Genomic DNA, 51,578 nt, shown 5'->3' on the forward strand with positions numbered 1-51,578 from the left:
AGGCTTCGCTCCCTGGGCCGCTCCGCATCGAGCTGCCCTCGCGTGATAGCGGCTTGACCGGCGAACCGGTCCTTGCCGTGATGGTTTCCGCCTGAACTGCAGCGACCCGCAGCCCACCCGGTCTCCACCGCACCAACCACTCGTCATGATCTCGCTTCGGTGCAGCGGACCGGCACAGAATCGCATGGTGGAGAGGTGGGGGGATAGATCGGTGCGAGATTCTCGCAACGCCTTGCCTGGCCTCATGATTGTGGCTCCGTGACCCAGCGTGGTGATGGGCTGGCGCGCGAAGAGTCCCCCCACCCCTGTCCCCTCCCCTCAAGGGGGAGGGAGACCCTCACGGACTGCCTTGGTAGCCTCACCCTCGGCGCAAGTGGTTGGCGTCTCCCTCCCCCTTGAGGGGAAGGATTGAGGTGGGGGCGCTGGCCCTGGATCGTCTGTCGTCAGGGTGCAGTCAGGGCCTTGTTCGGAGCGATGAGGATGCGGCCGCCCGGCAGTTGCTTCAGGCTGGTGCCACCCAGGTCGCAGGTACCGCCCGCACCTTTGGGATCAGGCTCCCAGGTCCCGTCGGCGGCCACGCAACAGGCCTTGCCTGTCCCACCGGCTTTCTTGCACCGCAGGTAGATCGCAGCCTGCTGGTCCTGTGTCAGCTTGGTCGCCGCCGAGACTGGCTGGATGACCGGAAACACGAAAACTGGGGCAGCCAGTACGCCCGCAAGCAGTGTCGTCACGAAGAATTGGCGCATAGTCCCACCTCCGTGCCCTCGCAAGGAGGCTACGCGCCCGCCCAACGCTCCGCAATCTGTGTGAACTGCTACTTCCAGCGCCCATAAGTCCACGGCACATACCAATGCGCCGTCTCCGGCACCGCTTCCGGCACCGGATCGTACCCGTGCGTGCCGCCCGGCCGGCAGCGCACGATGCGAGCCACGCCCATCCAGCCCCCAGGCCAGAACCCGTGCCGCCAGATGGCGTCGCGGGTGAACTCCGAGCAGGTCGGGGAGTGCCGGCAGTTGCTGCCCATGAACATCGACAGCGAGTAGCGATAGCCCTGGATCAGCACGTAGGAGACGAGCTTGAAGGGCCAGTCGACGACGCTCCAGAACACATGTACGGCGCGCTGCATCAGCCGGCAGCCGCCACCCGCGGGGCTTCGAGCTTGTCGAGCGCCTCGCACACTGCGTCGAACACCAGCAGCGTCGAGGTGTGGCGCGGACGGTACTCGCGGACCGGTTCGAGGTACTTGAGATCAGCCCACTTCTCGCCAGACGGCGGCGGGCCGTCGGCCTTGAGCATCGCCGTCATCTCGTCACGAACGCGCCGAAACTCCGCTACCGGGGTTCCAACCACGTGGGTCGCGACCACTGCGGCGGAGGTCTGTCCCAGCGCGCAGGCCTGGATGTCATGGCCATAGCCGGTGATCACCCCGTCGGCGACATTGATGTCCACCTCGATGGTCGAGCCGCACACCCGGCTGACCTTGCGGGCGCTGGCGTCGGGATCGGCGAGGCGACCCGGTCGTGGTTGATTGCCGGCGAGTTCGAGGATCCGGTCCGAATAAAGATCGCTGAGTTCCATCTTTTTCGCGAAACTGTTCCTTGGCCGCGTTCGTCGGCAACCTATATAATCATCGAGATGCAACAAGTCAGCGGCGTCCATCGTCACTGACAACACCGGGAACCGTGGGGCGACGTATTGCGTCTGTCGCCTGCTATTGACCGAGGAACAAGATGGACGCCAGCGCCAAGCCGCAGCACGCCAAGCTCGTCTCTGAAATCACCCGCCCCAGCCGCGCGGAGGCCGAGGAGGCCGTTCGCACGCTGATCGCCTGGGCGGGCGATGACCCGAGCCGCGAGGGCCTGCTCGATACCCCCCACCGCGTCACCGACGCCTATGGCGAGTTCTTCGGTGGCTACCACCAGAGCGCGCGGGAAATCCTGCAGACCACCTTCAAGGACGTCGGCGGCTACGACGACGTGGTGCTGGTGCGCGACATCCCCTTCTCATCGCATTGCGAGCACCACATGGTGCCGTTCTTCGGCAAGGTGCATATCGCCTACCTGCCCCATGACGGCGTGGTGGGCCTATCGAAGCTGGCTCGCCTGGTCGAGGTCTACGCCCGCCGCCTGCAGGTGCAGGAGAACATGACGGCGCAGATCATCGACGCGGTGAACGAGCACCTCAACCCACGCGGCGCCGCCGTGATGATCGAGGCCGAGCACATGTGCATGTCGATGCGCGGCGTGCGCGCCCACGGCGCCCTGACCATCACCCAGCGCTTCACCGGCGTGTTCGCCGAGGACCGCAACGAACAGGACCGCTTCTTTGCCATGATCGGCAAGCGCTGAGCCGGAAGCCGGCGCTGCTCAGTCGAGGGCGAAGTTCAGGCCGAGCCGGATTGCGTTCGACGTGGAATGTGACGTCGACGACCAGAGTGCACCCTCGAACCACGTGTGCTCGCCGAGGTCGGTGTAGAGATACTCGGCCTTGACGGTCATGCTGTCGCTCGTCGCGAGCTCCACGCCCGCCCCCGCAGTCCACCCGAACAGCGTCGCGTCATCGCTGAGGTTACCGTCGGTCGCCTCAACCTTGACGTGTGCGCCGGCGAGGCCGGCGGTCAGGAACGGCAGGAACTCACCACCGTCGAAGCCGAGACGACCGCGCAGCGTGCCGGAAAAGTCGGAGGTCGAGGTGATGGTGTTGCCCAGGTCGCCGCGATAGGTCGCAAAGTCGTCCGCGATCGTGTCAGTGATGTTGCCGTAGGACAGGTCGCCCTCGACGCCGACGACAAGACCGCTGCTCATTGCCGCGTTGCCGCCCACGGTGACGCCAACAAAGGCGCCCGAGGGGTCGCTGTCGAGGTTGAACGTGCTGAACGGCGCGAGGATATCCGGGGCATCGTAGGCCGCGTCGGAGTGGCCGACGCTGTAACCGGCGCTCACGCCGGCGTAAAAGCCGTTCCAGTCGAATGCCAACGCCGGCGCCACCTGTATTGCCAGCGCAAGGCCGGCCAATGTTGCAACTATCCGTTTCATTTTTGCCCCCAATACTGGCCGATATAGAGGCATCTACAGGGAAGGTCGGCAAGTTCTCTGCCGATCGCTCGTCCTCTGCTGCCGCGAAAGTGGCGGCGCGTGCTGTCGCTGCAACACCCGGCTAAGTACTTCCACCGACCGAGACGGGCTTAAGCTCGCTCACGACCGCAACTGCGATCAAGTGTGATATAGACTGCCGGGCATAGGGTGAGCCCATGTCCGCCGTCGCCAAGACCCTCTGGATGATCGAGTCACGCTTCGGCATGCCGCTGACGCTCGAAGAGCTGGCGGTGCATGCCGGGGTATCGCGCTATCACCTGTCGCGCATCTTTCCCGAAGAAACCGGCTACTCGATCAAGCACTACCTGCGCGGTCGCCGGCTCACCGAGGCCGCCAAGGCCCTCGCCGGTGGGGCGCCTGACATCCTGGGCGTCGCACTCGATGCCGGATACGGTTCGCACGAAGCCTTCACGCGCGCGTTTCGCGACCTCATGGGGCTGACGCCCGAGGACCTGCGGCGCCGGCGTTCGCTCGCCGAGCTGCCGCTGCTGCAGCCGATGCGCCTCGACCCCATAACCCAGGTCACGCTCAGCGCGCCGGTGATCGAGAGGCGCCCTGCCCTGCGCCTGGCCGGCATCATGGGCCGCCACAAGTTGCCGCTCGGCCCTTCGATCCCCGCCCAGTGGCAGCGGTTCAGCCATTATGTCGGCAACGTGCACGGCGCGATCGACGACTGCAGCACCTATGGCACATGTGGGCGCTACTTCCCCGATGACGGAACGACCGAGTACATTTGCGCCATGGAGGTGGGGGAAGGCGCGGAGTTGCCGCCCGAGTTCGACGAGATCGTGGTGCCGGCGCAGCGCTACGCCCGGCTCACCCATCGCGGCCACATCACCACGATCTTCTCGACGCTCGACGCCATCTTCAGCGAGTGGCTGCCAAGCTCCGGCTATCGCAAGAAGCAGGCGCCCCACACCTATATCGAGCACTATGGCGATGCCTTCAATCCGCGGACCGGACTTGGATCGCTCGATATCTGGATCGCACTCGAAGATTAGGCGCATGGATTGAGCCGAGGCCGCGCGCGGGATAGAACCCGCCCATGAGCACCCTTTTCGCCGATCCCACGACCCTCGACCATGATGCGATCGAGGAAGGCACCACCTTCGCGCCGAAGTTCGACGCGCACGGCCTCGTCACCGCGGTGGCGCAGGAGGCCGGCAGCAATCGCGTGCTGATGGTAGCGCACATGAACGCCGAAGCACTGCGGCTGACGATCGAGACCGGCGAGGTCCACTATTACTCGCGCTCGCGCCAGAAGCTCTGGAAGAAGGGCGAGAGTTCGGGCGAAATCCAGAAGCTCATCGAGATGCGAACCGACTGCGATCAGGACGTGGTGCTGATGCTGGTCGAACAGACCGGCCGCGGCGCCGCCTGCCATACCGGCCGGAAGAGCTGTTTCTATCGCATCGTCGAGGACGCCACGACGCTCCGCCACACCGGCGAGCCGCGGCTCTTCGATCCGGCCCAAGTGTACAAAGGCTAACGTCTACAAGCCTCAGTAATGCGGCGGCGGCGGCTCGACGCCCGGCGCTAGCGCCGGGTGGGATTCGACATCGCGGAGCTGCGCGCCGAGGTTGTGCAGGTCGCGCTTCAGCGCTTCGATCTCCCTGAAGTGCTCGGCAAGAGCCGCGTTCAGTTCCTCGATGGCCTGATCCTGAAAGGCGATCCTCGTCTCCAGCGTGACGATTCGTTCGGTGAGTTCTGGGCTGTCGCTCATTTCGTACTCTCCTGCGGGCGGCGCTCGAACAGCGGCGTGAGGAACAGGCCGACGAGGAACCCGCCCAGATGGGCCTGCCAGGCGATGCCGATCGATTGCCCGATCAATAGGGGCAGGAACGGCACGGCAGCGTTGAGAACCAGCCAGACCACAATGAAGAAGGCCGCACGCTGGTTGCGCATAACTTCGCCGAGGCTGGCCATGCGGCGGCCCAGCACGCGCTCCTCGCCGGTCTCGGGATCGCGAGCCACAATCACCGGCTGGAAGATGAAGCGGCAGGCAACGCCCGTGAGCCCGGCAACGCCGCCCGAGGCACCGATAAGCAACTGCACGTCCGGCAGGGTCGTCGCGGCAAACGCCGCGGCGCCCGCGGCAGCCGTGACGAGGAAGAGAATCACCGTGGCGGCAGGGCCGTAGCGGCGGGCGACCGGGGTGCCGAAAATGGCCAACCAGGCGCAATTGATTAAAAGGTGGTCCCATCCGGCATGCAGGAAGGCGTGCGTGAACGGTGTCCAGAGGAGCGGTATCCACCCCCCTTCAAACTGCGCCGCGGCAATCGCGCGAGCCGGGATGAAGGCCAGCCAGTAGATCAGCTGAAGGTCCCCGGACTCGTTAAGAACGAAGGCTCTCGCGAGATGTACGGCCAGCATCAGGCCCAGCAGCGCGGTGATCACCCCGGGCAGCAGGATCGCCGGCTGATGGCCCTCAGGCCCCTGTGTTCTCTGGGTTTTTTGCTCGTCGGACATGAAAGCTCCCGGTTTTCCGGGCTTTGTAGCCCAATCCCCCGAATTATCCACACGGGGTCCGCCACGTTAACCCTAACAATTGTTTAAGGGCGATTTCCGCCGCCGGTTTTGACAGTCTATGGCTCTGCGGCGGTCGTCCCTTCCCGGGAGACGATCCGGGGGTTTGGGAACAAGGCAAAAAGACTATGCAAAAGGCCAGCACCAAGGCGCTGTTCGACTATTGGAATGCGCTTCGTGGTTCGCGCAGCGCTCCGGATCGGCGGGACATCGACCCTACCCGCATCCGCACAGCACTGGCTAACACGTTCATTCTAGAACTCAACGATTCCAGCGAGTTCGACTTCCGGCTCGCCGGCTCGCATCTCTGCTCGGCCTATGCCCGCGAGCTCAAGGGCCGCTCCTTTACGCGTCTGTGGCACGAACGTGACCGCGACGCCATCGACACCCTGGTCCGCGCCGTCACCGAGGATCATGCGGTTGCCCTCGTCACGTTCCAGGGCACGACGGCGGTGCACACGCGCCTGTCGGTCGAGACAATCCTGCTGCCGCTGCGTCACAACGGCTCCACCCAGACCCGGCTGCTCGGCGCCATGACCTCGATCGACGAGCCCTATTGGTTCGGCGTGCAGCCGATCATGGAGCAGCGCATCACGGGCCTGCGGCTGATCTGGCCGGACGACGTGTCGCTGGCGGACATGACCGCGGAAATGGGGACCGCGGTGCCGGCCGAAGACCTGGTCTTCGCCAGCGCCGGTGCGTCGGTCCCTACCCCGATGAGCGCCACGGTTTTCGGCCGCACGGCTCGCCGCTATGCCCACCTGGCGGTGATCGACGGCGGCCGGCGCTAAAAATCGGCACTTTGGAGCATTCCGCGCCGCAAGCCTTACCTTCGGTTAACCAAGAGTGGACTAGCCTAGGCCAATCAATCGCTTGGCCCCCCGGCAGGTCGTTCATATGCTCACCGAAAATACCCGCTCGGCGCGACCTGCCCGCTCTTACGCGCAGCTGCCACGCTTTCAGCGCGTAAAGGTATCGCTGCTCGGCCGCTACATGCTCAGCGATCGTCGTGAATTCCCCTGCCAGGTGCTGGAGATGTCTCCCGGCGACGCCGTGGTCATTGCCCCCATTTCGGGCGGCCCGGGCGAGAAGGTGATCGCCTATATCGATCACCTCGGCCGCATCGAGGGCGACGTGACTGATATCATCGACGGCGGCTTCAAGATGGATGTCGTCGCGACCCTCCGCAAGCGCGACAAGATGGCTGCGCAGCTCACCTGGCTCGCCAACAAGGACCTGCTCAACCTGCCGGAAGACCGCCGGCACGAGCGCGTGGTGCCCGACAACCGCCATTCGACCGTCGTGCTCGACGATGGCCGCCGCTACAACTGCAAGATCATCGACATCTCGCTCTCCGGCGCCGCCATCGAGCTCGCCGTGCGCCCCGCCATGGGCACCCCGGTCACGCTGGGCCGCATGCGCGCCCGCGTCGTGCGCCACTTCGCCGATGGCGTCGGCGTCGAGTTCGTCTCCGCCCAGGAAATGCTGACCGTCGTGCAGCAGAACCTGCGGGTCAACTAAACCCCGTTTCCCAACCGCTTCGCTATGCCTAACGAGTCCTCACCGGGACCGTTCTAATTCGCATAAAAACTAGCTTACAGTTTTTCGTTCGGGGCAATTTGGCCCGGGCATCGTGGCTTCCGTCAGGGGGCAACCACGATGTCGAAGTTCAAAGGGTTCATCGCAGCGGCAGTCGCAATCGGGATGGCGGCATTCATTCTCGCCATGCCGGCACGCGCCGACCAGGTCGATTTCACCAACCCGGCCTTCGCCCCCGCAGGCGGCATCACCAGCATTCCGGTGGGCGCCTCCGAGTTCTGCAAGGCGCATCGCGGCGAGTGCAAGGCCAACCCGAACGCCGTCGGCGCCATGGGCTTGACCGAAGCGCGCTGGAACCAGCTGGTGCAGATCAACAACGTAATCAACAGCGCGATCGTCGCCGTAACCGACGAGGACTACTACAAAGTCGCCGAGTACTGGGCCTATCCCGACGGCTACGGCGACTGCGAGGATTTCGCCCTCGCCAAGCGCAAGGCGCTGATCGAGGCCGGCTGGAACCCCTCGACCCTGCTGATGACCGTGGTCCGCGAGACCAAGGGCACTGGCCATGCCGTCCTGATGGTTCGTACCGACCGCGGCGACCTCGTGCTCGACAACCAGGACAGCCGCGTGCTGCTCTGGAACGAGACGCCCTACCAGTTCCTCAAGCGCCAGTCGCAGGCCGACGCCAGCCAGTGGGTCGATATCGTCGATCCCCGCGCCACCTTCGTCGCCTCGAAGTAAACGTCAGCGCGCCGCAAGCGCTTCGGTCTCGGTCCGCTTCACCCACTCGCCCTTGCAATCGCCATAGGCGTGCGAGCTATCCGGGTGGGCCGCGGCGCAGCGCCGCTTGATCGCCTCATACTCGGCAACCAGATCCGGGCGCGCGCGCAGGTAGTCGCGAAACGCCAGATGCCGGGTGATCTCCGGACTGGCCTGGGCATAGCAGTGCAGTTGTACAAGCCGCCTGCCCTGCACCGCGTCGTCGAGCGTCAAATAGCGGCGACCCGGCAATCCGAACTCACCCCACGAGGCATAGCCGAGCGCTTCCAGCTTGCCCTGCGCCGCATCAAGCGCTGCGAGCGAGCGTACCACCGGGATCAGGTCGAGGATGGGTTTTGCCACAAGGCCGGGGATCGAGGTCGATCCAATATGATGGACATGCAGCAGCGTGTCGCCCAGGACCCCGCGCAGCCGCTCGGCTTCTCGGTCGGCTGCGCCGGCCCATTGCGGGTCGTGCGATTTCAGCACCACGGGAAAGGCGGGCGGCATCCATCATCTCCTCAGCGGATGGGGCGGGCGCTGCAGACAGATAAGCCGGAGCCGCGAAGCCGAACGCGCTTTACGGGATGATGGCGAAATAGCTGCCGACGAACATCAGGCCGGTGATGAAAGCCCAGCCGAAGGCGACGAATGCGGCGACCAGCGCCATGCTGATCGACAGCGTACCCTTGCGATCGTTCTGCCAGCCCATCTGCAACATGATCATCGGGCCGCACACGAAGCTCAGGCCTAGGTTGCCGAGGCTATGGGCAAGGGTCTTGCCGTCATAGCGCAGCACCGCCTGCGACTTGCTTACCCACTGATAGAGGTAAGTCCCCACCCCGGCGATGGCCAGCCCAACCGCCATGATCAGTCCTGCCAGCAGCAATTCCCTGAGCATACGCGCAACCCCCGCACCAATATCTTAACTCTTTGTTAAGCATATCCGGCGCCCATTGGGCTGTCACCTGACGCACACAAGACTGGTTAATTCACACAAATGGCCGGTGAGGCTCAGGCTCATAAGGCGCAGCACAGCGCCATTGGCTTCAATCTGGCGGCCATCGCGGTGGTGCTCGGCCTGCTGGGGATTGGCGTCGCCTACCTGATCGATGCGGCGGGCCGCGGCGCCCGCATCCAGGCACATCGTCTTGATACCGAGACAACGCTGACCCGCACCCTGGGCGGCCACGATCTCGAGATTCCGCTGTCCTGGTTCCGCTATGAGGAGCAGCGCGTGGAAGGCTTTGCCAAGCAGATCGACCTGCGCCTGGAGCTACCGCTCGGCGTCGAGGGCCATATCGAACCGGTGGACGTAACCCTGTTGCCGCGCAGCCGGGCCCGCCCCAGCGCGGCCCTGCTGGATGGCGTGTACCTCCACCAGTTCCTGCCCGAGCAGCTCACCGGCCCGCCCGGACTGGTGGGCAAGCCCTTGCGGCCCGATGGTGGGTATGCCGATGAGACAGTCTGGTACGATGCGCTATCGGCCGACCCATTTGTCGCCAAATGCTCGAAGCCGATTCCACCCGCGACTGCGGGACAGTGCCTGAGGACCGTATATCTGGGTCCCGGCGTTGCGGCGGTTTACGCCTTCCCCGAGACCGCCCTGGCGCACTGGCGCGACTTCGATGCGCAGCTGAGCGCGCGCCTGGGCGAGATCGGGGCGCTGTAGCGTGCCACCTCGCGGCTCCGACGCTGCTTAGTGGATCTCGTCCAGGTCGACGTCCAGGATGGCCATCTGGAAGTTGTACGAGCGGTCGCCGTCCTCGTCGTCGACATAGATCAGGCCAAGGAATTCCTCGCCCAGATACACTTCGACGCTGTCGTTCTGCTTGTTGCGTGGACGGACGTCGATCTGCCGGTTGCCGAACTTCTGCTGCAGAAATTTCTGGAGCTTGATGATTTCGGGATGGTTCATGGCGGCTCCTTCAGGGGCATTCTTGGGGTCGATTTGGGATCGCCACAATAGGCATTGCGACCCGGCGAGCAATCCCGCGGCGTGCTTTTTCCTGCAGCGAATGGCGCAAATACGGCGAGCGGCGCCTCAGGTCGGCGGCAGACTCAGCCGGTAAGGTCCTGCACCACCGCCAGTTGGTCCATCACCGAGGCCGGATGCGGGGTGCCAGCCTCGCCGATGATGCGTGCCGGCACGCCGGCGACGGTCACCCGCGGCGGCACTTCCTTCACCACCACCGAGCCCGCGCCGATGCGCGCGCAATCGCCGACCTTGATGTTGCCCAGCACCACCGAATGGGCGCCGATCAGCACGCCATTGCCGATCTTGGGATGGCGGTCCTCCTCGGACTTGCCGGTGCCGCCGAGGGTCACGCCCTGGAGGATCGAGACATTGTCGCCGATCGTCGCGGTCTCGCCGACGACGAACCCGGTCGCATGGTCGAGCATGATGCCCTTGCCGATCCGCGCCGCCGGATTGATGTCCACCTGGAACACCGCGCTTGAGCGACTCTGCAGGTAGAGCGCGAAATCCTTGCGCCCGCTGTTCCACAACTCATGCGCGAAGCGGTGCGTCTGGATGGCGTGAAAGCCCTTGAAATAGAGGAAGCAATCGACCGCCTTGTGCAGCGCCGGATCGCGCTCCAGCGTCGCGGCGAGATCGGCGCGCGACTCGAACCCGATCTCCGGGCGAGACTCCAGCGCCTCGCGGAACGCCTGGCGGATCAGGTCGGCGGAGACATCGGGATGGTCGAGGCGTTCGGCCAGCCGGTGGGCCAGCGCCTCCTCGAAATTGTCGTGGTTGAGCACGTTCGAGTAGAGGAGATTGGCGAGCGAGGGCTCGCTGGCAACGATGTGCCGCGCTCCCGAAACCACTGCATCCCAGACCGGATCCATGGCCGTAACGTTGCCCGTCTTCAAATTCGTGCTCATCCGCATCTCCATCGGCGAATGCCGATATAGGACAAATCGTGCTCCGATACCAACCATTACCGCACAGATTGGTTCGCCGCCGCTGAACTCGCGTTGAATGGTTACTCCGCGGGCTGCCGCCCGAGGAATTCCAATGCTGCCGCCTTGAACTGCTTGTCGCCCGTCGCGCGCATGTGATCGCGCCGCTCGATGGTGAACGCCTCGCCGTGCGGCAGGAGTTCGGCCAGTGCCGCGGCGGAGCCGGCCATGTCGTCGTCGCTGCCCACGGCGACCAGCACCGGCTGCTCGATCCGCCGCACGTCGGCCTCGCGCATCGGCTCGCGCGAATTGACCATGCAGGCCGCCAGCGCCGCGCGGTCGGCCTTGTTGTGGTCGGCGAAGATGCGGAACTGCCGCCCGGTACGGCCGGTGACCTCTGCGAGCGACTCGGCGGTCAGCGCCTCGATGATCTCCTCGCTATCCTCGAGCCCCGAGATCAGGTTGACCCCCATGCCACCCCAGACGGCACAACTCACCGCCTGCGGATCCTGCAGCATCAGGTAGGCGGCGATCCGCGCACCCATCGAGTAGCCCATGATTGGGGCCCGCGTGATGCCAAGGTGATCCAGCAGCCGCTTGGCGTCACGAGCCATCTCGTGGGCAAAGTAGAGCTGCGCGTCGTAGAGCTTTCGCGAGGCGCCGTGGCCGCGGTTGTCGAAGGTGATCGGCTGATAGCCGGCGCCGACCAGCGTCTCCACCCAGCCGGTATCGATCCAGTTGATCTTGCCGGACGAACCGAAGCCATGGATCAGCAGGATCGGCTTGCCCTCGCCGTGAACCTCATAGGCGATGGAAATGCCGGCGGAGTTGAACTGGGGCAAGGGAACGGCCTTTCGATTGGGGCGCTGGGTTTAGCAAGCGGGCGCGCCCAGTCCAAGCCCATCACGGCGAGGTCGCAGCACCTTCCATTCCAGCGCTGCCCTCGCTATGTTCCGCCCGAATTCGAACCGAGGACCATCCGATGGCGCACGAGAGCACCCCGCATTTCCACAATACCCAGGGTCTGCCGCGCATCGAGGTCGGCTCCAAGGAGTTCATGTGCGTCGGCGCCCTGCCCCCGTTCGATCACCCGCACATATATATCGACATGGGCAAGGACAACGAGGTCGTCTGCTCCTATTGCTCGACCCTTTACGTGTTCAACCCGGAGCTGGCGCCGGGCACCTCCGAGCCGCTCTCGGCCGTATATCACTCCGAAGCCGCCTGATTTCCCGATGTCCGGCAACGGACGCACCGTCTACATCGCAGGGGCAGGCATTGCCGGCATGACGTTGGCGCTCGCGCTGGCCAAGTTCGGCGCCACCGTTGTCGTGCTCGAGCGCAATGCCGAGGTGCAGGAAGTCGGCGCCGGCCTGCAGGTCAGCCCCAACGCCCGCAAGATCCTCAACCGCCTCGGCCTCGACAAGGCCCTCGCGGCCAAGGCGTTCGAGCCCGATGGTATCGACGTCTATCCCTACGGCGCACGCGATCCACTGCTGACGCTGGAACTCGGCCGCGTCATGGAGCAGCGCTTCGGCGTGCCCTACACGGTGATGCACCGCGCCGACCTCGCCGACGTGCTGTACCGGGCCTGCAAGCGCTTCGCCAATATCGACATGTTGTTCGGCGTCCGCGCCTATGACGTAGTGAGCCATGCGCGCGGCGTTTCCGTCACCGTCGACGAGGCCGACGGCAAATCGCGCTCAGCCCGCGCCTTCGCCTTCATCGGCGCCGACGGCGTGAACTCGCGCACTCGGATGGGCGTGCTGATGGGGCCGGAGGCCACCTATTCGGGAATGGTCGCCTGGCGGATCACGCTGGCGCAGCACGACCTCGACAAGGTGCTGCTGCCCGGACGCACCAGCCTGCTCTGGGGACCGGGCTATCATGCCGTAACCTACCCGTTACCGCATCGCCGCCAGATCAATGTCGCGTTGTTCGCCAAGGTGAAGGCCGAGCGCGCCTTCCACGGCGAGCCGCCGAAGGCGCCCGACCTGCCATGGGCTGCCATGAAGAGCCGTGCTTTCGATGCCATCCGCGAGACGGCCGGCGAGGACTGGGGCTACTGGCCGATTTCGACGGTCACCACCCCGACCTGGTCGGAGGGCGGCGTCGGGCTGATCGGCGACGCGGCACACGCCATGCTGCCGTTCCAGGCGCAGGGGGCCGCCATGGCGATCGAGGACGCGGCGATCCTCGCGCCGCTGCTCATGACCGAGGCCGATGCCACCTCGGCGCTCCGCCGCTACGCCGCGTTACGCCAGCCGCGCGTCGAGCGGGTGCGGAAGCTCTCGAACGCCAATGGCGCCGCCTTCCACCTCGAGTGGCCGTTCACGATTGCACGTAACGCCGTGGTGAAACTGCAGGGTCCGCGCGGGCATCTGAAGCGCCTGGGATGGCTCTATGGCTATGACGCGGCGCCCGATCCCGAGGGCCTGCCACCCGCACCGCGGCTACCGCGACAGGACGTCCACTGAGCCGCATGGCGCTTGCCTTCGCTGGAGGTGATGTGTCAACTGCCGCTCCAAATTGGGAATAGCGCCCCGCATGCCCGTCTCTCCGCAATCCAATCTCACGCTCGCCTGCGTGCTCATCACGATCTTCCTGGATATGCTGGGCTACGGCATCATCCTGCCCGTGCTGCCCCAGCTGATCACCCAGCTCTCGGGCGGCAGCGTCGCGCAGGCGGCTGTCATTGGCGGCTATCTCGTTTTCGCCTACTCCTTGATGCAGTTTCTGTTCGGACCGGCGCTCGGCAACCTCTCCGACCGGTTCGGCCGCCGACCGATCATCCTGATAGCGCTCGCGGGCCTGACGATTGATTATGCGATCATGGGCCTCGCCAACTCGCTGGTGCTGATCTTCATCGGCCACACCATCGCGGGCATTTCCGGCGCCTCGGTCGCGACAGCAACGGCCTACATCGCCGATATCACCCCGCGCGAAAAGCGCGCCCATCGCTTCGGCCTGATCGGCGCGGCGTTCGGCTTGGGCTTTATCTTCGGCCCTGTCATCGGCGGCCTGCTCGGCGAGCTAGGGCCGCGCTGGCCGTTCTACGCCGCGGCCATCCTCGCCGGTGCCAACCTGATGTTCGGCTTCTTCGTGCTTCCCGAGAGCCTCGCCAAGGACAAGCGGCGCCCGTTCGACATCCGCCGCGCCAACCCGTTCGGCGTGCTGTGGAGCCTCAGCAAGAACCCGGTCGTGCTGTGGCTGATGGCGTCCCTCGGCCTGTTCGTTCTCGCCAGCCAGTCCTTCCCGTCGGTGTGGAACTTCTTCACCATTGAGGTGCTGAAGTTCTCGTCGGCGCAGATTGGTGTCGCGCTGGGCGCTTTCGGCATCGGCTTCGCCATCAGCCAGGCGCTGCTGATTGGTCCGGTGACCAAGCGGATCGGGGAATGGTCGACCGTGCTGGTCGGCATGTTGGCCGCCGCCATCGCCTTCACGGGCACCGCCTTCATCCACTCCGCATTGCCGCTCTACGGCTTCCTGGTGTTCGGCTCGCTCGCCGGCCTCGCTGGCCCTGCCATCAACTCGCTGATGTCGCGCCAAGTGTCCGACGACGCGCAGGGTGAGCTGCAGGGCGCGATCAACGCCACCAACTCCCTCGCCTCGATCCTCGGCCCACTGCTCGCGACGCAACTGTTCAGCCATTTCACGCAGGCCGAGCCAGGCCAGCCTGGCTACTTTCCGGGCGCGCCGTTCCTCGGCGCCGGCATTCTAGTGGTCTGCGCCGCGGCGCTATTCGTCTACACCGTGCGCCGCTTCGACCTGACGCATCGCCCTTCGGTCTCGAAGAAGCCGCATATCCACGAAATGGGCCAGCCTGGCCAGCAGCAGACCCCACCGCACGACGAGAATGGCGACCCGATCGAGCGCCCGGCGGGGGAGTGACAAAAACGAAAATCCCCGCTTCCGCGGGGATTTCTTAGGCGCCGTACCCAGGGTTTACTTCCCCAGCGTCGACGGCCACTTGCCGTGCTGCTCGCCTTCGCGGTCGATCAGGATGAAGCCGTGGGCGCCGAAGAAGTCACGCTGGCCCTGGGTCAGGTTGGCAGTGCCGAGCGCCTGGCGGTAGCTGTCGAAGTAAGCCAGCGAGGCCGACAGGCAGATCATCGGGAACTCGCCGATGGCGGCCTCGGCGACGATCTTGCGCAGCGACTTGTGGGCGTCCTTCATGATGGTCACGAAGTCCGGCACCATAAGCAGGTTGGTGGCCTCGCCCTTGGCATAGGCCGCCGACATCTGGTCGAGGAAGCGCGAGCGGATGATGCAGCCGGCGCGCCAGATCTTGGCGATGGTAGCGAGTGGCAGGTTCCAGCCGTGCACCTCGGACGCCTTGGCCAGCACTGCAAAACCCTGCGCGTAGGAGACGATCTTGCCGGCCAGCAGCGCCTTCTCCAGCTCTTCGAGCGACACGTTGGCCTTGCCGGCCGAACGCTTGCCGTAGACGCCCTCTGCGGCGATGCGCTCTTCCTTGCGCGATGAGATCGAGCGCGCCGCGACGGCGCCTTCGATGGCCGTCGCCGGCACCGCCAGTTCCTGCGCCGCGATGGCGGTCCAGGTACCGGTGCCCTTCTGCCCGGCCTTGTCGAGGATCAGCTCGACCAGCGGCTTGCCGGTCTTCGGCTCCGTCGCTTCCAGCACATAGCCGGTGATCTCGACGAGGTACGAGTTGAGCGGCCCGTTGTTCCAGTCCTTGAACACATCCGAGGCGGCCTTCGGGTCCATCCCAAGGCCGTCGCGCATCACGCCATAGACCTCGGCGATCATCTGCATGTCGCCATATTCGATGCCGTTGTGGATCATTTTGACGAAGTGGCCCGCGCCGCCCTCGCCGAGATAGGCGCAGCACGGCTCGCCGTTGAACTTGGCCGAGATCGCCTCGAGGATCGGCTGGGCGTTCTTCCACTGCTGCTCGGCGCCTCCGACCATGATCGAGGGACCATGGCGCGCGCCCTCCTCGCCGCCCGAGACGCCGATGCCGAGATAGCCGATGCCCTTGGGCGTAAGATAGTCGAAGCGGCGCTGCGTGTCGGTGAACAGCGAGTTGCCGCATTCGAGGATGGCGTCGCCGGCTTCGAGGTGCGGCAGCAGCTGCTCGATCATCTCATCGACCGGCTTGCCGGCCTTGACCATGATGATGATCGAACGGGGACGCTTCACCGACTGGATGAACTTCACGAGGTCGGCCTCGGGCACGACCTTCTGATCCAGCCCCTGCTCCTTGGCCGTCGCAACGAAATCATCGATTTTGGAAGCGGTGCGGTTGTGGACCGCGATGGTGTAGCCCTTCTCGGCGATGTTGAGCGCCAGATTGGACCCCATAACTGCGAGCCCGATCAGGCCGATATCGGCAGACGCCATCATTATCTCCATTGGGAGTTATCAGGATTTCATTGCGCGGCTTTTTGGCACGGGCAACGCCCGAACGCCACCCCTCGAAGCCCGGCGCACGCCTGCCCTGTGTACGTCCCTCACCGAGGTGGTCGCTTGGTCTTATCAAGCCGCGCTTCATCCACTAGTCTCGCGCCGCCTGAGCCTGGGAGGGCCACTGACTTTGGACTCGATTTCTCTTTTCAACCTGAGCGGCAAGCGCGCCCTGGTGACCGGCTCGAGCCGTGGCATTGGCTTCGGCATTGCGGCAGCGCTCGCCGGCGCCGGCGCCGAAGTGATCCTCAACGGCCGCGATCCCGAAGCGCTCGGCAGCGCCGCGGCCCGGCTCGCAGATGATGGCGCCCTCGGCATCAAGGCGCTGGCCTTCGACGTCACCAGCGAGGACAGCGTCGATGACGCCATCGCTCACGCCGAGAACGAGATCGGCCAGATCGATATCCTCGTGAACAATGCCGGCATCCAGCACCGTGCGCCGCTCGAGGAGTGGCCGCTCGAAAAGTTCAAACAGGTCATCGACACCAACCTGACCTCCGCCTTCATCGTCGGCCGGGCGGTGGCCCGCGGCATGATCGCGCGCAAGTACGGCAAGATCATCAATATCTGCTCGGTGCTGAGCAACTTTGCCCGCCCCACGGTGGCGCCCTACGCGGCAAGCAAGGCGGCCATCGCCAACCTCACCCGCGGCATGGCGGTCGATTGGGCCAAGCATGGCCTCAACGTCAACGGCATCGCGCCGGGCTACATCAGCACCGAGATGAACACCGCCCTGATCGAGAACCAGGAATTCAACGCCTGGATCGAAAAGCGCACGCCGATGGGGCGCTGGGGCGCGCCCGCCGAACTGGGCGGCGCCGCGGTCTTCCTCGCCTCCGAAGCCTCCTCCTTCGTCAACGGACACATCCTTTATGTCGACGGCGCCTTCACTGCCACCGTTTGAGAATGCCCGCATCATCATCGCGATGGGCGTGTCGTCGTCGGGCAAATCCGCCACCGGCGCGGCCATCGCCCGGCGGCTGCATGCCCCGTTCCTCGATGGCGACGGCTACCACCCGCCCGCCAACAAGGAAAAGATGCGCAACGGCATCCCGCTGACCGACGAGGACCGCTGGCCCTGGCTGGAGACGCTGGCCGGCGCCCTGCACGAGGCCGCCGATCAGAAGGGCGTCGCCGTCGGCGCCTGTTCAGCCTTGAAACGCGCCTACCGCGACTTCCTCACCGAGAAGGCCGGCGAGCCGATCCTCTTCGTCTTCCTCGACGGCGACATCGACGTGATCAGGAAGCGCATCGAAGCCCGCCAGCACGAGTTCATGAGCCCAAAACTGCTCGACAGCCAGTTCGCAACACTGGAGCGGCCAGGCCCGGACGAGAATGTGCTGGCAGTATCGATCGAGGATCCGGTGGAAGCGATCGCCACGAAGGTGGTGAAGCAGCTGGGGCATCTGAAGGTGTTCAAGCGCGGGCAGTAGGTCACTGCCCTCACCAGGCCAAGCCCCTAGAACCCGAACGAGAACTGTCCCGTCGGCGATGCGGCCTTCTCGAGCGCCAGCATCTCCATCTTCGCCCTGACGCCGCCCGGCGACGAGAATCCCCCGGTCCGGCCGTCCGCGGCCAGCACCCGGTGGCACGGGACGATCAGCGGGATCGGATTGGCGCCCATAGCGCCGCCTACAGCACGCGACAGCGCCACATCGCCAAGCCAGCGGGCGATGGCCCCGTAAGTTGTGGTCTCGCCCCAGGCAAGCTCGCGGATGTGCTCGTAGATGCGCCGGTTCACCGCCGGAATGCCTGCAAGGTCCAGCTCGACATCGGCGAAGTTGTCATTGGCACCCTCCGCATACGCGAGGATTCGTGCCGCAACCTCCGGCTGCCCGCCTGCATCCTCGATGCCGCCCGCCTTCTCCAACCGCGCCCGCATCTCCTCCGACGTATCGCCCGGCAGCAGCACGCGCGAAATCCCGGCATCGGTCCAGCCGATCGCCATGGGTCCGAGAGCGGTATCGAGCATCCGGTAGCGCATGACCTCAATGTAGTGCGGCGCAGCGCGTCGCCCAAGCCGGTTTTGACCCTACAGTCCCATTGCCGTGAGCCATTCGCGCAACTCCCGGCGCAGGAAGCTGCGCAGCGTGCCCTCGCGCGAAAAGCCCCACCACAGCACCGCGCCCTGCCATTGGCTCGCCATCAGCCGGCCGAGCACCTGCTGCCGGGCCGGATCGTCGCTCAGCCGGCGCCCCAGTGCCTCGGTGAGCACCTTGTTCCAGGCCACGCCTCGCGTCCGCAGCACCGGATCGCGAAAATCCTCGCGCAGCAGCAACAGCCCCTGCCCGGCCTCATCGCCGACGCCGTAGCCCGCTGACATGCGAACCAGCATGGCGATGGCGCCCTCCGGATCGACCGAGTGGGCTGCGTCCGCACCGGCGGTGGTGAGATCGAGCTGGTCCCACATCCACAATAGCGCCGCGCGCAGCAGCGCCTCGCGATTGCCATAGCGCTGCACCAGGGTCGCAGGAGACAAGCCGGTTACCGCTGAGGCAGAGGCGAACGTGAGCCCAGCCGGCCCTTCGCGCGAGACCATCGAGGCCACCGCTTCGACGACATCCTCGTCCGAAATCTTCCTGGGTCTTGCCATGGCTTCCAATGTAAACGAATATTCGTTTATAAACGGCTACGGCACCCACGAACAAGGAGAATCGATATGGCCCGCATCCTCGGCTACATCGCCAGCAGCCTCGACGGCTTCATCGCCGCTCCGGACGAGTCGCTCGCCTGGCTGACCCAGCGCACCGACATGCAGCTGGGCGAGTTCGACTACAACCTGTTCATCAAGCGTATCCGCACCGTCGTGATGGGCCGCGGCACCTATGACTGGCTGGTCAAGGAGAACATCCCATGGCCCTATGGCGAGCAGCGCACCATCGTCGTTACTTCCCGCCCCCTGCCCGACCCGATCGGCCCGCTCGAGACCCGCGCCGATATCGATGCACTGGTCGCCGAACTGCGCACCCTCGACGACGGCGACGTCTGGATGCTGGGCGGCGGCAAGCTGCAAATGGCGTTCATGGAGCGCGGCGCGCTCGACGAGATCGAGATCTACGTGATCTCGCAACTGCTGGGCGGCGGCTACCCGCTGTTCCCGCCGACCGGGTTCAACAAGAGCATCAAGCTGCTGTCGTCGAATACGCTCGGCACGGGGTGTGTGCGGCTACATTACAGCTTCGAGTGAGCGCGATGGTTCCTCACACGCGATGTCATTCCGGCGAACCTAGATCGGCTCGCTCTGCACGACGATTTCCCATTTGTCGCCAAGCGCGATCTGCAGTTCCGACACGAGGAATGGCAGCAGCGCGTTGAACTCATTGCGGTCGCGCTCCGACATGCGCCAAGTCGGGTCGCCCGGATCGTCCCAGTTGACCTGGCGATCGTAGAGCTCATTGAGCCGTGTCAGCCGCCGGATGATGTCGCTGGAAAAGCCCCAGAAGCCGATCTCGGTGGCGTGGCCGTCGACGAACAGCGGGGCGAGCCCATGGCTCACCATGCCGAAGTCGACCAAGAAAACCACCTGCTTCACCGTGGGTCGCGCCTCAGTTTGATGGCTCGACCACGCACCGTCCTGCGTCGCGTCCGCCCAAGCCGCGGACAACTCTTTCCGCGAGTTCATTGAAGCGGCGCGATGCGCCAGAAATACGGCTGCTGCATTGCCGGTTACCCCTCAGATCACGCCCGCCGGATGGAACGTTACCCAAGTTACGGATGATGGGCAATTTCTGCCCTTAAGTAGTTGCCCTCCTGTGCATAAGCTCAGGCGAGCCACACAGCTATTAGCGCCACCACGGCGGGAATCGTCTGTACAAACAGGATCTTGCGGCTCGCGGTCACCGCCCCGAACAGACCTGCCACCGCAACGCACAAGAGGAAGAACACCTTGACCGGGTCGCCCGCCTCGCCCAGCCAGATGCCCCAGATCAGCCCTGCAGCAAGGAAGCCGTTGTAGAGCCCCTGGTTGGCCGCCAGCGTCTTGGTCTCGGCGGCAAAAGCCGGCGCGGTGCCGAACGCCTTCATCCCCTGCGGCTTGTCCCACAGGAACATCTCGAGAATCAGGATGTAGACGTGAATGAGGGCGACCACCCCCGTGAGAATGCTGCCGATCATGCGTGCGACTCCGTGTTGCCTCGGGCGAGCCTAATGCAAGAAGGCCGCCACGAGGGCGGCCTTTTCGTCAGCAATGGGCAAGCGAACAGGTCAGTGCTTGAGCGCGTCGCGTGCCGCTTCCTTGACCTTGCCGGCGGCCTTCTGGATCTTGCCTTCGACCTTGTCCGCAGCGCCATCGGCCTGCAGCTTGCGGTCGCCGGTCGCCTTGCCGACCGCGTCCTTCACGTTGCCGCGGGCTTCCTTGGCGGCGCCTTTGATCTCGTCTTTGTGCATTTTTTCCGGTCTCCCCAGAAGGTTGGCATTCGGGGCAGATAATGCGCTGCCGGAAACAAACGTTCCGGCCCTACGGCGAATTAACCTCGCCGCCACGATCACGTGGCGAGGCGCCGCGCGTAGACCTTCATCGAGCCCGACAGGTACTCGGCGAACCCAGGCTCGATCGCCTCGTAGCGGGCAATGAAGTCGGGGTGCGACAGGTAGAGGTCCGCCAGTCCGGCATAGGCCTCCGGTGGGCACTGCTTGTCCCACATCCGGGACACCCACGCCCGATGCCGCCCGAGCAGCGGATCGAGACTGGGGGAGCCCATCGGCACGCCGCGACGCAAGCCTTCGGCCAGCCCTTGCTCCATATCGTGCAGTTCCTGGTTGAGCTGCTGCTTCTCGGCTTCCGACAAGCTCTCATACTCGCGCTTGCTTAGCGCGATGCGCTCCGGCATGTCGCCGCCAAACTGCTCCACCAGCCAGGCCTCATATTCGGCCTGCTTGTCGGGCGAGATGCCCTTGTACAAATCCGCGTTTCTCATCGCGCGATCTCCTTCAAGACTAGCGATCGTGCGGTCGATCGTCCTGACAAGCTGGGCATAGCGCTTTGCCTCCTCGCTCAGCCGTTGGCGCTGCTGGCGCAACGCCTCCAGCCGGTCGAAGCCCGGCGCATCGAGGATGGCGCCGATATCTCCCAGCGGAATGCCGAGTTCGCGATGCAAGAGAATCTGCTGCAGCCGCAGCAATTCCTCCTGCCCATAGTAGCGATAGCGGTTCTGCCCGGTGAACGCCGGCTTGAGGAGGCCGATCTGGTCGTAGTGGTGCAGCGTCCGGACCGATACCCCAGATACTTTCGCCACCTGCCTGACCGTCAAAGCTCTCATCGCACGCGTTCTCCGCGGGACGGTGGATAGTCCCTGACGCTACGTGAGGGTCAATATCGATTTGCGCAGAAGCTGTGACGGCTGGCTTCACACCGCGTCAACCAGCCCTCAGGCTATCGCGGCGAAATGTGGAAACTCGGTATTTCGTCGGCCGTTCCTCACGCACTAAGTCAGTGTCTGCGAGGTGAAATGCCGCAACGTATCGAGATTCAGGACCTGCTCATCTGGGCCTTTCGCGTCCAGGCGGTGGAGAGCGCCAAGGCGGCCGATCCGGATGCGCTGACGGTCTATTGGGCCGTCCTCGCCCTGCCTGTCCCGCACGCCACGGTGATCCGCCGCTTCGCCCGCGAAGCCCGCCGTCCCGATTGGCATGCGGCCCATACCCGCTGCGTTTCGCTCGATGGCGTGCGCCGCTCGCGCCGCCTCTACACCGAATGGGTCCGGGCCCTCGTCGTCCTGCAGCGCACGCTCGAAGGCTCGCTCGGCCGCTATTCCGTCACCGGGCCGCATCTCGACGATCAGCCCTGGCTACGCGAACGCCTGCGCGCCTAGCGGCACTGTGCAACCAGTTTCCCCAGTGCCGCCGACGACCCAACCAGACTGAAGGTGTGCACGGGATAGCGCCCGTCGGCATCGACGATGCTCAGCCCCTCACCCGACTTCATCAGCGCCATCAGCGGTCCATTCGCGGGCACGTCCCCAGCATGCCGGCCATCCATTTCCTCGTAACTCATGGCGAGGCGCTGCGTGGAAACGCCAAAGGTGAAATCGACATCGGTCTGTTCCCCGAGATCCGGCAACCGCTCGGCACCCGCCGCCAGGTCGTAGCGCAGGTACACCTGCCCACTCGAACAGGTGAGCGACAGGTAGGCGTCCGGCCGATCGGTGGCACAGGCCGATGCGGTGAACACGGGGCCGCCCTCGTCCTCCTGCATTCCCGCCGTCCAGTTCGTGCAGGTCTCCTGCGCCATCGCCGGCGCCACCGACAACACCAGCATCAACGCCGCCGCCCGGATCATGGTGCGTCCCCGAGGTAGCTCACCTCGATGCGCTGGAACAGCGGACCTTCCTTCATCGTGCCGAGCCACTTGCGGAACTCCGCCACATCCCTGAACCCTGCCCGCTTCGCGTCCGCCTCGGTCACCGCATCGGGCGACATGTCGACGATGCGCCCGATCTGCAGCAGCCCCACCTTGGTTTTCAACGTGCCGCCCGGCTTCACCGTCGGTCGCGTCCAGCGCCGGAACTGCAGCGAAATCTCGCCGCGCTTGATCGCCTCCAGCACGTCCAGCTTCAACAGCATCCGGCACTCCTCCAGCTCATGGTGCGGGCGGTGGGACTCGAACCCACACGGGTGTACACCCTCGGGATTTTAAGTCCCGTATGTCTACCATTCCATCACGCCCGCGCCGCTGAGCACTGCCACATCGGCTCCGACGCTGACAACCAGGGATTTTCCGGCCATAGTCGCCGGGCAGCCATGGAGAACCGGAATGTCGAGCATCCGCCCCAACCTCGTTGGGGTTGCCCTCTATGGCGGGCTGGGCAATCAGCTGTTCCAGTATGCGGCGGGCTTGGCCGTTGCCGAGCGGCTGGAAGCCCAGTTGGTCTGCGACATCCGGCACTATCAGCGCCTGGATCGCGGCGATCGGCGACTCGGGCTCAACGAGTTCGGCATCAGTCTCAACGTCGCGCGCGTGCCGCCCTACAAGCGCGGGCGCCGTATTGGCATCTCCCTCGGGCTGCTGCCCGATCCGTTCCGCGGCGCCGTCCCCGTGGTTGCCCATGAGGGGTTCGATCCGAGATCGCGCGAGGTCCAAAGCCCGGCCGCGCTGGTGGGACACCTTCAGTCCTGGCGCTACCTTGAAGGCCACGAACCAGCTATCCGCCGGGCCTTCGACACCAGAAAGCTCGCCACTCCGCAGACGGCCGAGCTTTCCGCGGAAATAGCTGCTGCGCGCAACCCCGTCGCCGTGCATGTTCGTCGAGGTGACTACACCGCGACGGCCGAGGCACGCGCCATCTACGAGACGCTGCGGTCCGACTACTATTTCGCGGCCAAGGCAGAGCTCGAAGCCCGCGTCGACGCTCCGACCTACTTCCTGTTCAGCGACGATCCGGCGCCCGCCCAGGAAGAGTTGGCCGGCTGGCAAGGACTGCGGCCGGTCACCGGCTTCACCGCCTACGAAGACATGCACCTGATGTCGTCGTGCAAGCACTTCATCACTGCGAATTCAACTTTCAGCTGGTGGGCTGCCTGGCTTGGCTCCGCACCCGACAAGCAGGTGGTCGGCCCGAAAAAGTGGTTCGGCCCCGGATATGGCAAACCAGTCGATATCGACGATCGCCTGCCCCCCGGCTGGATCCGGGTCTGAAAGCCCGATCGATCCGCGCCAAACCCTGACGTCGCCTGTCGGGCACGTACGCTATTGCTGCCGCCTCAACCGGACCAACGAGGCCAGCCATGCAGTACATCGACCGCTACCCCATCGTCGTCACCGACGCCTTCGCCGCCTGCCGCGATTTCTGGACCCGGCATCTTGGCTTTGAGGTGGTGTTCGAGAACGAGTGGTTCGTCTACCTGCAGGCCGACGGCGCAAGTATCGCCTTCATGTCGTCAGGCCACCCATCCTGGCCGCCCGGGCCCGAGGCCTACGCCGCCGGCACCAGCATGGAGCTCGAGGTGAAGGACGCGGCGGCGGCGCTCGCCGAAGTGCTCGCCACCGGCAAGGAGCCGGACTACCCGCTGACCGACGAACCCTTCGGCCAGCGCCGCTTCAGCGTGAAGGACCCATCGGGGCTGTGGATCAACGTGGTGCAGCAGCTCTAGACTCCACACCTTGCCTGGTCATAGCGTATGCGCTATATAGCGTATGCGCGATAATCATGATCGGGTGATGCAATGACCAAGATTTCTGATCTCAAGAAGCGGCTGATAGAGGATCCGACCTTCAAGCAGGAGTATCAGGCTGCAGAAGGTGAGATCGCAATCATCGAAGCGTTGGTGAAGGCCCGAACACACGCAAAGCTCTCCCAGGCGGAACTCGCCAAGAAGATCGGCACGACGCAATCAGCCGTCGCACGATTGGAGGGAGGGCATGTCTCCCCCTCCCTGTCGACGCTTCGCAGATATGCAGAGGCGACTGGGGCGAGATTGAAGATCGATATCGATCTTACGACTGGCTGACCTCAGTCCGTCGCGCCCGAGATCGGCGGCACATACGCGACGTCGAGGTCCCACGGGAAAAAGATCCAGGTGTCCTGGCTGACTTCGGTGATGAAGGTATCGACCATCTCGCGGCCCTTGGGCTTGGCATAGACCGTGGCAAAATGCGCGCCGGGGAGCATGTCGCGCACCACGCGCGCCGTGGCCCCGGTGTCCACCAGATCGTCGACAATGAGGATCTTGCCGCCGTTGCGGGCCTTGTCCAGCAGCTCCGGCGCGATCGGCTTCAGCACCCTGATGCCGGCCTGGCTCTGGTGATCGTAGCTCTTCACCGCGACGCTCTCGACCACGCGGATGTTGAGCTCGCGTGCCACGATCGCCGCCGGTACCAGCCCGCCGCGGGTGATCGCCACCAAGGCATCGAACGGACCCAGCGCCTGCAGCCGCCAGGCGAGCGCCCGGCTGTCGCGGTGGAACTGGTCCCAGGTGACGGGGAAGGATTTCTGCTGGGTCTGGTTCAATTCGTTCTCCTGGGCGGCCTGGCCGCCTCGATCTTCACGGGGGCCACCGGCCCGAAAATTCAGTAAGCCTCGACTTCCGCCGACAGCCCTGCAGCGCGATGCGCCTCGGCCACCATCTCGCGCACCCGGCCCGCCGCCTCGGCCAGCCGCGCCTCGTCTGACGAGCGCAGCACCAGTTCGGTCATGACGAAGGTCTGCCCCATCTGCGGATAGCTGCCCATCTTCACGTCGGGAAACTCTTCCTGGATCCGTCCGAGCGGCCCGCCGATAGTCCCCTCACCGACGCCGCAGCGGATGGTGATCGACTTGATCTTCTTGCCGCCCTTCAGCGTCGGGGCGATGGATTCGAGCATCGCCAGCATGATCTTGGGGACGCCCGCCATCACGTGGACGTTGCCGATGCGGAAGCCTGGCGCGGCGCTCACCGAGTTGACGATCAGCGATGCGCCCTCTGGGATCCGCGCCATGCGCAGCCGTGCCTCGTTGACCTCGGTACCGGTCTGCTTCCAGCGCGATTCCAGCATCGCCCGCGCCTCGGCATTGATCGGCAGCGCCACGCCGAACGCCTTGGCGATGGCGTCGGCGGTGATGTCGTCATGCGTCGGGCCGATACCGCCGGTGGTGAAAACGTAGGTGTAGCGCGCCCTTACGGCGTTCACCGCGGCAATGATGTCTTCTTCCACATCGGAGACGACGCGCACTTCGCTGAGTTCGATGCCGAGTTCCGTGCAGAAATCCGCGGTCGCGCCGATATTCACATCCTTGGTCCGGCCGGACAGGATTTCGTCGCCGATGACGACGAGTGCGGCGGTAACGGCTTCAGGCGACGGCATGGATGCCCCGGAATTTCAGAGGCACAATGCATTGCCTCACGAGGGCCCGAATGGTCAAGCAATCCAGTGCACATGCCACAGCATTGCTGACCTTCGCAGTGCCCTTTCCTTAATGCCGATGAACGCCTATTTTCGTCAGCTGAACGGAGTTGCCGATGATCACGTACGTCGAAGCCGAAACCAAGAGCCGCCGCACCTCGGGCGTGATCCCGATCCATGGCGAAGCCGGGTTCAACGGTATGCGCAAGGCTGGCCGGCTGACGGCGGAAGCGCTCGACCTCCTGGTCGATGCGGTGAAGCCCGGCGTCACCACCGCGGCGCTCGATCGGCTGGCCTACGAGTTCGCCCGCGACCACGATGCCATCCCGGCGACCCTGTTCTACAAGGGCTACCGCCACTCGATCTGCACCTCGATCAACCACGTCGTTTGCCACGGCATCCCCGAGGAGCGGCCGCTTCGTGACGGCGACATCGTCAATATCGACCTGACGCTGATCGTCGACGGTTGGTACGGCGACAGCTCGCGCATGTACCCGGTGGGCGAAATCACGCGGAAGGCGGAGCGGCTGATCGACGTGACCTACCAGAGCCTCGCTGCCGGCATCGCTGCCGCCAAGCCCGGCAATACCACCGGTGATATCGGCGCCGCCATCCAGACCCTTGCCGAGGCAGAGCGTACCAGCGTGGTGCGCGACTTCGTCGGCCATGGCGTCGGCCAGCTGTTCCACGACGAGCCCAACATCATGCATTTCGGCGTGCCGGGCACCGGCGTGCCGCTGAAGCCGGGGATGATCTTCACTATCGAGCCGATGATCAATCTCGGCCGCCCGCACGTGAAGATCCTTGCCGACGGCTGGACCGCCGTTACCCGCGACCGGACCCTCTCGGCTCAGGCCGAGCACTCGATCGGCATCACCGAGACCGGCGCGGAGATCTTCACGCTGTCGCCACGCGGCCTGTTCAACCCGCTCGATGCCCGCCGCTAGACCATGAGCGAGGGGGACAAGCCATCGCCGGACGGACTCGGCGAGGCGGCCCCTCCGCACTATCTCGGCCATCGCGAACGCGCCCGGCAGAAGTTCCTCGCCGTCGGCGCCGACGCGCTCGCCGACTACGAACTGCTCGAGCTGGTGCTGCAGATCGTGCTGCCGCGGCGCGACACCAAGGCGCTGGCGAAGGAACTGATCCAGAAGTTCGGCTCGTTCTCGGGCGTCTTCGGCGCGGCCCCTGCCCGGCTCGCCGAGGTGAAGGGGCTGGGCGAAATCTCGGGCACCAGCCTCAAGATCATCCAGGCCGCCGCCCAGCGCTTCGCCAAAGACCGCATGACGCCCGACATGCCGATCCTCGGCTCATGGACGGCGCTGATCGACTACTGCCACGCCCAGATGGCGTTCAACAATGTCGAGCAGTTCCGCATCCTCTTCCTCGACAAGAAGAACCGCCTGATCGCCGACGAGGTGCAGCAGACAGGAACAGTCGACCACACCCCGGTTTATCCGCGCGAAGTGATCAAGCGGACGCTGGAGCTTTCGGCCACCGCCCTGATCCTCGTCCACAACCACCCTTCGGGCGACCCGGCCCCCTCCTCAGCCGACGTGCAGATGACCCGTCAGATCAACGACGTGGCGCGCCCGCTGGGGATCACGGTGCACGACCACATCATCATCGGGAAATCGGGGCACTCGTCGATGAAGGGGCTGAAGCTGATCTAGCCAGCGTCGCGACGACAAGCGCGGCCACGATCAACAGCGCCGCCACGCCGAAGGTGGTGCGCATGCCGGCCGCTACCGCCTCGCCTCCCGCGTCCGCGATGTCGGTGGTTCCCGAGCCGAGTGCGAAGATCGCCCCCATCAGCGATGCGCCAGTGATCAGCCCCAGGTTGCGCGACAGGTTGAGCACGCCGGAGATAACGCCGCGCTGCTGCGGATCGACATCGGCCATGACCGCGGTGTTGTTGGCCGCCTGGAACAGCTGGTAGCCGGGCGTAAGCAGCAACATGGCCGCGACATAGCCCGCCACGCCGAACAATCCCGGCAACGCCGCGAGCGCGGCGGCGCCGGCCAGCATGGCCCCGAGACCAGCAACGACTGCAAAGGCGGCACCGAAGCGATCGACGAGACGGCCGGCGGGAACGCCGCTCAGCGCCGAGATCGCCGGCCCGACCGACATGACGAGGCCAACCGATGCCGGATCGAGCCCGAGCGCAAGCGACAGGTAGAACGGCCCCACCACCAGCGTCGCCATCATCACCGTCGACACCAGCAGATTGCTCGCGAGGCTGCCGCCCAACCGGCGCTCGCGTAGCAAAGCCGGCCGCAGCAAAGGCGCCGCCACACGCCCCTCGACGAAGACGAAGAAGCACAAGCCGCCGGCGGCGATCAGGAGCAGCGCGAGATTGAGCGGCCCAAAGCTCCCATGACCGCTGGTCATGGCCATCGCATAGGCGGCAAGCGTCAAAGCCAGCAGCAGTGTCCCGATCACGTCGATGCGCACGCGCTCCCGCCGTTCTTGCGGGTCGGACGGCAGATGCCGCAACAGCAGCAGGGCCAGCCCGCCCAGCGGCAGGTTGACGAGGAAGATTGCCGGCCAACCGGCCACGGCGATCAGCAGCCCGCCCAGCGACGGGCCGAGCGCCGTGCCAATCGCCGACATCGTCCCGAGGAGCCCCATGGCGCCGCCGATCCGCTGCTTGGGCAGCATGTCGCCGACCAGCGCCATCGTGAGCGACATCATGATTGCCGCACCGGCCCCCTGCACTGCCCGCGCCGCGATCAACACCGGCAGGCCAGGCGCTGCAGCGCACGACACCGACGCCAGCATGAACAACCCGATGCCGACAACCAGCAGCCGTCGGCGGCCGAACAGGTCGCCGAGCCGGCCGACGCTGACGATCAGCGTGGTGACGGCCAGCAGATAGGCGATGACCACCCACTGCGCATCCTGGAACGAGGCCCCCAACGCCTCGGCCAGCGTCGGCAGCGCGACGTTGCCGATGCTGGTGCCGAGCGACGCCAGCAGCATCGACAGCGAAAGGCCGAAAAGCGCGAGCCGGGTCGGCATGTGGACACCTCCATTTTTGGACCGCCACAGGCTAGCTCCAGCCATGACATGGCGAAACACGCAACGCTTGCACGTAATCAGTGCATAGGACGCCACATCAGGCTAAGATCGTCGGATGTCGACGCCCGATCTGAACCTGCTTGTCACACTCGACGTCCTGCTCGCCGAAGGCAGCGTCGCCCGCGCCGCCCGTCGGCTGCGGCTCAGTCCCTCTGCCATGAGCCGCGCCTTGGCGCGGCTGCGCACGGCAACGGGCGATCCGCTGCTGGTGCGCGCCGGCCGCGGGCTGGTGCCAACGCCGAGAGCTCTCGAATTGCGTGAACATGTCGGCGGGCTGGTCGAAGCGGCTGAGGCGGTGCTGCGGCCGGCAGAGGCGCTGGATTTGCAGCACCTGGTGCGCACCTTCACGCTCCGATCCAGCGACGGCTTCGTCGAGAACTTCGGCCCCGCGCTCATTGCCCGCATCTCTGCCGATGCGCCCGATGTGCGTTTGCACTTCGTACAGAAGCCGGACCGTGAGAACACCGCGCTGCGCGACGGTTCAATCGATCTTGAAACTGGCGTGGTGAGCGCAACCCTCGGTCCTGAACTGCGCACCCAGGCACTGTTCCGCGACCGCTTCATCGGCGCCGTCCGTCCCGGCCACCCGCTGGCCGGGCACGCGGTAACGCCGGAGCTCTACGCAGCCGGCCGGCATGTCCACGTCTCGCGGCGCGGCCTGGAGCGTGGACTGATCGACGATGCGCTGGCGGCGAGAGGGCTGGAGCGGCAGATCGTCACCATCGTTGGCGGTTTTGCCGCGGCGCTCGCCCTCGCACGGGCCACCGACCTGATTGCCAGCGTGCCCGAGCGGCACACCGGCAATCTGCGCGACGGCCTGCATAGCTTCGCACTGCCGGTCCCGGTGCCGCAGATCACCGTGTCGCTGATCTGGCACCCGCGGCTCGACGCCGACCCTGCGCACCGCTGGCTGCGGGCTTGCCTGCGCGAGGTCTGCGGCAGCGCCTAGTCGTCCGAAGCGACCGCCTTTGCCTGCATCATCCGGCCGCGAACCGCCTTCACCACGCCCATCACAGCCTTGTTCGCCTTGAGCTTCTGCCGCAGCACCTGCCAGCCGACGTGGCCCTTGGCGGCGGCCGTGCCGAGCGTCGTCAGCGGCACGTAGTGCTGGCGCAGTGGCTGCTTGATGTTGCACCAGTGGCGCTTCTCGTCGGTGAAGCCGGCACCCATGTCGAAGATGCGGTAGCCGGCGTCGAACACCGTCTGCATCACCCGCAGCAGGCATTGCTTGCCCGGCGAGCCGGTCTGGACCGTCGCGTCGTCGCTCATCGAGCTGATCAGGCAGAACAGCCTGTCGCCCTGCGCGATGTTGTAGCGCACCGCGACGATCTCGCCGTTGAGCCGCAGCACGTGCAGGCGCACGTCGACGCCCGAGTCGGCCGCAACCGTCGCATCGTAGAATGCGCGCACCCCCGGCTCGACGAAGGGATCAGCTACGCCCATGGTGACGAAGCGCGCCGCGCGCTGACGGAACATCACCTCGAGCACCGCAAGGGCATCCGCCCCATTGCGCACTTCCTCGAACCCCACCTGCCCCAGCGCCTCGAGCCGCTCACCCTGTTGGCGATCGTGCTTGCGCCGCGACTTCGAGCGCTGCGTGGTGTTAGCCTCGTCCCAGCTGGCGAACTGACTGCGATAGAGCGTCTCCACCTCGATCGACTCGCCGAGTTCGGAAAAGATGTCGACGCCGTCGACAAACAGCTGCGGCACCGACTTGAGATAGACTAGGTCGGCCCCCTCCAGCGTCCCCAGCATCGACGACCACAGCGCCGCCCGCTCCACCGAGCCGAGCGTCGCGAGCCGCGCGGCATCGGCCAGCGGCGCATTGCAGCCGACATGCGCACCGGGAAACCACGACAGCAAGCGCACGCCCTTCACCCGTCGCCGCCACAGTGGCAGCAGCGCCACGGCCTCGCCGTCGAGCTCGGCGGTCAGATAGAACTGATCGGCCTCGGCAATGCCGCGCGCGGTGACCCAGTTGCGGATGAAAGCTGAACTCTGTCCCGGTGACTCGATCGTGCCCGCTTCGAGCACAGCCCAAACCGCGCTCACATCGTCGATGCGGTGCGCGAGCCGCACCGTCACGACCGGTACGACGGTCAGTCGGCTGCGGGGCGGTGTCGGCGGTGTGTCTTCGGCAAAGGCCTCGAGAGCCATCAACGCATCCTCGTCCAAGGTTGCGGCGACTATCGCGGCCGGCGGTGAATCGGCTGTTGACGAGCGCGTGAACGATGAAGCGACGGTCGGATTTCGACCGCGACGGTTAAGCCCCGCTTACCCGAACTGCTGCAGAACCGGGAAGGTTTCGAGGAACCAGTAGGAGATGCGGGTGAACTGGCCGGTGAGGAACAGCAGCCCCGTGATCACCAGGAACCCGCCCATCACCTTCTCGACGGTGCCCAGGTGCTTCTTGAAGCCCGAGAAGAACGTCAGGAACGGCCCGATGGCGATGCCGGCGAGCAGGAACGGCACGCCGAGCCCGAGCGAATAGAGCCCGAGCAGCGCGGCCCCATCGAGCGCCGTCTCCTTGGTCGAGGCCACCGCGAGGATCGCCGCCAGCACTGGCCCGATGCATGGCGTCCAGCCGACCGCAAAGGCCAGCCCGAGCAGGAACCCACCCACCGGTCCGCTGGCGACGCCCGGCCCATTGTGCCGCAGCTGCCGGTCGAGGAAACCGATGCGGAACACGCCGAGGAAATGCAGGCCCATCGCGATGATGAACAGCCCGGCGATCGGCGTGATGATCGGCAGCGCCTGCCGGAACGCCTGCCCGAACGCGGTGGCTGTCGCGCCGAACAGGGTGAAGACGATCGAGAAGCCCGCGATGAAGAACAGCGAGGTGAACACGCTCTTCCGCCAGATCACGCCGGCGGTGGCGCCATCGTCGCGCAACTGGTCGAAGCTCGCGCCGCTCATATAGGTGAGGTAGGGCGGCACCAGCGGCAGCACGCACGGGCTGAGGAAACTCAGTACCCCTGCCCCGAACACCAGCCAGAACGAAAACCCGTCCATCATGCCTCCGACAAATCGCGCGAAGTCATAGCCGGTTCGGGGCCGAAGGCAATGCGACGGGCCGCCGCTCGCTCCGTTGTGAAGCAGGGGCCGCAGGTTGGGTCCCTGCTTTCGCAGGGATGACATCGAGGTTGGGGCGGGGTAAGCAGCCACTGAACCACTTAATGGCCAGGCTGTTCATGACCCGCCCGATCCGCATCGCGCCTTCCATCCTCTCGGCCGACTTCACCCGGCTCGGCGACGAGATTCGCGCCATCGACGCGGGCGGCGCCGACTACATCCATGTCGACGTGATGGATGGCCACTTCGTCCCCAACATCACCATCGGCCCGATGATCGTCTCGGCCATCCGCCCGCTCACCAAAAAGATCATCGACGTCCACCTGATGATCGCCCCGGCCGATCCGTACCTGAGCGCCTTCGCCAGGGCCGGCGCCGACTCGATCACCGTCCACGTCGAAGCCGGCCCGCACCTTCACCGCTCGCTGCAGGCGATCCGTGCCGAGGGCAAGCGTGCCGGCGTCGCCATCAACCCGGCGACTCCCGTTTCGGCCATCGAACACGTCATCGGCGATGTCGATTTGGTGCTGATAATGAGCGTCAATCCCGGCTTCGGCGGGCAGAAGTTCATAGCCGAAAGCTATACCAAGCTGCACCAGGCCCGGACTTTGATCGGCAATCGCCCCATCGATCTGCAGGTCGATGGCGGCGTGTCCGCGGACAACGCCAAGGCCCTCGCCGATGCCGGCGCCGACCTCTATGTCGCTGGCACCTCAGTGTTTTCCGGCAACGATCCGGCCACCTACGCCTCCCGCATCGCGGCCATCCGCAACGCCGCCACCAAGATCAACGCGTAATCGATCCGTTACGCGAACAAAGAGCCATAAACCCATGATTCCGCGCTATTCCCGCCCCGAAATGGTCGCCATCTGGTCGCCCGAGACCCGCTTCAAGATCTGGTTCGAGATCGAAGCCCACGCGACCACCAAGCTGGCCGAACTCGGCGTCGTCCCCAAGGAAGCCGCGGAGATCATCTGGGCCAAGGGCGGCGAGGCCACCTTCGACGTTGATCGCATTGATGAAATCGAGCGCACCACCAAGCACGACGTGATCGCGTTCCTGACCCACGTGTCGGAGATCGTTGGCCCCGACGCGCGCTTCCTGCACCAGGGCATGACCTCGTCCGACGTGCTCGACACCTGCCTTGCCGTGCAGCTGTCGCGCGCCTCCGACATCCTGCTGCACGATATCGAGCGGCTGCTGGCCGCCATCAAGCGCCGCGCCAAGGAGCACAAGTACTCGATCACCATCGGCCGCAGCCACGGCATCCACGCCGAGCCGACCACCTTCGGTATCAAGCTGGCGCAGGCCTATGCCGAGTTCGACCGCAATCGTGCCCGGCTGCTGAACGCCAAGGCGGAGATCGCCACTGCCGCCATCTCCGGCGCCATCGGCACCTTCGCCAATATCGACCCGCACGTCGAAGCCTATGTGGCCGAGCAGATGGGCCTCACCGTCGAGCCGATCTCCACGCAGGTGATCCCGCGCGACCGCCACGCGATGTTCTTCGCGACGCTGGGCGTCATCGCCTCGTCGATCGAGCGGCTCGCCACCGAGATCCGTCACCTACAGCGCACCGAAGTGCTCGAAGCTGAGGAGTTCTTCTCTCCCGGCCAGAAGGGCTCGTCGGCCATGCCGCACAAGCGCAACCCGGTGCTGAGCGAAAACCTCACCGGCCTCGCGCGGCTGGTGCGCGGCATGGTGACCCCTGCCCTCGAGAACGTGGCGCTCTGGCACGAGCGCGACATCTCGCACTCCTCGGTCGAGCGCATGATCGGGCCGGACGCCACGGTGACGCTGGATTTCGCCCTCAACCGCCTGACCGGGCTGATCGAGAACCTGCTGGTCTACCCCGACAACATGAAGCGCAACCTCGACCTGCTGGGCGGGCTGCACAATTCGCAGCGCGTGCTGCTGGCGCTGACCCAGGCCGGCATGAGCCGCGAGGATTCGTATGCCGCGGTGCAGCGCAACGCCATGCAGGTCTGGCAGGCCCGCGGCGATCGCGCCGGCCTGTTCGCCCAGTTGCTCAAGGCCGATCCTGAGGTCTCCGCGAAACTGAGCGCCTCCGACATCGACGCCATGTTCGACGATTTCTACCATCTCAAGCATGTCGACGCGCTGTTCGAGCGCGTCTTCGGGCCGGAGGTGTGATGGCTGTCGTCTACGCACGCGAAGCCGCCCTGCCGATCGACGACTATATCGATGTCGTCGGCAACAGCGCGCTCGGACCGAGCCGGCCCATCAAGGATCGCGAGCGGATCGCCGCGATGATCGCCGGGGCCGACCTGGTGGTCAGCGCCCGGCTCGACGGCCGCTGCGTCGGCATCGCGCGCTGCCTGACCGATTTCGCCTGGGTCGCCTATTGTGGCGACCTGGCGGTGCACAAAGACTGCCAGGGCCGCGGCATCGGCCAGGGCCTGCTCCGGGCCTGCAAGCAGATCCTCGGCGACGGCGTGGGCATGGCCTTGCTGTCGGTGCCGGATGCAACCGGCTTTTACGACAAGAACGGCCCGGCGGTGGACCTCCACCGCTACAGCTACGCCTATTTCATGAACCGGACGCGTGGCGCATGAGAATCGCAGACGCAGACATCCTGATCCTGCCCGGCCTCGGCAATTCCGGCGCCGGCCATTGGCAGCGCCGCTGGGCCGAGCGCTTCTCGACCGGGCAGATCGTCGAACAGGACGAATGGGACGACCCCGATATTCGCGACTGGACCGCGGCCATCGTCGAGGCCGTCGAGGCGGCAGAACGTCCGGTCGTCCTAATCGCCCATTCCCTCGCGGTCTCGGCCCTGGTGCACGCCGCCCCGCGCTTTCCGGCCGGCAAGGTGAAGGGTGCGTTCCTCGTCTCGCCGCCGGATCACGAAGGCCCGGGGTTTCCGCGCGAAGGCCGCAGCTTCGACAACGTCCCGACCGATCCGCTGCCCTTCCCGTCACTGCTGGTCGTCTCGACCAACGACACCTACGTGACGCCCAACCGCGCCGCCGACATGGCCACCGCCTGGGGTTCGGAGCTGCATTTCGCCGGCGAAGCCGGCCACATCAACCTCGCCTCCGGCCACGGGCCGTGGCCCGAGGGACTCTTGATGTTCACCCGGCTGATGCAGCGGATCTGACGGCTACATCGCCGAGAACTGCACCACGACCTTGCCGGTCTCGTCGCTGAGGAAGAGCTTCTTCTGCTCGACATCGATCCTGAAGGTGCGCGTGGCGCCGAGTGCGGCGTGGAACTTCATCTCCTGGTCCATTGCCGCCTCTTCGCAGGCCATCATGGTCGAGCCCAGGTCGCCGAACTTGATGGTGTCGCCCTCGATCACCGCACTGCCGGTGAACCGGTTGCAGCCGCCGGATCCGGAAACGGCTCCGTCCTCGGCGATCTCGAGCGTCGTCTGCAGGTCGTCGATAACGCCGGCGCCGTCTATGCTTTCGGCAAGCCACGCACCTGCTAGTGGCAGAGCATTACCCGTGGTGGTGCTGCCGTCCGCGAGCGCCGTGCCTGCCCCGGAAACAAGCATTACACCGGCAATCAGCGCCAGTGCGCTGCGCCGTCCGATGAGCAGTTTGGGTGCCATCATCGATCTCCGTCCGCTGAGAGGCGCAGACGGTGGCGCCTCGCGCCCATCAGGCGCAAAGGCAAACCCGGATGATGGTTTCGGTTGGCTTACCGCGAGGGCATCAGCCCTCGTTGAGAACCTGCTCGCGCGCCACGGTGACCAGCTCGGCCATCTTCTGGCGAATCATGTCGTCCGAGACCGAGGCGCCCTTGGCCTTCAGGTCGCCCGAAATCTTGCGGAACACGTCCTCGTCGCCGGCTTCCTCGAAGTCGGAGGCGACCACCTCGGCAGCGTACTGCTTGGCGTGCTCTTCGCTGAGGCCCATGTGCTCGGCGGCCCACAGCCCGAGCAGCCTGTTGCGGCGCGCCTCAGCCTTGAAGCGCAGCTCCGAGTCGTGCGCGAATTTCGCTTCCTGGCCCTTTTCGCGATCGCTGAATCCCGACATCTACGCTCTCCGCATTTCTGCCCGGCAGTCGGGCGCCCTCGATTGGCTTGGACATAAGCTGGACGGCTGCCCAAATCAACGGGTGCCGGTCGCGGCATTTGGTCAATCTCATCAACGATCGTGCGGGGCATTTGGATGCTCGCGGGGCCATGCCCCCCGGCCGATAGTGGCTTCACCGGGCCATCGGATCGGCAGCGTCGAACACCCGCGCAGCCGGTGAAAGAGCTTGCATTAGGCTGGCATTTCGGCGCATGAACGCCGCAATTCCCCACATTGTCCGAGAGGCAGGGCTCATATGAACCGTCGCCGCAAAATTTATGACGGCAAGGCCAAGACGCTCTACGAGGGCCCGGAGCCCGGGACGCTGATCCAGTACTTCAAGGACGACGCCACCGCCGGCAACGGCGCCAAGCACGAGATCATCGACGGCAAGGGCGTCCTCAACAACCGCATCTCCGAATACATCTTTTCGAAGCTGAACGGCCTCGGCATTCCGACCCACTTCATCCGCCGGCTCAACATGCGCGAGCAGCTGATCAAGGAAGTCGAGATCATCCCGCTCGAAGTGGTGGTGCGCAACGTCGCGGCCGGCTCGCTGACCAAGCGCCTCGGCCTCGAGCCTGGCACGCAGCTGCCCCGCTCGATCATCGAGTTCTACTACAAGGACGACGCGCTCAACGACCCGATGGTCAGCGAAGAGCACATCACCGCGTTCGGCTGGGCGACGCCGCAGGAACTCGACGACATCATGGCGCTCGCCATCCGCGTCAACGACTTCCTCACGGGCCTGTTCATGGGCGTCGGCATCCAGCTCGTCGACTTCAAGATCGAGTGCGGCCGCCTCTATGACGGCGACCTGATGCGGATCGTCCTCGCCGACGAGATCAGCCCGGACAATTGCCGCCTGTGGGACATCAAGACCCGCAACAAGCTCGACAAGGATCGCTTCCGCGAGAACCTCGGCGGGCTCGTCGATGCCTACCGCGAAGTGGCCCAGCGGCTCGGTATTCTTGTGGAAACCGACAACGCGTTGACCACCGGCCCGCGACTCGTGCAATAGCGCCGCAGAGCGTGCTCAGGAGAAGCGGTGACGCTTTCCGGCTAGAGCGCGCGACCACTAAAACGGCGAGGCCATGAGCCTCGCCTCTTTCGGGAATTTTCGATGAAAGCCCGCGTCACCGTCACGCTCAAATCCGGCGTCCTCGATCCCCAGGGTCAGGCCATCCAGGGTTCGCTGAAAAGCCTCGGCTTCGCCGGGGTTGGTGCCGTTCGGCAGGGAAAAGTGTTCGACCTCGAGCTGGCTGAATCCGATTTGTCACAGGCCGAGGCTAATGTCCGGGCGATGTGCGACAAGCTCTTGGCGAACACCGTCATCGAAAACTACACGATAGAAATCACGCCTTAAGATTCACCGCGTATGGTTCTGCCGCTCGCGTAACCCTGAGCCAGTACCAGTAAAGACCATCCCGATGCTCAAGACATTTTCCCTGTCGATCGCCTTCTTCCTCGCGCTCGGGCTGCTGTTCGCGGCATACGCGTCGGTCCCCGTCTGAGGCGCTAGCCTCCGCACCTCGCTGCCATCGTTCGCGGGCTTAGCCGCCGGCCATCGCGCGGTTCGGGCGTGCATTGTCGCAGCATCCGGCAACGGTGACCGAACCTCGACTTTCGTCGTGTGATGCGAACGCCACAGCGAGGTCGTCGCCACTATTCCGCCGCCGCTCACTCACCGAATAGTCGCACGGCTGCATCACACAGCTGAATTAACCGTGCCGGTTCAGACTCCATTCAGCCGTTGAGGCGCATTGGAGCCATGCACGGACCGAGACTATTCCGGCCCCGCGAACCGACCTAAGACCCGTTGCAACCCAAGCGCTCGACGCGCTGCCGACCGATATTGAAGATGATCAAGACCTTTTCCATTTCCGCCCTGTTTTTCATGACCGTCGGCGTCCTGCTCGCCACCCACACCGCGCTGCCGTTCTAAGACGCGCAGTTGGCGCGGCGCCCCGCCGCGCCCCGGCCACGGCCGCTCCAATTCGATAAATCCTTATCCATTAAGCACTTGGCTTAAGCCTAAGTGCAGCCTTTTCGCCCTAGATGCGATCCGAGGCGCTAGAACGCGCTGACGTGCCTAGGAGCCTCACGATGTCTACCGCCGCCAACCGCCTCGATTGGGTCGATGCCGCCAAGGGCCTCTCCATCATCCTCGTGGTGATGATGCATTCGGCCTACGGCGTCGGCGAGGACCTCAACGGCACCGGCATCCTCCATTACATCATCGGCTGGGCGACGCCCTTCCGCATGCCCGAGTTTTTCCTGATCTCCGGCCTGTTCCTCGGCGCCGTGATCGCGCGGCCGTGGGCCGCCTATGCCGACCGCCGCATCGTCCACTATCTCTATTTCTACGCGCTCTGGGCCGTGCTGCAGATCGTCTTCAAGGTTGGACTCGGCACCGGTGATTTCGCCAGCGTCGGCAGCCAGATTCTCTGGGCCATCGTCGAGCCCTACGGAGTGCTGTGGTTCATCTACATGCTGGCGGTGTACTCGCTGGTCACTAAGCTGCTCTTCACCTTCAAGGCCCCGCACTGGGTGGCGCTTGTCGCCGCCGCGGCGCTGCAGATCTTCCCGGTCAGCACCGGCATCGGCCTCGTCGACCACTTCGCCGCCTACTACGTCTATTTCTACGCTGGCTATGCCTTCGCGCCGCTGATGTTCCGCATCGTCGCCTCGGCGCAGGCCAACGTGCTCTGGGCCGCGCTGACGCTCGTCGCCTATGTCCTCATCGAGGGCTACCTGGTGTTCGCCGGTGGCTCCGAGCTCCACCCGCGCGGCATCACCATGGGCTACGCCGCCCTGCCCCTCGTCCATCTCGCGCTGGGCTTTATCGGCTCGCTCGCCATCTGCCTCACCGCGGCGCTGCTGATCAAGCTGCCGCGGATGGGCTGGCTGCGCTGGCTCGGCGAGCACTCGATCGTCGTCTATCTGAGCTTCTCGATCCCCATGGCCGCGAGCCGCACCCTGCTGCTGAAGACCGGCCTCATCAGCGATGTCAGCACCGTCAGCGTCATCGTCATGACCATCGCGCTGCTCTCGCCGCTGGTGCTCTACTGGATCATCGCAAAGACCGGCTGGGGCAAGTTCCTGTTCGAGCGTCCGGCCTGGGCACATATCCCAGGCACGCCCGGCAGCCGCAGCTATGTGAAGCCGGCTTCCATACAGCCGGCCGAGTAAGCCACAAGCGTTGGGGCTGTACCCCAGTTCCGCCCTTGCTTTTGCCACCAAGACTCATCAAAGGATCGGCATCCCACATCAGGAGCTGCCGATGAAAGCCGCTGTCGTCGTGTTTCCCGGTCTCAACCGTGACCGCGACATGATCGCTGCCCTCACCAAGATCGGCGGCGAGGCACCGGCCGTGGTCTGGCACAAGGATGCCGAGATCCCCAAGGTGGACCTGATCGTCATTCCCGGCGGCTTCTCCTACGGCGATTACCTGCGCGTCGGGGCAATCGCCGCGCGCTCCCCGGCCATGGACACGATCCGCGAGCGGGCGGCGCAGGGCGTCAAGGTGATGGGCGTCTGCAACGGCTTCCAGATCCTGAGTGAAGCTGGCCTTGTTCCAGGCGTGCTGATGCGCAACGCCTCGCTGAAGTTCGTCTGCCGCGAGGTCAAGCTTTCCGTCGAGAACGCCGCGACGGCTTTCACCCGCGGCTACACTCAGGGCCAGGTCATCCGCTGCCCGGTCGCCCACCATGACGGCAACTATTTCGCCGATGCCGAGACGATTGCTGCAGTCGAGGGCAACGGCCAGGTCGCTTTCCGCTACGCCGAGGGCACCAACCCGAATGGCTCGATCAACAACATCGCCGGCGTGTTCAACGCCAACAAGAACGTGCTCGGTCTTATGCCGCACCCGGAGAACCTGATCGAGAGCGCCCATGGCGGCACCGACGGGCGAAACCTGTTCTCCGCCCTGCTCGACGCCGCCTAAGCACTAGCGCTCAGGTCATCACTGCTGGCTTGTTCGGACCGCCCGTCGGTGCGATTATTTCTTGACGTTGCGGCGCAGCACTGGCCCGGGAGAGGGCGATGGCTTGGCTCGCACGCATGACGCGGCCTGACGCGGCCGCAATTCTTCATCTGATCGTCGGTTTGATGATGGGCGGCCTGGCCGCCCTTTTCCTTGTCGCCGTCACGCCGGCTTCGGCCCAAGGTCCCTATTACGAGCTCGTCGAGATCGTTCCGGACCCCAACAACGACCCGACCTGGACCGTTGCCGATGGACACATCACGCTCAAGTCGGCCAGCGGCAACTACAGCGCCGACTACAGCTGGTCGCCGCCGCCACGCACCAGCGACAGCGCCGGTTTCGACGTGAACATGAACATCGAGGGCAAGGCCAACCCATCGCGCATCTACGCGGGCATCGGCATCAGCAGCCCCAGCGGCGGCTTCACCTTCGACAAGGATCCGGCGAGCGCCGACATCTCGGTACCCGATGCCGCGCCGGGCGGCTCCGAAAGCCGCTCGAACTCCATCTCAGTGCACGTCGCGCCGTCCCCTTCGTACGGCGACGGCTCGATCATCGAGCTCAGAGTCGGAGCATTTTACGCCTACGGCGTCACTTATCGCTACCGCGTCTCGGCGACGCCGGTGGTCATCGACGACCAGCAGCAGCCGCACGAAGGGCCGCTGGTGGTTACGGTCGACTGCCCCACCGACATCGTCATCGGGCAGTTGCCCAGCCTCAACTGCCACCTGCTGATCAGCGGCTATCGGCGCAACACCGCCGATCCGGTTGAGGTGCTGGTGCCCGACATGCTCGACCAGTTCGGCAACCACGCCAACGGCATCCAGGTCGTCGATCTCGATGGCGCCGAGGACGTGTTCAACTGGGAAGCCACCCACAGCTGGGGCTTCTTCGTCTTCGCCTGCACCGGGCCGAATATCGGCGCCAACTGCTACGACAACATGGCCACGCCCGGCCCCGCCACCATCCGCGTCACCGTGCAGCAGAAGGGGTTGCGACCGGTCAACCTGCTGCTCAACTTCAACGTCGTCGGCAAGGGCGGCCAGCTTGGTGGTCTGGGGCAGCAAGTCCTGATCGGCAGCCGCTGGATCGCCAGCACGTTCCTCAACAACGAAACCGGCCAGCCGGCGAGCACCACTATCCTCCTCGATTGGCTGAGCGCCCGCTGGACGCTCGATCCGGTCGAGGGCGGCTATGTCCGCATCCACAGCGTGTACAGGCCTGACCAATACCTGCACGTCGAGAATGGCTACCTCGAAGTCGGGCCGATCCAGCCTGAATGGCAGTCGGCCATGTGGCAGATGGAACCGAGCGGCGGCGGCTACTACGTGCGCTTCCGCAACGTCTGGCAGGCCGACACCTACCTGAACGTGGAAACCGGCGAACTGGCCAACACGCCGATCGGACAGGATTGGCTGAGCGCCGACTGGTGGCTGCTGCAGTAGCGCAAAAAACAGCGAGCGCGCTTGGCGGCAGCACCGGGCGCGCTCTATGGTCTCAGCTGTTTTGAAATACTGCCCCGAGTCATAATGTTGCGAACTTTGCTCGCCCTGGCCGGCCTTTCAGTCGGCGTCCTCGGTCTCGGCATCGATGGCTGGGAGATTTTCCCGTCAGTGATGATGGAGTCGGCGACCAATCCGGTCGCCCGCAGCCTGCCCGACGCCTTCATCTACTTCTGGACCTACTTCACACACCTGACCAACCTGTGGCTGGTGCTGACCTATGCCTCGGTGCTCACCGGCTGGACTTGGCTGGGGTGGTTCCGCCGGCCGATCATCATGGCCTCCGCCGCGGCCTTCATCATCCTGGTGATGCTGTACTATCACTTCATGCTGGCGCCGACGCTGAAGATGGAGGGCGCTCTGGCCGTCGCCACCTACCTGCTGCACTACGTTGCGCCTATCCTCTATCTCATCTGGTGGGCGCTGTTTGCACCGCACGGAGTGCTGCGCTTCAAGCATGTCGGGCTGATGCTGCTGCCCGGCATCGGCTATGTGGCCTGGGTGCTGTTGCGCGGGGCGGTGGTGGCCGAGTATCCCTACGACATCCTCGATGCCGGCAAGTTCGGCTACCCGACGGTCGCCATCGGCGTCGGCGTCCTGCTGATCGCCGTCACGGTCTTCTCCGTGATACTGGTGTCTGCAGATAGATGGCTGGCGCACCGCAGCGCCGTGGGGAGAACGGCTTGAACCTGAAGCGCCTGGTCACCCTGGTTGGCCTTGTTGTCGGGACGGCGGCGCTGCTGCTGCAATTCTACCTGTCGATGGGGCTGCGCCTCGGCAAGGGCGACAGCGTCCTCGGCGCACTGTGGTTCTTCTTCACCTTCTTCACCATCCTCACCAACGGCATGCTGGTGCTGATCTATCTCTCTGAAGTGAGCGCGTTCCGCTGGCTCGGCTGGTGGCGCTCGCTGGTGACGCGAGCCATGATGGCGGGCATCATGGCGATGGTGACGGTGTTCTACCACGTGATGCTGGCCGGCCTCTGGCAGCCCACCGGCCTGCAGCTCTTCGCCGACATCGTCCTGCACTATGTCGCGCCGCTGTTCTTCATCGCATGGTGGCTGCTCTTCCAGCCACATGGCGACCTCGACTGGCGCGATATCCCGGCGATGACGGTGTTCCCGCTGCTCTATCTGGCCTGGGCAATGGTCCGCGGCGCCGTTGTCGGCGAGTACCCCTACCCCATCCTCGAGGCCAACACGCTTGGCTATGGCCAGGTAGCGATCAACGTCATCGTCATGCTCGTGGCCTTCCTCGCGCTGTTCGCCGTCGCGGTCGGCGTCGACAAATTGCTCGGCCGGCGTTCGGTCCGGCCGGTTTGACTTGTTTGTGACACTCTTGCGAACGTAGGCTTGCCTTGCGGCGACGGGTGTAGCGGGGGCGCAGATGAGTTTTCAGTGGTCCCGGGGCGACCGCTCGATGGGTGACGGCTTCCTGCGGATAGCGCGCGAGCAGATCGGCAAAGCCATTGCCGGCGCGGAGAATTCGTCCGAGTCGCCGGAACGCCGAGTGCACGAGGCGCGGCGGCGCTGCAAGAAACTGCGCGCTCTGTTCCGGCTGGTGCGCCCCGATTTCAGCGCCTACGACACCGAGAACGCCTTCGTCCGCGATGCATCGCGCGGCCTCGCCGCATCGCGCGACCTGCGCGTGACGCGGGCCACCTTCGCTGAGTTGATGACCTGGGCCGGCAGGCCGATCGACGTGGCTGATGACGGCCGGAACGCAGCGGCCGAGGGCGAAACTGGCGCGTTGCAGAGCTTCACCGGCCAGATGCGCGAACTCGAGCAGCGCAGCGCCACCTGGCGGCTCGACCGGATCGACGTCGATACCCTGGCCACCGGCCTCAAGCACACCTACCGCAGCGGGCGGCAGACCGGTCGCACCGCCGAGCGGCAGCGCACCGACGAGGCCTTCCACGAGTGGCGCAAGTTCGCCAAATATCACTGGAACCAGCTGGGCCTGCTCGAGAGCTGTGCCGAGGACATCCTGCCCTCCGCCCACAAATGCGCCGGCGAGCTGGCAGAGCAGCTGGGCACCCACCACGACCTTGCCGTGCTGAGCCAATTGTTGAAGACGACGCCCGATGACCTCGGGCCCCACATCGATGCCGCATTCGCGCTAGCAGCCGTCGATCGCCGTCAGGCCGAAATCGAAGAGAACATCCGAAAGCTCGGGATGCAGGTCTTTGCCGAAAAGCCAAGGGCGCTGAAGGCCCGCTTTTCCGCCTATCTCGACGGCTGGATGACCCGCGAGGCGGCCGAGTAGATGGGCATCGAGATCGAGCGCAAGTTCCTCGTCGCAGCCGACGGCTGGAAGGACCTCGTCAAGGTGACGCAGGAACTGCGTCAGGGCTACCTGACCACAGGTGGCGGTGGCGTCACCGTGCGGGTGCGCTCGATCGACGATCGCGTCGGCTACATCACGATCAAGAGCGGCGGCTCGGCGCTGGCCCGTGCTGAGTTCGAGTACGAAATCCCGATCGCCGATGCGCGGCAGCTGCTGGCGCTCAGCCGCGGCGCGCAGATCGAAAAGACCCGCCACAACCTCGACCTCCCCGACGGCGACTGGGTCGTCGACGAGTTCCACGGCCGCCACGAGGGCCTGGTGATGGCAGAAGTCGAGCTCGACAGTCCCACCGCCACCCTCCAACTGCCCGACTGGCTCGGCGACGAGGTCACCGGCGACCCGCAATACTACAATTCCAGCCTCGCCATGCTGGTCGGCGGGGAAATCTGACCCATTTCCTGTGTCCCCCGGGAGTCGTATCCGCTATAGCGAACGCCAGCGGATCAGGGCCGGAATCGGATGACCTTCAACAACCACATCGCCATTACGCCAGAGCTTGTTGCCGATCATGGGCTTAAGCTGGACGAGTACCAGAAGATCCTGCAGCTGATCGGCCGCGCGCCGACCTACACCGAGCTCGGCATCTTCTCGGCGATGTGGAACGAGCACTGCTCCTACAAGAGCTCCAAGAAGTGGCTGCGCACCCTGCCGACCACCGGCCAGCTGGTGATCCAGGGCCCGGGCGAGAATGCCGGCGTGGTCGACATCGGTGATGGCCAGGCCATCGTCTTCAAGATGGAATCGCACAACCACCCCAGCTACATCGAGCCCTACCAGGGCGCGGCGACCGGCGTGGGTGGCATCCTCCGCGACGTCTTCACCATGGGCGCCCGCCCGGTGGCAGCGATGAACGCGCTGCGCTTCGGTGACCCCAAGCACGAAAAGACGAAGCACCTGGTCTCCGGGGTCGTCGCCGGCGTCGGTGGCTACGGCAACTCCTTCGGCGTCCCCACCGTGGGCGGCGAAGTCGAGTTCGACGAGCGCTATAACGGCAACATCCTGGTCAACGCCTTTGCGGCCGGCCTCGCCGACACCGACAAGATCTTCTACTCGAAAGCCGAAGGCGTCGGCCTGCCCGTCGTCTATCTCGGAGCCAAGACCGGCCGGGATGGCGTCGGCGGCGCCACGATGGCCTCGGCAGAATTCGGCGACGATATCGAGGAAAAGCGCCCGACCGTGCAGGTCGGCGACCCCTTCACCGAGAAGCGCCTGCTCGAGGCCTGCCTCGAGCTGATGGCCACCGGCGCGGTGATCGCCATCCAGGACATGGGTGCTGCCGGCCTCACTTGCTCGGCCGTCGAAATGGGCGCCAAGGGCGACCTCGGCGTCGAGCTCAACCTCGACATGGTGCCGGTCCGCGAAGACGCGATGAGCCCCTACGAGATGATGCTCTCGGAAAGCCAGGAGCGCATGCTCATGGTGCTGCATCCCGAAAAGGAAGCCGAGGCCCGCGCCGTCTTCGAGAAGTGGGAACTGGATTTCGCCACCGTCGGCCACACCACCGATGACCTGCGCTTCCGCGTCATGTGGAAGGGCGAGGAAGTCGCCAACCTGCCGATCAAGCAGCTCGGCGACGAAGCTCCGGAATACGATCGCCCATGGACCGCCCCTGTGGTGCCCAAGGCGCTGGCCGCCGACGACATCCCGCAGATGGATATCGCCGATGCGCTGCTGAAGCTGCTGGGTTCGCCCGCGCTCTCCTCACGCCGTTGGGTCTACGAGCAGTACGACACGCTGATCCAGGGCAACTCGTTGCAGCGCCCGGGCGGCGATGCCGGCGTCATCCGCGTCGACGGCCACCCCACCAAGGCGCTCGCCTTCACCTCCGACGTCACTCCGCGCTATTGCGAGGCCGACGCCTATGAAGGCGGGAAGCAAGCCGTCGCCGAGTGCTGGCGTAACCTCACGGCTACCGGTGCCGATCCGCTGGCCGCCACCGACAACCTCAATTTCGGCAATCCCGAGCGGCCGGAAATCATGGGCCAGCTGGTCCATGCGGTGAAGGGCATCGGCGATGCCTGCCGCGCGTTGGGCTTCCCGATCGTTTCGGGGAACGTGTCGCTCTACAACGAGACCAACGGCCGCGGCATCCTGCCGACCCCGACCATCGGCGGCGTCGGCCTGATCCCCGATTGGTCGAAAATGGCCCGCGCCGCCTTCGCCGCCGAGGGCGAAGCGATCCTTCTGTTCGGCGCCCCCGACTGGTGGGGCACCCATCTCGGCCAGTCGATCTACCTGCGCGAGCTGTTCAACCGCAAGGACGGCACCCCGCCGCCGGTCGATCTCGACCACGAAAAGAAGGTCGGCGACCTTGTCCGCATCCTGATCCGCGACGGCGTCGCCACCGCCGTGCACGACCTCTCGGATGGCGGCCTCGCCATCGGCCTCGCCGAAATGGCGCTGGCGTCGGGCATCGGCGCGACGGTCAACCAGCTCGATGGCGGCGACCCGCTGCCGCTGTTCTTCGGCGAAGACCAGGGCCGCTACCTCGTCACCATGAGCCGCGCCAACCTCGATAAGTTCTACGCCGAGGTCTACCCCTACGCCGGCGTCTTCGCCCCCTGGATCGGCAACACCGGCGGCACGTCGCTGACGCTGGGCGAAGCCCGCCCGGTCCCCATTGCCGAGATGCGGGCAGCCCACGAAGGCTGGTTCCCGGAGTTCATGGCGGGCGAGATCGCCGAGGTGTGACCGGCGGCGATCTCGAAATCACGGCCGGGAGCGCCCATATTAGGCGCATCCCAAATAATGGAGACCATCATGACGACCACTGAGCGGGCGGTTCTGGCTGGCGGGTGTTTCTGGGGCGCGCAGGAGCTGCTGCGCCACAAGGACGGGATTATCTCCACCCGCGTCGGCTACTCGGGCGACGACGGCTTTGCCAATGCCACCTACCGCAGCCACGGTGACCATGCCGAGGCGGTCGAGATCGTCTACGATCCGAGCCGCATCAGCTATCGCGACATCCTGGAGTTCTTCTTCCAGATCCACGATCCCTCGACCAGGAACCGGCAGGGCAACGATGTCGGCCGCGCCTATCGTTCCGCGATCTTCTACGAGAACGCCGAGCAGAAGACCGTCGCCGAGGACACCATCAAGGACGTCGACGCCTCGGGCCTGTGGCCCGGCAAGGTGGTGACCGAGCTGCAGCCGGTCGGCCCGTTCTGGGAGGCCGAGCCCGAGCACCAGGATTATCTGCAGCGTATCCCCAACGGCTACACCTGCCACTGGGTGCGGCCCAACTGGAAGCTGCCCAAGCGGCAGGCCGCCTGATCGAAACTAGCAGTTGAGTGATCCAGCGGGCGTCGGGAAACCGGCGCCCGCTCCGTTGAACGCCCCCTCCCCGCATGCCATATCTCAGGAGGGCTCAACTACCGGGAGACATGTCATGGGCATGGCCGCAAACGAAATCGAACGCCGCATCCTCAAGGCCCTTCCGGACGCCACCGTCGAAATCCGCGACCTGGCCGGCGACGGCGACCACTACGCCGCAACCGTCACCTCCGAAGCCTTCCGCGGCAAAACCCGCGTGCAGCAGCACCAGATGGTCAACGCGGCATTCGGCACGGACATGGGCACGGTGCTCCACTCGCTCGCGCTGCAGACCAAGGCGCCGGATTGAGTAGGGACGAACTCGTAGCCTGGGCAGAAGCGAGAGGCATCCCGCGAAGCGCGTATGCTCTTGATGGAGGCCATCCGTCCGAAACGCTGGTCCTCGACAAGCGAGGACCGCTGTGGGTCGTGTATTATTCCGAACGAGGCCTGGAGCGAGACCTCAGCGCATTCGGTCATGAGCATGAAGCGCTGAACTACTTTTGTTCAAGGCTAGAAAAGATAGTCCCAATCGCAGGCGACGGCGATGCCCGGTGACCAAAGCCGCACCGTCCTGTTCGACGTCGATGGCGTGCTCGTGCACGGCTACCACGGCCGGCCAGAAAAGCACGTGCGCTGGAACGAGAACCTGCTCGCCGACCTCGGCGTCGATCCCGACCGCTTCAACCGCGAGTTCATCTACGACATCTTCGTCAAGCGGGTGCTCGTCGGGCAAATCTCGCTGCTCGAGGCGCTGGATCGCACGCTGCCGAGCCTGGGCTATCGCGGACCCAGCATGGCCTTCGCCGGCTACTGGCTGAGCCATGACAGCAACGTCAACCAGCCGCTGCTCGACGTCGTGGCGCGGCTGAAGGCGGCCGGCACGCCGCTCTATCTCGCCACCAACCAGGAGCATATGCGGGCCCAGTGGCTGTGGCAGCAGCTCAGGTTCGGCGAGCTGTTCGAGGACATGTTCCACTCGGCCCGGATCGGCCACGCCAAGCCGAACAAGCCCTACTTCGACTGGGTGTCGAACCGCCTCGGCCCGCAGTCCGAACCCCCGCTGTTCTTCGACGACCGCGAGGACATCGTGAAAGCCGCCCGCGCGCATGGCTGGGAAGCCGTGCAATACGCCGAACTCGAAGACGTCACTGCACACCCGTGGATCGCCGAGAGACTCGCATGAACTGGACGAGCCGGCCGATGCGTCCCGGCGACGGCGAGGCGATGCAGCGACTGCACCACCGCGCCATCATGGCCGCGTCTGAAGCGCACTACTCGGTTGCTGAGCGCGAGAGCTGGGCTACCGGGCTACGACCCGACCAGTATGTCACGCCGGAAAACGGCCATTTCGACGTCGTCGAAGCGGACGGCGTCGTCGTGGCGTTCTGCGACCACGGTCCGGATGAGGTGATCGGGCTCTATGTCGATCCCACCTTCCAGGGACATGGCATCGGCAGCGCTCTACTCAACCAGGCCGAAGGCCGGATGCGGGACGCCGGCACCACTCTCGCCAAAATCCACGCGGCGACCTCGTCGCAGGCCTTCTACGAACGGCACGGCTACCGTGAGGTCGAACGTACGACGCACAAGAGCCGCGGTGGCTTGATCCTGCCCAGCGTTCGGCTGCAAAAGTCCATCCGCTGATCGCCTGGCCGAAGGAACCACCAACGTGTCGACCACTGAGTATGTGCTGATCCCTCGCACCCCCACCGTCTCCGAGCATCGTGACCTTCGCCGCCTCTCCGGCCTCAGCGAGAAGACCGAGGAAGCGTCGGTTCGCGGCCTCAGGGGAACGCTGTTTGCCGTCGTGATCGAGCACGAAGGGCAGGCCATCGGCATGGGGCGCGTCATCGGCGACGGCGGCACGGCGTACCAGATCGTCGACATCGCCGTCCTTCCTGCGCACCAGAAGCTGGGCCTGGGCAAGCGCATCGTCGCCGCCCTGGTCGATTGGCTCCACGCCAATGCCCCGAAATCCGCCTATGTGAGCCTTATCGCCGATGGCCCGGCCAAGGATCTCTACGCGCAGTACGGCTTCGAACCCACCGCGCCAGCGTCCATCGGCATGGCTCTGCGGATCAAGTGAGCGTGACCGCCAACGGTTTCCATCGTCGAATGACGATGCCATACCTCGACAGCGCCGCATTGCAGGACTATCTAACAGTCAACGGAGCCGGACTCCTCCCCGGACGACAGAAGGCATTCACATGAGCGACATCAACGCGTTCATCGACGACAAGGTGAAGAATAACGACGTGTTCCTGTTCATGAAGGGCACGCCGGATTTCCCGATGTGCGGCTTCTCGGGCCGCGTCGTCCAGATCCTCGGCTATCTCGGCGTCGACTATGACAGCGCCAATGTGCTCGAGAACCAGGAACTGCGCGAGGGCATCAAGGCCTACGCCAACTGGCCGACGATCCCGCAGCTCTACATCAAGGGCGAGTTCATCGGCGGCGCCGACATCGTCACCGAGATGTTCCAGGCCGGCGAACTGCAGTCGCACCTCGCCGACAAGGGCATCGCGGTCAAGCAGACCGCCTGACGCCAGCATCGATGGCTTGAGAACAGGCCGCGCGCCCATCAGGGCCGCGGCCTTTCGCTTGTGCCGCTCAGTACGCCAGCCCGAACTGAATCTCGATCCGGTGGTACTTGCCCCCCTGCCCGGCCCACTGGTGGTAGATCTCACGGCTTTCACCCGAGAACGCGTGGCGAGAGAGCTCGATCTCCTGCACGAGCGGCGCATAGCCTTGGGTGAAGATCGTGCGCATCGGCCCCTGATGCAGCGCACTCGCCACCATGATCGGCTCGAGCTGCTGGACTTCGAACGCGCCATCGTAGCCGTCGGCCCTTACCACCGGACGGCAGAAGCGGACGTCGAACTCGGTCTTGCTGTTCCTCGGCAGATTCCGGCCGATGAATACCCAGGCCCCCGCGACCTCCAGCCCGCAGCGTTCGATATCCGCCTCGATCGCCGCAGTGATCTCCGCGCCCGCCAGTTTGACCTGCGGGATGGTGAGCCTCCGGCCGGCGCTCAGCACCAGCATCGACTCCGTTTCCTTGATTTCCACCGTGTTCGCCCTCGTTGAGCAGGTGAAATTCGGCCACGCTCGGTTAGGAAGCAACCCGAACGCTAGAAATTTCATCCGCTTCGAGGACAATTTTCGGGTACGGAGGAACAATATGCTCTGCCTCAGGCGGAGCGGCGCACCAGCGCCACGGCCGCCTCGCTGGCGGGAACGTCGGCGGCGAACCGCAGTTCGCGCAGCGGCCGCACCCGGCGTGTTGCCTCGGCATAGGTCGGATGCGCCTTGTAGGCCGCCAGCGCCGCCGCATCGGCGAACTCGGCGTAGACCACCACATCCACATCGTTGCCGATCTGGTCGACCTTGCTGTTGCGGGTCACTTCAAAATGCGTCGAATGCGGAATCGTGCCGAGCAATTCGAGCCCCTCGACGATGGCGTCGAGTTGGTCTGGGTCCTTGGCGGTGAAGAACACGATGTGGCGTATCACGGGCGACTCCGTTGCTGCCCTGTAGATAATCCCCTGCGCCGCGCGATCAACTGCGGCATGGCGTCCGCCATCACTTTGGGTGATCGCACGCATCAGAGAAATGCGTTTCTGTGATCCGTTCGGGGGGTGTAAGTACACGGGGCTCCTCCAATCCTCCGAGTCCCCCGCTCATGTCCTCGATCACCGCCTCCCGTTCCGTGGCGACGCCGCTCGTCGCCCTGATCATCTGTGGCTGCATCATCGCGGCGGTGACCAACGGCATCCGCACCAGCTTCGGCCTGCTGACCCTCCCGATGACCGCCGATCTCGGCCTGACGCGCGAGGCGTGGGGCATGGCCATGGCGATCCAGAACCTCGCCTGGGGCATCGCACAGCCCTTCGCCGGTGGCCTCGCCGACCGCTACGGCACCGCCAAGGTGATCATCGGCGGCCTCTTGGTCTATGCGCTCGGCCTCGCCCTCATGGTGATCTCGCCCAGCGGCTCGGTGCTGAACCTCACGGCCGGTGTTATCGTCGGCGTCGGCATCGCCACCTCGTCCTTCTCCATCGTGATGATCGCGTTCGGCCGCAGCGTGCCGCAGGAAAAGCGCAGCCTCGTGTTCGGCGTCGCTACAGCAGCATCGTCGTTCGGCCAGTTCGCCTTCGCGCC

Annotated in this window: 70 protein-coding genes and 1 tRNA gene (1 of these 71 running past the window's edge); 41 read left to right on the forward strand and 30 right to left on the reverse strand. The window is 65.1% G+C overall.

Annotation, left to right across the window (positions count from 1 at the left end):
- Positions 1-443 precede the first annotated feature (443 nt).
- The 3 genes from AC1DYL_RS18575 to AC1DYL_RS18585 all read right to left on the reverse strand — a co-directional run bounded on the left by AC1DYL_RS18575 (position 444) and on the right by AC1DYL_RS18585 (position 1,578).
- On the reverse strand, positions 444-746 hold the full coding sequence (locus AC1DYL_RS18575) for a hypothetical protein (RefSeq protein WP_477174317.1): 303 nt from the start codon (positions 744-746) through the stop codon (positions 444-446).
- Between the two features lie 68 nt (positions 747-814).
- Complete coding sequence (gene yidD / locus AC1DYL_RS18580) at positions 815-1,126, reverse strand: membrane protein insertion efficiency factor YidD (protein ID WP_477174318.1); 312 nt, start codon at positions 1,124-1,126, stop codon at positions 815-817.
- Positions 1,126-1,578, reverse strand: coding sequence for an iron-sulfur cluster assembly scaffold protein (locus tag AC1DYL_RS18585; RefSeq protein WP_477149509.1), 453 nt, complete (start codon positions 1,576-1,578; stop codon positions 1,126-1,128). The genes yidD and AC1DYL_RS18585 overlap by 1 nt, the downstream gene beginning before the upstream one ends.
- A gap of 152 nt (positions 1,579-1,730) precedes the next feature.
- Between AC1DYL_RS18585 and folE the strand changes: the two genes are divergently transcribed.
- Positions 1,731-2,348 (forward strand): GTP cyclohydrolase I FolE, encoded by a 618-nt coding sequence (gene folE / locus AC1DYL_RS18590; protein WP_477149510.1) that lies wholly within the window; start codon positions 1,731-1,733, stop codon positions 2,346-2,348.
- Positions 2,349-2,366: 18 nt separating this feature from the next.
- Here the strand turns inward: folE and AC1DYL_RS18595 are convergent, their stop codons facing one another.
- On the reverse strand, positions 2,367-3,035 hold the full coding sequence (locus tag AC1DYL_RS18595; protein ID WP_477174319.1) for an outer membrane protein: 669 nt from the start codon (positions 3,033-3,035) through the stop codon (positions 2,367-2,369).
- A gap of 215 nt (positions 3,036-3,250) precedes the next feature.
- Here AC1DYL_RS18595 and AC1DYL_RS18600 point away from each other — a divergent pair, with 215 nt between their 5' ends.
- Positions 3,251-4,096, forward strand: coding sequence for an AraC family transcriptional regulator (locus tag AC1DYL_RS18600; protein ID WP_477174320.1), 846 nt, complete (start codon positions 3,251-3,253; stop codon positions 4,094-4,096).
- Positions 4,097-4,140: 44 nt separating this feature from the next.
- Entirely contained in the window at positions 4,141-4,584 is a 444-nt protein-coding gene (gene hisI / locus AC1DYL_RS18605) for a phosphoribosyl-AMP cyclohydrolase (RefSeq protein WP_477174321.1), read from the forward strand.
- Positions 4,585-4,596: 12 nt separating this feature from the next.
- Here the strand turns inward: hisI and AC1DYL_RS18610 are convergent, their stop codons facing one another.
- Together AC1DYL_RS18610 and AC1DYL_RS18615 are read right to left on the reverse strand one after the other, a co-directional pair.
- Positions 4,597-4,818 (reverse strand): SlyX family protein, encoded by a 222-nt coding sequence (locus AC1DYL_RS18610; protein ID WP_477149514.1) that lies wholly within the window; start codon positions 4,816-4,818, stop codon positions 4,597-4,599.
- The gene (locus AC1DYL_RS18615; RefSeq protein WP_477174322.1) at positions 4,815-5,564 is read right to left on the reverse strand and encodes a rhomboid family intramembrane serine protease; all 750 of its coding nucleotides are present in this window, start codon (positions 5,562-5,564) and stop codon (positions 4,815-4,817) included. The genes AC1DYL_RS18610 and AC1DYL_RS18615 overlap by 4 nt, the downstream gene beginning before the upstream one ends.
- A gap of 185 nt (positions 5,565-5,749) precedes the next feature.
- Here AC1DYL_RS18615 and AC1DYL_RS18620 point away from each other — a divergent pair, with 185 nt between their 5' ends.
- From AC1DYL_RS18620 to AC1DYL_RS18630, 3 genes are all read left to right on the forward strand, one after another.
- Positions 5,750-6,412: a PAS domain-containing protein gene (locus AC1DYL_RS18620; protein WP_477174323.1), complete on the forward strand. Its 663-nt coding sequence runs from the start codon at positions 5,750-5,752 to the stop codon at positions 6,410-6,412.
- Positions 6,413-6,518: 106 nt separating this feature from the next.
- Positions 6,519-7,142 carry a PilZ domain-containing protein gene (locus tag AC1DYL_RS18625; RefSeq protein ID WP_477149517.1) on the forward strand — a complete coding sequence of 208 codons (624 nt, stop codon included), beginning with the start codon at positions 6,519-6,521 and terminating at the stop codon, positions 7,140-7,142.
- A gap of 138 nt (positions 7,143-7,280) precedes the next feature.
- Complete coding sequence (locus tag AC1DYL_RS18630) at positions 7,281-7,904, forward strand: transglutaminase-like cysteine peptidase (RefSeq protein ID WP_477174324.1); 624 nt, start codon at positions 7,281-7,283, stop codon at positions 7,902-7,904.
- A gap of 3 nt (positions 7,905-7,907) precedes the next feature.
- On the opposite strand, the gene AC1DYL_RS18635 is transcribed toward AC1DYL_RS18630, so the two are convergent.
- Both AC1DYL_RS18635 and AC1DYL_RS18640 read right to left on the reverse strand, forming a co-directional pair.
- Complete coding sequence (locus AC1DYL_RS18635) at positions 7,908-8,432, reverse strand: GrpB family protein (protein ID WP_477174325.1); 525 nt, start codon at positions 8,430-8,432, stop codon at positions 7,908-7,910.
- A gap of 70 nt (positions 8,433-8,502) precedes the next feature.
- Positions 8,503-8,823: a DUF6949 family protein gene (locus AC1DYL_RS18640; RefSeq protein WP_477174326.1), complete on the reverse strand. Its 321-nt coding sequence runs from the start codon at positions 8,821-8,823 to the stop codon at positions 8,503-8,505.
- 99 nt (positions 8,824-8,922) lie between these two features.
- On the opposite strand from AC1DYL_RS18640, the gene AC1DYL_RS18645 reads away from it, so the two are divergent.
- Positions 8,923-9,594 carry a hypothetical protein gene (locus tag AC1DYL_RS18645; RefSeq protein WP_477149521.1) on the forward strand — a complete coding sequence of 224 codons (672 nt, stop codon included), beginning with the start codon at positions 8,923-8,925 and terminating at the stop codon, positions 9,592-9,594.
- Between the two features lie 27 nt (positions 9,595-9,621).
- On the opposite strand, the gene AC1DYL_RS18650 is transcribed toward AC1DYL_RS18645, so the two are convergent.
- From AC1DYL_RS18650 to AC1DYL_RS18660, 3 genes are all read right to left on the reverse strand, one after another.
- Positions 9,622-9,840 carry a DUF3126 family protein gene (locus AC1DYL_RS18650; protein ID WP_477149522.1) on the reverse strand — a complete coding sequence of 73 codons (219 nt, stop codon included), beginning with the start codon at positions 9,838-9,840 and terminating at the stop codon, positions 9,622-9,624.
- A 143-nt stretch (positions 9,841-9,983) separates the two neighbouring features.
- On the reverse strand, positions 9,984-10,808 hold the full coding sequence (gene cysE, locus AC1DYL_RS18655; protein ID WP_477174327.1) for a serine O-acetyltransferase: 825 nt from the start codon (positions 10,806-10,808) through the stop codon (positions 9,984-9,986).
- Positions 10,809-10,909: 101 nt separating this feature from the next.
- A complete protein-coding gene (locus AC1DYL_RS18660; RefSeq protein ID WP_477174328.1) occupies positions 10,910-11,668 on the reverse strand; it encodes an alpha/beta fold hydrolase in 759 nt (252 codons plus the stop codon).
- Positions 11,669-11,808: 140 nt separating this feature from the next.
- On the opposite strand from AC1DYL_RS18660, the gene AC1DYL_RS18665 reads away from it, so the two are divergent.
- The 3 genes from AC1DYL_RS18665 (at position 11,809) to AC1DYL_RS18675 (ending at position 14,717) form a co-directional block, all read left to right on the forward strand.
- Positions 11,809-12,054 carry a zinc-finger domain-containing protein gene (locus tag AC1DYL_RS18665; RefSeq protein ID WP_477157643.1) on the forward strand — a complete coding sequence of 82 codons (246 nt, stop codon included), beginning with the start codon at positions 11,809-11,811 and terminating at the stop codon, positions 12,052-12,054.
- 7 nt (positions 12,055-12,061) lie between these two features.
- Positions 12,062-13,303 carry an FAD-dependent monooxygenase gene (locus AC1DYL_RS18670; protein ID WP_477174329.1) on the forward strand — a complete coding sequence of 414 codons (1,242 nt, stop codon included), beginning with the start codon at positions 12,062-12,064 and terminating at the stop codon, positions 13,301-13,303.
- Between the two features lie 70 nt (positions 13,304-13,373).
- Positions 13,374-14,717, forward strand: coding sequence for a TCR/Tet family MFS transporter (locus tag AC1DYL_RS18675; protein ID WP_477174330.1), 1,344 nt, complete (start codon positions 13,374-13,376; stop codon positions 14,715-14,717).
- Positions 14,718-14,771: 54 nt separating this feature from the next.
- Here AC1DYL_RS18675 and gndA read toward each other — a convergent pair whose 3' ends face one another.
- Positions 14,772-16,190, reverse strand: coding sequence for an NADP-dependent phosphogluconate dehydrogenase (gene gndA / locus AC1DYL_RS18680; RefSeq protein ID WP_477174331.1), 1,419 nt, complete (start codon positions 16,188-16,190; stop codon positions 14,772-14,774).
- A gap of 187 nt (positions 16,191-16,377) precedes the next feature.
- Between gndA and AC1DYL_RS18685 the strand changes: the two genes are divergently transcribed.
- Together AC1DYL_RS18685 and AC1DYL_RS18690 are read left to right on the forward strand one after the other, a co-directional pair.
- A complete protein-coding gene (locus AC1DYL_RS18685) occupies positions 16,378-17,157 on the forward strand; it encodes a glucose 1-dehydrogenase (protein WP_477149743.1) in 780 nt (259 codons plus the stop codon).
- Entirely contained in the window at positions 17,126-17,686 is a 561-nt protein-coding gene (locus AC1DYL_RS18690; protein ID WP_477174332.1) for a gluconokinase, read from the forward strand. Before AC1DYL_RS18685 ends, AC1DYL_RS18690 begins: the two co-directional genes overlap by 32 nt.
- 26 nt (positions 17,687-17,712) lie before the next feature.
- Here AC1DYL_RS18690 and AC1DYL_RS18695 read toward each other — a convergent pair whose 3' ends face one another.
- Positions 17,713-18,225 (reverse strand): methylated-DNA--[protein]-cysteine S-methyltransferase, encoded by a 513-nt coding sequence (locus AC1DYL_RS18695; RefSeq protein ID WP_477174333.1) that lies wholly within the window; start codon positions 18,223-18,225, stop codon positions 17,713-17,715.
- 60 nt (positions 18,226-18,285) lie between these two features.
- The gene (locus AC1DYL_RS18700; RefSeq protein WP_477174334.1) at positions 18,286-18,846 is read right to left on the reverse strand and encodes a TetR/AcrR family transcriptional regulator; all 561 of its coding nucleotides are present in this window, start codon (positions 18,844-18,846) and stop codon (positions 18,286-18,288) included.
- A 66-nt stretch (positions 18,847-18,912) separates the two neighbouring features.
- On the opposite strand from AC1DYL_RS18700, the gene AC1DYL_RS18705 reads away from it, so the two are divergent.
- Entirely contained in the window at positions 18,913-19,440 is a 528-nt protein-coding gene (locus tag AC1DYL_RS18705; protein WP_477174335.1) for a dihydrofolate reductase family protein, read from the forward strand.
- A gap of 39 nt (positions 19,441-19,479) precedes the next feature.
- Here AC1DYL_RS18705 and AC1DYL_RS18710 read toward each other — a convergent pair whose 3' ends face one another.
- From AC1DYL_RS18710 to AC1DYL_RS18725, 4 genes are all read right to left on the reverse strand, one after another.
- Positions 19,480-19,785, reverse strand: a complete 306-nt coding sequence (locus AC1DYL_RS18710) for a hypothetical protein (protein ID WP_477149533.1) — start codon at positions 19,783-19,785, stop codon at positions 19,480-19,482.
- Between the two features lie 230 nt (positions 19,786-20,015).
- Positions 20,016-20,366, reverse strand: coding sequence for a DUF1304 domain-containing protein (locus AC1DYL_RS18715; protein ID WP_477149534.1), 351 nt, complete (start codon positions 20,364-20,366; stop codon positions 20,016-20,018).
- Between the two features lie 90 nt (positions 20,367-20,456).
- Positions 20,457-20,639, reverse strand: a complete 183-nt coding sequence (locus tag AC1DYL_RS18720; RefSeq protein WP_477157636.1) for a CsbD family protein — start codon at positions 20,637-20,639, stop codon at positions 20,457-20,459.
- A 98-nt stretch (positions 20,640-20,737) separates the two neighbouring features.
- Positions 20,738-21,511, reverse strand: a complete 774-nt coding sequence (locus tag AC1DYL_RS18725; protein WP_477174336.1) for a MerR family transcriptional regulator — start codon at positions 21,509-21,511, stop codon at positions 20,738-20,740.
- Positions 21,512-21,700: 189 nt separating this feature from the next.
- On the opposite strand from AC1DYL_RS18725, the gene AC1DYL_RS18730 reads away from it, so the two are divergent.
- Complete coding sequence (locus AC1DYL_RS18730; RefSeq protein WP_477149537.1) at positions 21,701-22,063, forward strand: hypothetical protein; 363 nt, start codon at positions 21,701-21,703, stop codon at positions 22,061-22,063.
- Here AC1DYL_RS18730 and AC1DYL_RS18735 read toward each other — a convergent pair.
- The 3 genes from AC1DYL_RS18735 to AC1DYL_RS18745 form a co-directional block, all read right to left on the reverse strand.
- On the reverse strand, positions 22,060-22,530 hold the full coding sequence (locus tag AC1DYL_RS18735; protein WP_477174337.1) for a hypothetical protein: 471 nt from the start codon (positions 22,528-22,530) through the stop codon (positions 22,060-22,062). The two genes, AC1DYL_RS18730 and AC1DYL_RS18735, sit on opposite strands and share 4 nt — an antisense overlap.
- The gene (locus AC1DYL_RS18740) at positions 22,527-22,814 is read right to left on the reverse strand and encodes an ASCH domain-containing protein (protein WP_477149539.1); all 288 of its coding nucleotides are present in this window, start codon (positions 22,812-22,814) and stop codon (positions 22,527-22,529) included. Before AC1DYL_RS18740 ends, AC1DYL_RS18735 begins: the two co-directional genes overlap by 4 nt.
- A 19-nt stretch (positions 22,815-22,833) precedes the next feature.
- Positions 22,834-22,919: transfer RNA gene (locus tag AC1DYL_RS18745), tRNA-Leu, on the reverse strand.
- 85 nt (positions 22,920-23,004) lie between these two features.
- On the opposite strand from AC1DYL_RS18745, the gene AC1DYL_RS18750 reads away from it, so the two are divergent.
- From AC1DYL_RS18750 to AC1DYL_RS18760, 3 genes are all read left to right on the forward strand, one after another.
- Entirely contained in the window at positions 23,005-23,886 is an 882-nt protein-coding gene (locus AC1DYL_RS18750) for an alpha-1,2-fucosyltransferase (protein WP_477174338.1), read from the forward strand.
- A gap of 89 nt (positions 23,887-23,975) precedes the next feature.
- On the forward strand, positions 23,976-24,341 hold the full coding sequence (locus AC1DYL_RS18755; protein WP_477174339.1) for a VOC family protein: 366 nt from the start codon (positions 23,976-23,978) through the stop codon (positions 24,339-24,341).
- Between the two features lie 72 nt (positions 24,342-24,413).
- On the forward strand, positions 24,414-24,698 hold the full coding sequence (locus AC1DYL_RS18760) for a helix-turn-helix domain-containing protein (protein ID WP_477174340.1): 285 nt from the start codon (positions 24,414-24,416) through the stop codon (positions 24,696-24,698).
- Positions 24,699-24,700: 2 nt separating this feature from the next.
- Here AC1DYL_RS18760 and gpt read toward each other — a convergent pair whose 3' ends face one another.
- Together gpt and AC1DYL_RS18770 are read right to left on the reverse strand one after the other, a co-directional pair.
- Positions 24,701-25,198, reverse strand: a complete 498-nt coding sequence (gene gpt, locus AC1DYL_RS18765) for a xanthine phosphoribosyltransferase (protein WP_477174341.1) — start codon at positions 25,196-25,198, stop codon at positions 24,701-24,703.
- Between the two features lie 59 nt (positions 25,199-25,257).
- The gene (locus AC1DYL_RS18770) at positions 25,258-26,031 is read right to left on the reverse strand and encodes a competence/damage-inducible protein A (RefSeq protein ID WP_477174342.1); all 774 of its coding nucleotides are present in this window, start codon (positions 26,029-26,031) and stop codon (positions 25,258-25,260) included.
- Positions 26,032-26,186: 155 nt separating this feature from the next.
- Here AC1DYL_RS18770 and map point away from each other — a divergent pair, with 155 nt between their 5' ends.
- Both map and radC read left to right on the forward strand, forming a co-directional pair.
- Positions 26,187-27,017, forward strand: a complete 831-nt coding sequence (gene map, locus AC1DYL_RS18775) for a type I methionyl aminopeptidase (RefSeq protein ID WP_477149544.1) — start codon at positions 26,187-26,189, stop codon at positions 27,015-27,017.
- 3 nt (positions 27,018-27,020) lie between these two features.
- Positions 27,021-27,743, forward strand: a complete 723-nt coding sequence (gene radC / locus AC1DYL_RS18780; RefSeq protein ID WP_477149545.1) for a RadC family protein — start codon at positions 27,021-27,023, stop codon at positions 27,741-27,743.
- Here the strand turns inward: radC and AC1DYL_RS18785 are convergent.
- The gene (locus tag AC1DYL_RS18785) at positions 27,694-29,091 is read right to left on the reverse strand and encodes an MFS transporter (protein WP_477174343.1); all 1,398 of its coding nucleotides are present in this window, start codon (positions 29,089-29,091) and stop codon (positions 27,694-27,696) included. The genes radC and AC1DYL_RS18785 overlap by 50 nt on opposite strands.
- A gap of 115 nt (positions 29,092-29,206) precedes the next feature.
- Between AC1DYL_RS18785 and AC1DYL_RS18790 the strand changes: the two genes are divergently transcribed.
- A complete protein-coding gene (locus AC1DYL_RS18790; protein ID WP_477174344.1) occupies positions 29,207-30,100 on the forward strand; it encodes a LysR family transcriptional regulator in 894 nt (297 codons plus the stop codon).
- Here AC1DYL_RS18790 and AC1DYL_RS18795 read toward each other — a convergent pair.
- Complete coding sequence (locus AC1DYL_RS18795) at positions 30,097-31,308, reverse strand: GNAT family N-acetyltransferase (RefSeq protein WP_477174345.1); 1,212 nt, start codon at positions 31,306-31,308, stop codon at positions 30,097-30,099. The genes AC1DYL_RS18790 and AC1DYL_RS18795 overlap by 4 nt on opposite strands.
- A gap of 117 nt (positions 31,309-31,425) precedes the next feature.
- Entirely contained in the window at positions 31,426-32,163 is a 738-nt protein-coding gene (locus AC1DYL_RS18800) for a cytochrome c biogenesis CcdA family protein (RefSeq protein WP_477157629.1), read from the reverse strand.
- Positions 32,164-32,327: 164 nt separating this feature from the next.
- Between AC1DYL_RS18800 and rpe the strand changes: the two genes are divergently transcribed.
- Genes rpe through AC1DYL_RS18820 form a run of 4 tightly spaced genes read left to right on the forward strand, consistent with a single transcriptional unit; the run spans position 32,328 to position 35,344 of the window.
- On the forward strand, positions 32,328-33,020 hold the full coding sequence (rpe, locus tag AC1DYL_RS18805; RefSeq protein ID WP_477174346.1) for a ribulose-phosphate 3-epimerase: 693 nt from the start codon (positions 32,328-32,330) through the stop codon (positions 33,018-33,020).
- A gap of 34 nt (positions 33,021-33,054) precedes the next feature.
- A complete protein-coding gene (gene purB / locus AC1DYL_RS18810; protein WP_477174347.1) occupies positions 33,055-34,377 on the forward strand; it encodes an adenylosuccinate lyase in 1,323 nt (440 codons plus the stop codon).
- Positions 34,377-34,799, forward strand: coding sequence for a GNAT family N-acetyltransferase (locus tag AC1DYL_RS18815; RefSeq protein WP_477149552.1), 423 nt, complete (start codon positions 34,377-34,379; stop codon positions 34,797-34,799). Before purB ends, AC1DYL_RS18815 begins: the two co-directional genes overlap by 1 nt.
- A complete protein-coding gene (locus AC1DYL_RS18820) occupies positions 34,796-35,344 on the forward strand; it encodes an RBBP9/YdeN family alpha/beta hydrolase (protein ID WP_477157627.1) in 549 nt (182 codons plus the stop codon). The genes AC1DYL_RS18815 and AC1DYL_RS18820 overlap by 4 nt, the downstream gene beginning before the upstream one ends.
- A 3-nt stretch (positions 35,345-35,347) precedes the next feature.
- Here the strand turns inward: AC1DYL_RS18820 and AC1DYL_RS18825 are convergent, their stop codons facing one another.
- Both AC1DYL_RS18825 and AC1DYL_RS18830 read right to left on the reverse strand, forming a co-directional pair.
- Entirely contained in the window at positions 35,348-35,800 is a 453-nt protein-coding gene (locus AC1DYL_RS18825; RefSeq protein ID WP_477174348.1) for an META domain-containing protein, read from the reverse strand.
- Between the two features lie 103 nt (positions 35,801-35,903).
- Positions 35,904-36,227: a DUF1476 domain-containing protein gene (locus AC1DYL_RS18830; protein ID WP_477149556.1), complete on the reverse strand. Its 324-nt coding sequence runs from the start codon at positions 36,225-36,227 to the stop codon at positions 35,904-35,906.
- A gap of 295 nt (positions 36,228-36,522) precedes the next feature.
- Here AC1DYL_RS18830 and purC point away from each other — a divergent pair, with 295 nt between their 5' ends.
- The 16 genes from purC to grxD all read left to right on the forward strand — a co-directional run bounded on the left by purC (position 36,523) and on the right by grxD (position 49,960).
- Positions 36,523-37,287: a phosphoribosylaminoimidazolesuccinocarboxamide synthase gene (gene purC, locus AC1DYL_RS18835; RefSeq protein ID WP_423067628.1), complete on the forward strand. Its 765-nt coding sequence runs from the start codon at positions 36,523-36,525 to the stop codon at positions 37,285-37,287.
- 102 nt (positions 37,288-37,389) lie between these two features.
- Complete coding sequence (purS, locus tag AC1DYL_RS18840) at positions 37,390-37,632, forward strand: phosphoribosylformylglycinamidine synthase subunit PurS (RefSeq protein WP_477174349.1); 243 nt, start codon at positions 37,390-37,392, stop codon at positions 37,630-37,632.
- Between the two features lie 740 nt (positions 37,633-38,372).
- Positions 38,373-39,458, forward strand: coding sequence for an acyltransferase family protein (locus tag AC1DYL_RS18845; protein ID WP_477174350.1), 1,086 nt, complete (start codon positions 38,373-38,375; stop codon positions 39,456-39,458).
- Positions 39,459-39,549: 91 nt separating this feature from the next.
- Positions 39,550-40,215 (forward strand): phosphoribosylformylglycinamidine synthase subunit PurQ, encoded by a 666-nt coding sequence (gene purQ, locus AC1DYL_RS18850; RefSeq protein WP_477174351.1) that lies wholly within the window; start codon positions 39,550-39,552, stop codon positions 40,213-40,215.
- Between the two features lie 98 nt (positions 40,216-40,313).
- Positions 40,314-41,699, forward strand: coding sequence for an RICIN domain-containing protein (locus AC1DYL_RS18855; protein ID WP_477174352.1), 1,386 nt, complete (start codon positions 40,314-40,316; stop codon positions 41,697-41,699).
- An 84-nt stretch (positions 41,700-41,783) separates the two neighbouring features.
- Positions 41,784-42,443, forward strand: a complete 660-nt coding sequence (locus tag AC1DYL_RS18860; protein ID WP_477174353.1) for a Pr6Pr family membrane protein — start codon at positions 41,784-41,786, stop codon at positions 42,441-42,443.
- The gene (locus tag AC1DYL_RS18865; RefSeq protein WP_477174354.1) at positions 42,440-43,078 is read left to right on the forward strand and encodes a Pr6Pr family membrane protein; all 639 of its coding nucleotides are present in this window, start codon (positions 42,440-42,442) and stop codon (positions 43,076-43,078) included. The genes AC1DYL_RS18860 and AC1DYL_RS18865 overlap by 4 nt, the downstream gene beginning before the upstream one ends.
- Positions 43,079-43,142: 64 nt before the next feature.
- A complete protein-coding gene (locus AC1DYL_RS18870; RefSeq protein WP_477174355.1) occupies positions 43,143-44,021 on the forward strand; it encodes a CHAD domain-containing protein in 879 nt (292 codons plus the stop codon).
- Positions 44,022-44,492: a CYTH domain-containing protein gene (locus AC1DYL_RS18875; RefSeq protein WP_477149564.1), complete on the forward strand. Its 471-nt coding sequence runs from the start codon at positions 44,022-44,024 to the stop codon at positions 44,490-44,492.
- Between the two features lie 69 nt (positions 44,493-44,561).
- The gene (purL, locus tag AC1DYL_RS18880; protein WP_477174356.1) at positions 44,562-46,793 is read left to right on the forward strand and encodes a phosphoribosylformylglycinamidine synthase subunit PurL; all 2,232 of its coding nucleotides are present in this window, start codon (positions 44,562-44,564) and stop codon (positions 46,791-46,793) included.
- Positions 46,794-46,862: 69 nt separating this feature from the next.
- The gene (gene msrA, locus AC1DYL_RS18885) at positions 46,863-47,375 is read left to right on the forward strand and encodes a peptide-methionine (S)-S-oxide reductase MsrA (RefSeq protein WP_477174357.1); all 513 of its coding nucleotides are present in this window, start codon (positions 46,863-46,865) and stop codon (positions 47,373-47,375) included.
- Positions 47,376-47,490: 115 nt separating this feature from the next.
- A complete protein-coding gene (locus tag AC1DYL_RS18890; protein ID WP_477174358.1) occupies positions 47,491-47,724 on the forward strand; it encodes a BolA/IbaG family iron-sulfur metabolism protein in 234 nt (77 codons plus the stop codon).
- Positions 47,725-47,961: 237 nt separating this feature from the next.
- A complete protein-coding gene (locus tag AC1DYL_RS18895; RefSeq protein ID WP_477174359.1) occupies positions 47,962-48,600 on the forward strand; it encodes an HAD family hydrolase in 639 nt (212 codons plus the stop codon).
- Entirely contained in the window at positions 48,597-49,061 is a 465-nt protein-coding gene (locus AC1DYL_RS18900) for a GNAT family N-acetyltransferase (RefSeq protein ID WP_477174360.1), read from the forward strand. The genes AC1DYL_RS18895 and AC1DYL_RS18900 overlap by 4 nt, the downstream gene beginning before the upstream one ends.
- Before the next feature lie 25 nt (positions 49,062-49,086).
- Positions 49,087-49,503 (forward strand): GNAT family N-acetyltransferase, encoded by a 417-nt coding sequence (locus AC1DYL_RS18905; protein ID WP_477157613.1) that lies wholly within the window; start codon positions 49,087-49,089, stop codon positions 49,501-49,503.
- A 121-nt stretch (positions 49,504-49,624) separates the two neighbouring features.
- Positions 49,625-49,960 carry a Grx4 family monothiol glutaredoxin gene (gene grxD / locus AC1DYL_RS18910; protein WP_477149570.1) on the forward strand — a complete coding sequence of 112 codons (336 nt, stop codon included), beginning with the start codon at positions 49,625-49,627 and terminating at the stop codon, positions 49,958-49,960.
- Between the two features lie 67 nt (positions 49,961-50,027).
- On the opposite strand, the gene AC1DYL_RS18915 is transcribed toward grxD, so the two are convergent.
- Together AC1DYL_RS18915 and AC1DYL_RS18920 are read right to left on the reverse strand one after the other, a co-directional pair.
- On the reverse strand, positions 50,028-50,486 hold the full coding sequence (locus tag AC1DYL_RS18915; RefSeq protein ID WP_477174361.1) for a GyrI-like domain-containing protein: 459 nt from the start codon (positions 50,484-50,486) through the stop codon (positions 50,028-50,030).
- A 122-nt stretch (positions 50,487-50,608) separates the two neighbouring features.
- The gene (locus AC1DYL_RS18920; RefSeq protein ID WP_477149571.1) at positions 50,609-50,929 is read right to left on the reverse strand and encodes a Dabb family protein; all 321 of its coding nucleotides are present in this window, start codon (positions 50,927-50,929) and stop codon (positions 50,609-50,611) included.
- A gap of 170 nt (positions 50,930-51,099) precedes the next feature.
- Here AC1DYL_RS18920 and AC1DYL_RS18925 point away from each other — a divergent pair, with 170 nt between their 5' ends.
- A protein-coding gene (locus AC1DYL_RS18925) for an MFS transporter (RefSeq protein ID WP_477174362.1) crosses the window boundary here: on the forward strand, positions 51,100-51,578 show its 5' end (the start). Its footprint extends 748 nt past the window's final position; 479 of the gene's 1,227 nt are visible here — the first part of the coding sequence; the start codon lies at positions 51,100-51,102; its stop codon lies off the right edge, out of view.

Source organism: Devosia sp. P1_H9 (genome assembly GCF_056405135.1).

Coding starts and splice junctions, on each gene's coding strand:
- AC1DYL_RS18615 (WP_477174322.1), bottom strand. CDS start 5,564: ATGTCCGACGAGCAAAAAACCCAGAGAACACAGGGGCCTGAGGGCCAT.
- AC1DYL_RS18630 (WP_477174324.1), top strand. CDS start 7,281: ATGTCGAAGTTCAAAGGGTTCATCGCAGCGGCAGTCGCAATCGGGATG.
- AC1DYL_RS18825 (WP_477174348.1), bottom strand. CDS start 35,800: ATGGCACCCAAACTGCTCATCGGACGGCGCAGCGCACTGGCGCTGATT.
- AC1DYL_RS18815 (WP_477149552.1), top strand. CDS start 34,377: ATGGCTGTCGTCTACGCACGCGAAGCCGCCCTGCCGATCGACGACTAT.
- radC (WP_477149545.1), top strand. CDS start 27,021: ATGAGCGAGGGGGACAAGCCATCGCCGGACGGACTCGGCGAGGCGGCC.
- hisI (WP_477174321.1), top strand. CDS start 4,141: ATGAGCACCCTTTTCGCCGATCCCACGACCCTCGACCATGATGCGATC.
- AC1DYL_RS18620 (WP_477174323.1), top strand. CDS start 5,750: ATGCAAAAGGCCAGCACCAAGGCGCTGTTCGACTATTGGAATGCGCTT.
- AC1DYL_RS18595 (WP_477174319.1), bottom strand. CDS start 3,035: ATGAAACGGATAGTTGCAACATTGGCCGGCCTTGCGCTGGCAATACAG.
- AC1DYL_RS18795 (WP_477174345.1), bottom strand. CDS start 31,308: ATGGCTCTCGAGGCCTTTGCCGAAGACACACCGCCGACACCGCCCCGC.
- AC1DYL_RS18845 (WP_477174350.1), top strand. CDS start 38,373: ATGTCTACCGCCGCCAACCGCCTCGATTGGGTCGATGCCGCCAAGGGC.
- purQ (WP_477174351.1), top strand. CDS start 39,550: ATGAAAGCCGCTGTCGTCGTGTTTCCCGGTCTCAACCGTGACCGCGAC.
- AC1DYL_RS18610 (WP_477149514.1), bottom strand. CDS start 4,818: ATGAGCGACAGCCCAGAACTCACCGAACGAATCGTCACGCTGGAGACG.
- AC1DYL_RS18635 (WP_477174325.1), bottom strand. CDS start 8,432: ATGCCGCCCGCCTTTCCCGTGGTGCTGAAATCGCACGACCCGCAATGG.
- AC1DYL_RS18600 (WP_477174320.1), top strand. CDS start 3,251: ATGTCCGCCGTCGCCAAGACCCTCTGGATGATCGAGTCACGCTTCGGC.
- AC1DYL_RS18650 (WP_477149522.1), bottom strand. CDS start 9,840: ATGAACCATCCCGAAATCATCAAGCTCCAGAAATTTCTGCAGCAGAAG.
- purL (WP_477174356.1), top strand. CDS start 44,562: ATGACCTTCAACAACCACATCGCCATTACGCCAGAGCTTGTTGCCGAT.
- AC1DYL_RS18575 (WP_477174317.1), bottom strand. CDS start 746: ATGCGCCAATTCTTCGTGACGACACTGCTTGCGGGCGTACTGGCTGCC.
- AC1DYL_RS18585 (WP_477149509.1), bottom strand. CDS start 1,578: ATGGAACTCAGCGATCTTTATTCGGACCGGATCCTCGAACTCGCCGGC.
- AC1DYL_RS18785 (WP_477174343.1), bottom strand. CDS start 29,091: ATGCCGACCCGGCTCGCGCTTTTCGGCCTTTCGCTGTCGATGCTGCTG.
- AC1DYL_RS18715 (WP_477149534.1), bottom strand. CDS start 20,366: ATGATCGGCAGCATTCTCACGGGGGTGGTCGCCCTCATTCACGTCTAC.
- AC1DYL_RS18900 (WP_477174360.1), top strand. CDS start 48,597: ATGAACTGGACGAGCCGGCCGATGCGTCCCGGCGACGGCGAGGCGATG.
- msrA (WP_477174357.1), top strand. CDS start 46,863: ATGACGACCACTGAGCGGGCGGTTCTGGCTGGCGGGTGTTTCTGGGGC.
- AC1DYL_RS18855 (WP_477174352.1), top strand. CDS start 40,314: ATGGCTTGGCTCGCACGCATGACGCGGCCTGACGCGGCCGCAATTCTT.
- map (WP_477149544.1), top strand. CDS start 26,187: ATGATCACGTACGTCGAAGCCGAAACCAAGAGCCGCCGCACCTCGGGC.
- purB (WP_477174347.1), top strand. CDS start 33,055: ATGATTCCGCGCTATTCCCGCCCCGAAATGGTCGCCATCTGGTCGCCC.
- AC1DYL_RS18750 (WP_477174338.1), top strand. CDS start 23,005: ATGTCGAGCATCCGCCCCAACCTCGTTGGGGTTGCCCTCTATGGCGGG.
- AC1DYL_RS18760 (WP_477174340.1), top strand. CDS start 24,414: ATGACCAAGATTTCTGATCTCAAGAAGCGGCTGATAGAGGATCCGACC.
- AC1DYL_RS18690 (WP_477174332.1), top strand. CDS start 17,126: ATGTCGACGGCGCCTTCACTGCCACCGTTTGAGAATGCCCGCATCATC.
- yidD (WP_477174318.1), bottom strand. CDS start 1,126: ATGCAGCGCGCCGTACATGTGTTCTGGAGCGTCGTCGACTGGCCCTTC.
- AC1DYL_RS18705 (WP_477174335.1), top strand. CDS start 18,913: ATGGCCCGCATCCTCGGCTACATCGCCAGCAGCCTCGACGGCTTCATC.
- AC1DYL_RS18665 (WP_477157643.1), top strand. CDS start 11,809: ATGGCGCACGAGAGCACCCCGCATTTCCACAATACCCAGGGTCTGCCG.
- AC1DYL_RS18625 (WP_477149517.1), top strand. CDS start 6,519: ATGCTCACCGAAAATACCCGCTCGGCGCGACCTGCCCGCTCTTACGCG.
- AC1DYL_RS18895 (WP_477174359.1), top strand. CDS start 47,962: ATGCCCGGTGACCAAAGCCGCACCGTCCTGTTCGACGTCGATGGCGTG.
- cysE (WP_477174327.1), bottom strand. CDS start 10,808: ATGAGCACGAATTTGAAGACGGGCAACGTTACGGCCATGGATCCGGTC.
- AC1DYL_RS18700 (WP_477174334.1), bottom strand. CDS start 18,846: ATGGCAAGACCCAGGAAGATTTCGGACGAGGATGTCGTCGAAGCGGTG.
- AC1DYL_RS18725 (WP_477174336.1), bottom strand. CDS start 21,511: ATGAGAGCTTTGACGGTCAGGCAGGTGGCGAAAGTATCTGGGGTATCG.
- AC1DYL_RS18820 (WP_477157627.1), top strand. CDS start 34,796: ATGAGAATCGCAGACGCAGACATCCTGATCCTGCCCGGCCTCGGCAAT.
- AC1DYL_RS18730 (WP_477149537.1), top strand. CDS start 21,701: ATGCCGCAACGTATCGAGATTCAGGACCTGCTCATCTGGGCCTTTCGC.
- AC1DYL_RS18645 (WP_477149521.1), top strand. CDS start 8,923: ATGGCCGGTGAGGCTCAGGCTCATAAGGCGCAGCACAGCGCCATTGGC.
- AC1DYL_RS18670 (WP_477174329.1), top strand. CDS start 12,062: ATGTCCGGCAACGGACGCACCGTCTACATCGCAGGGGCAGGCATTGCC.
- AC1DYL_RS18720 (WP_477157636.1), bottom strand. CDS start 20,639: ATGCACAAAGACGAGATCAAAGGCGCCGCCAAGGAAGCCCGCGGCAAC.
- AC1DYL_RS18870 (WP_477174355.1), top strand. CDS start 43,143: ATGAGTTTTCAGTGGTCCCGGGGCGACCGCTCGATGGGTGACGGCTTC.
- AC1DYL_RS18860 (WP_477174353.1), top strand. CDS start 41,784: ATGTTGCGAACTTTGCTCGCCCTGGCCGGCCTTTCAGTCGGCGTCCTC.
- AC1DYL_RS18770 (WP_477174342.1), bottom strand. CDS start 26,031: ATGCCGTCGCCTGAAGCCGTTACCGCCGCACTCGTCGTCATCGGCGAC.
- AC1DYL_RS18740 (WP_477149539.1), bottom strand. CDS start 22,814: ATGCTGTTGAAGCTGGACGTGCTGGAGGCGATCAAGCGCGGCGAGATT.
- purC (WP_423067628.1), top strand. CDS start 36,523: ATGAACCGTCGCCGCAAAATTTATGACGGCAAGGCCAAGACGCTCTAC.
- AC1DYL_RS18640 (WP_477174326.1), bottom strand. CDS start 8,823: ATGCTCAGGGAATTGCTGCTGGCAGGACTGATCATGGCGGTTGGGCTG.
- AC1DYL_RS18875 (WP_477149564.1), top strand. CDS start 44,022: ATGGGCATCGAGATCGAGCGCAAGTTCCTCGTCGCAGCCGACGGCTGG.
- AC1DYL_RS18800 (WP_477157629.1), bottom strand. CDS start 32,163: ATGGACGGGTTTTCGTTCTGGCTGGTGTTCGGGGCAGGGGTACTGAGT.
- folE (WP_477149510.1), top strand. CDS start 1,731: ATGGACGCCAGCGCCAAGCCGCAGCACGCCAAGCTCGTCTCTGAAATC.
- rpe (WP_477174346.1), top strand. CDS start 32,328: ATGGCCAGGCTGTTCATGACCCGCCCGATCCGCATCGCGCCTTCCATC.
- AC1DYL_RS18890 (WP_477174358.1), top strand. CDS start 47,491: ATGGGCATGGCCGCAAACGAAATCGAACGCCGCATCCTCAAGGCCCTT.
- AC1DYL_RS18695 (WP_477174333.1), bottom strand. CDS start 18,225: ATGCTCGATACCGCTCTCGGACCCATGGCGATCGGCTGGACCGATGCC.
- AC1DYL_RS18790 (WP_477174344.1), top strand. CDS start 29,207: ATGTCGACGCCCGATCTGAACCTGCTTGTCACACTCGACGTCCTGCTC.
- grxD (WP_477149570.1), top strand. CDS start 49,625: ATGAGCGACATCAACGCGTTCATCGACGACAAGGTGAAGAATAACGAC.
- gndA (WP_477174331.1), bottom strand. CDS start 16,190: ATGGCGTCTGCCGATATCGGCCTGATCGGGCTCGCAGTTATGGGGTCC.
- AC1DYL_RS18735 (WP_477174337.1), bottom strand. CDS start 22,530: ATGATCCGGGCGGCGGCGTTGATGCTGGTGTTGTCGGTGGCGCCGGCG.
- AC1DYL_RS18830 (WP_477149556.1), bottom strand. CDS start 36,227: ATGTCGGGATTCAGCGATCGCGAAAAGGGCCAGGAAGCGAAATTCGCG.
- AC1DYL_RS18755 (WP_477174339.1), top strand. CDS start 23,976: ATGCAGTACATCGACCGCTACCCCATCGTCGTCACCGACGCCTTCGCC.
- AC1DYL_RS18675 (WP_477174330.1), top strand. CDS start 13,374: ATGCCCGTCTCTCCGCAATCCAATCTCACGCTCGCCTGCGTGCTCATC.
- purS (WP_477174349.1), top strand. CDS start 37,390: ATGAAAGCCCGCGTCACCGTCACGCTCAAATCCGGCGTCCTCGATCCC.